The 57,671-nt window shown below is 68.8% G+C and carries 48 protein-coding genes (2 of these 48 cut by a window edge); 36 read left to right on the forward strand and 12 right to left on the reverse strand.

Features of this window, described 5'->3' with window-relative positions; translation table 11 throughout:
* The 4 genes from rbbA to A9Z05_RS22515 all read right to left on the reverse strand — a co-directional run.
* On the reverse strand, window positions 1-1,734 hold the 5' portion of the coding sequence (gene rbbA, locus A9Z05_RS22500) for a ribosome-associated ATPase/putative transporter RbbA (RefSeq protein ID WP_069620122.1). 1,071 nt of this gene lie to the left of the window's left edge; only the first 1,734 of its 2,805 coding nucleotides appear in the window; the start codon lies at window positions 1,732-1,734; the stop codon falls past the left edge of the window.
* Complete coding sequence (locus A9Z05_RS22505; RefSeq protein ID WP_069620014.1) at window positions 1,731-2,804, reverse strand: HlyD family secretion protein; 1,074 nt, start codon at window positions 2,802-2,804, stop codon at window positions 1,731-1,733. The genes rbbA and A9Z05_RS22505 overlap by 4 nt, the downstream gene beginning before the upstream one ends.
* Complete coding sequence (locus A9Z05_RS22510) at window positions 2,801-4,297, reverse strand: efflux transporter outer membrane subunit (RefSeq protein WP_069620015.1); 1,497 nt, start codon at window positions 4,295-4,297, stop codon at window positions 2,801-2,803. The genes A9Z05_RS22505 and A9Z05_RS22510 overlap by 4 nt, the downstream gene beginning before the upstream one ends.
* Before the next feature lie 182 nt (window positions 4,298-4,479).
* Window positions 4,480-4,668, reverse strand: coding sequence for a DUF2964 family protein (locus tag A9Z05_RS22515; RefSeq protein ID WP_006488308.1), 189 nt, complete (start codon window positions 4,666-4,668; stop codon window positions 4,480-4,482).
* Between the two features lie 265 nt (window positions 4,669-4,933).
* Between A9Z05_RS22515 and A9Z05_RS22520 the strand changes: the two genes are divergently transcribed.
* A complete protein-coding gene (locus A9Z05_RS22520) occupies window positions 4,934-5,581 on the forward strand; it encodes a BON domain-containing protein (protein WP_069620123.1) in 648 nt (215 codons plus the stop codon).
* A gap of 212 nt (window positions 5,582-5,793) precedes the next feature.
* Here A9Z05_RS22520 and A9Z05_RS22525 read toward each other — a convergent pair whose 3' ends face one another.
* Entirely contained in the window at window positions 5,794-7,590 is a 1,797-nt protein-coding gene (locus A9Z05_RS22525; protein ID WP_069620016.1) for an adenosylcobalamin-dependent ribonucleoside-diphosphate reductase, read from the reverse strand.
* A gap of 234 nt (window positions 7,591-7,824) precedes the next feature.
* Here A9Z05_RS22525 and A9Z05_RS22530 point away from each other — a divergent pair, with 234 nt between their 5' ends.
* From A9Z05_RS22530 to A9Z05_RS22545, 4 genes are all read left to right on the forward strand, one after another.
* Complete coding sequence (locus A9Z05_RS22530) at window positions 7,825-8,760, forward strand: 1-phosphofructokinase family hexose kinase (RefSeq protein WP_069620017.1); 936 nt, start codon at window positions 7,825-7,827, stop codon at window positions 8,758-8,760.
* Window positions 8,761-9,010: 250 nt separating this feature from the next.
* Window positions 9,011-9,460 carry a CBS domain-containing protein gene (locus A9Z05_RS22535; RefSeq protein ID WP_069620018.1) on the forward strand — a complete coding sequence of 150 codons (450 nt, stop codon included), beginning with the start codon at window positions 9,011-9,013 and terminating at the stop codon, window positions 9,458-9,460.
* A 322-nt stretch (window positions 9,461-9,782) separates the two neighbouring features.
* The gene (locus A9Z05_RS22540; protein WP_069620019.1) at window positions 9,783-11,516 is read left to right on the forward strand and encodes an ABC transporter permease subunit; all 1,734 of its coding nucleotides are present in this window, start codon (window positions 9,783-9,785) and stop codon (window positions 11,514-11,516) included.
* Between the two features lie 119 nt (window positions 11,517-11,635).
* Complete coding sequence (locus A9Z05_RS22545; protein WP_069620124.1) at window positions 11,636-12,895, forward strand: nitrate/sulfonate/bicarbonate ABC transporter ATP-binding protein; 1,260 nt, start codon at window positions 11,636-11,638, stop codon at window positions 12,893-12,895.
* Window positions 12,896-13,026: 131 nt separating this feature from the next.
* Here the strand turns inward: A9Z05_RS22545 and A9Z05_RS22550 are convergent, their stop codons facing one another.
* Window positions 13,027-14,508, reverse strand: a complete 1,482-nt coding sequence (locus A9Z05_RS22550; protein WP_256122070.1) for a bifunctional aminoglycoside phosphotransferase/ATP-binding protein — start codon at window positions 14,506-14,508, stop codon at window positions 13,027-13,029.
* A gap of 198 nt (window positions 14,509-14,706) precedes the next feature.
* On the opposite strand from A9Z05_RS22550, the gene A9Z05_RS22555 reads away from it, so the two are divergent.
* The gene (locus A9Z05_RS22555; protein ID WP_069620020.1) at window positions 14,707-15,501 is read left to right on the forward strand and encodes a polysaccharide deacetylase family protein; all 795 of its coding nucleotides are present in this window, start codon (window positions 14,707-14,709) and stop codon (window positions 15,499-15,501) included.
* Window positions 15,494-16,750 (forward strand): putative glycoside hydrolase, encoded by a 1,257-nt coding sequence (locus A9Z05_RS22560; protein ID WP_069620021.1) that lies wholly within the window; start codon window positions 15,494-15,496, stop codon window positions 16,748-16,750. Before A9Z05_RS22555 ends, A9Z05_RS22560 begins: the two co-directional genes overlap by 8 nt.
* 64 nt (window positions 16,751-16,814) lie before the next feature.
* Here the strand turns inward: A9Z05_RS22560 and A9Z05_RS22565 are convergent, their stop codons facing one another.
* A complete protein-coding gene (locus tag A9Z05_RS22565; RefSeq protein ID WP_069620022.1) occupies window positions 16,815-17,303 on the reverse strand; it encodes a lecithin retinol acyltransferase family protein in 489 nt (162 codons plus the stop codon).
* Between the two features lie 417 nt (window positions 17,304-17,720).
* Here A9Z05_RS22565 and A9Z05_RS22570 point away from each other — a divergent pair, with 417 nt between their 5' ends.
* The 6 genes from A9Z05_RS22570 (at window position 17,721) to A9Z05_RS22590 (ending at window position 22,172) form a co-directional block, all read left to right on the forward strand.
* Window positions 17,721-18,197, forward strand: a complete 477-nt coding sequence (locus A9Z05_RS22570; protein WP_069620023.1) for a hypothetical protein — start codon at window positions 17,721-17,723, stop codon at window positions 18,195-18,197.
* Between the two features lie 273 nt (window positions 18,198-18,470).
* Window positions 18,471-18,863 carry a DUF1924 domain-containing protein gene (locus tag A9Z05_RS35120; RefSeq protein ID WP_249190458.1) on the forward strand — a complete coding sequence of 131 codons (393 nt, stop codon included), beginning with the start codon at window positions 18,471-18,473 and terminating at the stop codon, window positions 18,861-18,863.
* A 12-nt stretch (window positions 18,864-18,875) separates the two neighbouring features.
* Window positions 18,876-19,397 carry a diheme cytochrome c gene (locus A9Z05_RS22575; RefSeq protein ID WP_069620024.1) on the forward strand — a complete coding sequence of 174 codons (522 nt, stop codon included), beginning with the start codon at window positions 18,876-18,878 and terminating at the stop codon, window positions 19,395-19,397.
* Window positions 19,363-20,100 carry a cytochrome b/b6 domain-containing protein gene (locus A9Z05_RS22580; protein WP_069620025.1) on the forward strand — a complete coding sequence of 246 codons (738 nt, stop codon included), beginning with the start codon at window positions 19,363-19,365 and terminating at the stop codon, window positions 20,098-20,100. Before A9Z05_RS22575 ends, A9Z05_RS22580 begins: the two co-directional genes overlap by 35 nt.
* Window positions 20,101-20,124: 24 nt before the next feature.
* A complete protein-coding gene (locus A9Z05_RS22585) occupies window positions 20,125-20,790 on the forward strand; it encodes a response regulator (protein WP_069620026.1) in 666 nt (221 codons plus the stop codon).
* Window positions 20,787-22,172 carry an ATP-binding protein gene (locus A9Z05_RS22590; protein ID WP_069620027.1) on the forward strand — a complete coding sequence of 462 codons (1,386 nt, stop codon included), beginning with the start codon at window positions 20,787-20,789 and terminating at the stop codon, window positions 22,170-22,172. Before A9Z05_RS22585 ends, A9Z05_RS22590 begins: the two co-directional genes overlap by 4 nt.
* Window positions 22,173-22,263: 91 nt before the next feature.
* Here A9Z05_RS22590 and A9Z05_RS22595 read toward each other — a convergent pair whose 3' ends face one another.
* Window positions 22,264-22,881 (reverse strand): VTT domain-containing protein, encoded by a 618-nt coding sequence (locus A9Z05_RS22595; RefSeq protein WP_069620028.1) that lies wholly within the window; start codon window positions 22,879-22,881, stop codon window positions 22,264-22,266.
* A 261-nt stretch (window positions 22,882-23,142) separates the two neighbouring features.
* Here A9Z05_RS22595 and A9Z05_RS22600 point away from each other — a divergent pair, with 261 nt between their 5' ends.
* Entirely contained in the window at window positions 23,143-25,434 is a 2,292-nt protein-coding gene (locus A9Z05_RS22600; protein WP_069620126.1) for a heavy metal translocating P-type ATPase, read from the forward strand.
* Window positions 25,435-25,542: 108 nt separating this feature from the next.
* Here A9Z05_RS22600 and A9Z05_RS22605 read toward each other — a convergent pair whose 3' ends face one another.
* Complete coding sequence (locus tag A9Z05_RS22605) at window positions 25,543-26,631, reverse strand: aldose epimerase family protein (RefSeq protein ID WP_069620029.1); 1,089 nt, start codon at window positions 26,629-26,631, stop codon at window positions 25,543-25,545.
* Window positions 26,632-26,658: 27 nt separating this feature from the next.
* Window positions 26,659-27,852: a DNA-binding transcriptional regulator gene (locus tag A9Z05_RS22610; RefSeq protein ID WP_069620030.1), complete on the reverse strand. Its 1,194-nt coding sequence runs from the start codon at window positions 27,850-27,852 to the stop codon at window positions 26,659-26,661.
* 267 nt (window positions 27,853-28,119) lie between these two features.
* Here A9Z05_RS22610 and xylA point away from each other — a divergent pair, with 267 nt between their 5' ends.
* The 13 genes from xylA to A9Z05_RS22675 all read left to right on the forward strand — a co-directional run bounded on the left by xylA (window position 28,120) and on the right by A9Z05_RS22675 (window position 45,317).
* The gene (xylA, locus tag A9Z05_RS22615) at window positions 28,120-29,442 is read left to right on the forward strand and encodes a xylose isomerase (RefSeq protein ID WP_069620031.1); all 1,323 of its coding nucleotides are present in this window, start codon (window positions 28,120-28,122) and stop codon (window positions 29,440-29,442) included.
* 4 nt (window positions 29,443-29,446) lie between these two features.
* Window positions 29,447-30,925, forward strand: coding sequence for a xylulokinase (gene xylB / locus A9Z05_RS22620; protein ID WP_069620032.1), 1,479 nt, complete (start codon window positions 29,447-29,449; stop codon window positions 30,923-30,925).
* A gap of 87 nt (window positions 30,926-31,012) precedes the next feature.
* A complete protein-coding gene (xylF, locus tag A9Z05_RS22625; RefSeq protein WP_069620033.1) occupies window positions 31,013-32,041 on the forward strand; it encodes a D-xylose ABC transporter substrate-binding protein in 1,029 nt (342 codons plus the stop codon).
* Between the two features lie 65 nt (window positions 32,042-32,106).
* Window positions 32,107-33,666 carry a D-xylose ABC transporter ATP-binding protein gene (gene xylG / locus A9Z05_RS22630; RefSeq protein ID WP_069620034.1) on the forward strand — a complete coding sequence of 520 codons (1,560 nt, stop codon included), beginning with the start codon at window positions 32,107-32,109 and terminating at the stop codon, window positions 33,664-33,666.
* On the forward strand, window positions 33,663-34,874 hold the full coding sequence (locus A9Z05_RS22635) for a sugar ABC transporter permease (protein ID WP_069620035.1): 1,212 nt from the start codon (window positions 33,663-33,665) through the stop codon (window positions 34,872-34,874). The genes xylG and A9Z05_RS22635 overlap by 4 nt, the downstream gene beginning before the upstream one ends.
* 37 nt (window positions 34,875-34,911) lie before the next feature.
* Window positions 34,912-35,229 carry a hypothetical protein gene (locus tag A9Z05_RS22640; RefSeq protein WP_084044391.1) on the forward strand — a complete coding sequence of 106 codons (318 nt, stop codon included), beginning with the start codon at window positions 34,912-34,914 and terminating at the stop codon, window positions 35,227-35,229.
* A 422-nt stretch (window positions 35,230-35,651) separates the two neighbouring features.
* A complete protein-coding gene (locus tag A9Z05_RS22645; RefSeq protein WP_371090909.1) occupies window positions 35,652-37,838 on the forward strand; it encodes a LamG-like jellyroll fold domain-containing protein in 2,187 nt (728 codons plus the stop codon).
* A 510-nt stretch (window positions 37,839-38,348) separates the two neighbouring features.
* Window positions 38,349-39,839, forward strand: a complete 1,491-nt coding sequence (locus A9Z05_RS22650; protein WP_069620037.1) for a PAS domain-containing sensor histidine kinase — start codon at window positions 38,349-38,351, stop codon at window positions 39,837-39,839.
* Window positions 39,821-41,203 (forward strand): sigma-54 dependent transcriptional regulator, encoded by a 1,383-nt coding sequence (locus A9Z05_RS22655; RefSeq protein ID WP_069620038.1) that lies wholly within the window; start codon window positions 39,821-39,823, stop codon window positions 41,201-41,203. The genes A9Z05_RS22650 and A9Z05_RS22655 overlap by 19 nt, the downstream gene beginning before the upstream one ends.
* A 375-nt stretch (window positions 41,204-41,578) precedes the next feature.
* Complete coding sequence (locus A9Z05_RS22660) at window positions 41,579-42,151, forward strand: hypothetical protein (RefSeq protein WP_256122071.1); 573 nt, start codon at window positions 41,579-41,581, stop codon at window positions 42,149-42,151.
* A 42-nt stretch (window positions 42,152-42,193) separates the two neighbouring features.
* Entirely contained in the window at window positions 42,194-42,739 is a 546-nt protein-coding gene (locus tag A9Z05_RS22665; protein ID WP_069620040.1) for a hypothetical protein, read from the forward strand.
* A gap of 21 nt (window positions 42,740-42,760) precedes the next feature.
* Window positions 42,761-44,026, forward strand: coding sequence for an MFS transporter (locus tag A9Z05_RS22670; protein WP_069620041.1), 1,266 nt, complete (start codon window positions 42,761-42,763; stop codon window positions 44,024-44,026).
* A gap of 37 nt (window positions 44,027-44,063) precedes the next feature.
* Window positions 44,064-45,317, forward strand: a complete 1,254-nt coding sequence (locus A9Z05_RS22675; protein ID WP_069620042.1) for an arsenic transporter — start codon at window positions 44,064-44,066, stop codon at window positions 45,315-45,317.
* A gap of 36 nt (window positions 45,318-45,353) precedes the next feature.
* Here A9Z05_RS22675 and A9Z05_RS22680 read toward each other — a convergent pair whose 3' ends face one another.
* Window positions 45,354-47,459: a TonB-dependent siderophore receptor gene (locus A9Z05_RS22680; RefSeq protein WP_069620043.1), complete on the reverse strand. Its 2,106-nt coding sequence runs from the start codon at window positions 47,457-47,459 to the stop codon at window positions 45,354-45,356.
* A 393-nt stretch (window positions 47,460-47,852) separates the two neighbouring features.
* On the opposite strand from A9Z05_RS22680, the gene A9Z05_RS22685 reads away from it, so the two are divergent.
* The 9 genes from A9Z05_RS22685 (at window position 47,853) to A9Z05_RS22725 (ending at window position 56,950) form a co-directional block, all read left to right on the forward strand.
* Complete coding sequence (locus A9Z05_RS22685) at window positions 47,853-49,433, forward strand: acetolactate synthase large subunit (protein WP_069620044.1); 1,581 nt, start codon at window positions 47,853-47,855, stop codon at window positions 49,431-49,433.
* Window positions 49,434-49,482: 49 nt separating this feature from the next.
* Complete coding sequence (locus A9Z05_RS22690) at window positions 49,483-50,295, forward strand: SDR family NAD(P)-dependent oxidoreductase (RefSeq protein WP_069620045.1); 813 nt, start codon at window positions 49,483-49,485, stop codon at window positions 50,293-50,295.
* 15 nt (window positions 50,296-50,310) lie between these two features.
* Window positions 50,311-51,348 (forward strand): sialidase family protein, encoded by a 1,038-nt coding sequence (locus tag A9Z05_RS22695; protein ID WP_069620046.1) that lies wholly within the window; start codon window positions 50,311-50,313, stop codon window positions 51,346-51,348.
* Between the two features lie 12 nt (window positions 51,349-51,360).
* Window positions 51,361-51,882, forward strand: coding sequence for a VOC family protein (locus A9Z05_RS22700; RefSeq protein WP_069620047.1), 522 nt, complete (start codon window positions 51,361-51,363; stop codon window positions 51,880-51,882).
* A gap of 48 nt (window positions 51,883-51,930) precedes the next feature.
* On the forward strand, window positions 51,931-52,536 hold the full coding sequence (locus A9Z05_RS22705; protein WP_027809147.1) for an amino acid synthesis family protein: 606 nt from the start codon (window positions 51,931-51,933) through the stop codon (window positions 52,534-52,536).
* 27 nt (window positions 52,537-52,563) lie between these two features.
* Window positions 52,564-53,463, forward strand: a complete 900-nt coding sequence (locus tag A9Z05_RS22710; RefSeq protein ID WP_141723465.1) for an alpha/beta fold hydrolase — start codon at window positions 52,564-52,566, stop codon at window positions 53,461-53,463.
* Window positions 53,460-55,091, forward strand: a complete 1,632-nt coding sequence (locus A9Z05_RS22715) for a bifunctional 3-(3-hydroxy-phenyl)propionate/3-hydroxycinnamic acid hydroxylase (RefSeq protein ID WP_069620049.1) — start codon at window positions 53,460-53,462, stop codon at window positions 55,089-55,091. The genes A9Z05_RS22710 and A9Z05_RS22715 overlap by 4 nt, the downstream gene beginning before the upstream one ends.
* Window positions 55,081-55,413 (forward strand): NIPSNAP family protein, encoded by a 333-nt coding sequence (locus tag A9Z05_RS22720; RefSeq protein WP_069620050.1) that lies wholly within the window; start codon window positions 55,081-55,083, stop codon window positions 55,411-55,413. Before A9Z05_RS22715 ends, A9Z05_RS22720 begins: the two co-directional genes overlap by 11 nt.
* Window positions 55,414-55,498: 85 nt before the next feature.
* Window positions 55,499-56,950, forward strand: coding sequence for an NAD-dependent succinate-semialdehyde dehydrogenase (locus A9Z05_RS22725; protein ID WP_069620051.1), 1,452 nt, complete (start codon window positions 55,499-55,501; stop codon window positions 56,948-56,950).
* 54 nt (window positions 56,951-57,004) lie between these two features.
* Here the strand turns inward: A9Z05_RS22725 and A9Z05_RS22730 are convergent, their stop codons facing one another.
* A protein-coding gene (locus tag A9Z05_RS22730; protein ID WP_069620052.1) for an IclR family transcriptional regulator crosses the window boundary here: on the reverse strand, window positions 57,005-57,671 show its 3' portion. It continues 62 nt past the right edge of the window; only the last 667 of its 729 coding nucleotides appear in the window; the start codon falls outside the window, past its right edge; the stop codon is at window positions 57,005-57,007.

The following is a 57,671-nucleotide window of genomic DNA, read 5'->3' on the forward strand; positions in this document are numbered from 1 at the left end:
CAGTTCCAGCACTTCGCGCCACAGGTAGCTGCCGGCGCGCGCCGGACTGAACCAGGCGGCGCCGTGGGCGGTATCGCTAGCGGCGGGCGATACGGCCAGCCAGCCGGCGCCCGGTGACGTGTCCGCGGGTGCGCCGTCCACGCGTTGCGCGTCGGTCAGGTAGCCGATGAACGCGTCCTCGAGCGTGGCGGCGCCGCGCAGGCGAACCAGTTCGTCCGGCGCGGCGCTCGCCAGCACGCGACCCGCGTGCATCAGCGAGATGCGGTCGCAGCGGGCGGCCTCGTTCATGAAGTGCGTCGAAATGAAAATCGTCACGCGATCGTTGCGCGCGAGCTCGATCATCAATCGCCAGAAGTCGTCGCGCGCAACCGGGTCCACGCCGGACGTCGGTTCGTCGAGGATCAGCAGTTCGGGCTTGTGCACCATCGCCACGGCAAGGGACAGCCGCTGCCGCATGCCGAGCGGCAGACGTTCGGGCAGCGCATCGAGTACCTCGGCGAGCCCGAAGCGTCCGACCATTTCGTCGATGCGTGCGGGCAGGTCCGGTTCCGGTACGCCGAACAGGCGCGCATGCAGCACGAGGTTCTGCCTGACGGTCAGTTCGCCGTACAGCGAAAACCCTTGCGACATGTAGCCGACCCGCCTGCGCGTATCGATATCGTTCGCGGCGACCGGACGGCCGAACAGCGTCGCCGTGCCTTCGGACGCGGCGAGCAGGCCCGTGAGCATCTTCATGGTCGTCGATTTGCCGCAGCCGTTGGAGCCGAGAAAGCCGAAGATTTCGCCGCGACGGATTTTCAGGCTCACGTGGTCGACCGCGACGAAATCGCCGAACCGCATCGTGAGCGCGTCGGCCTCGATCGCGTAGCCGCCGGCCGCGTCGGGCTGGAACGGCGTTATCCGGATCGGCTGGTGCCCGTGCCGGCGCGCTTCCGGCAGCAACGCGATGAACGCGGCTTCCAGCGTGTCGCAGCCGGTGCGGGCGAGCAGGTCGCCGGGGCTGCCCGTCGCGAGCACGCGGCCGGCGTCCATCGCGATCAGCCAGTCGAAACGCCGGGCCTCGTCCATGTACGCGGTGGCGACGAGTACGCTCATTGCGGGGCGGGCGGTGCGAATACGTTCGATCAATTCCCAGAACTGGGCGCGCGACAGCGGATCCACGCCGGTCGTCGGTTCGTCCAGGATCAGCAGATCGGGATCGTGGATCAATGCGCAGCACAGGCCGAGTTTCTGCTTCATGCCGCCCGACAGTTTGCCGGCGGGGCGGTCGAGAAACGCATGAAGGCCGGTACTGTGCGTGAGCGCGTCGATGCGGCGGCGTCGCTCGGCCGCATCGTGGCCGAACAGTCTGGCGAAGAACTGCAGGTTTTCCTCGACCGACAGCGTCGCGTACAGGTTCCGGCCCAGCCCTTGCGGCATGTAGGCGATACGCCGGCATACGCGTGCGCGATGGCCGCGCGACGACAGATCGCCATCGAGCGTCCATACGCGGCCCTGCTGGATCGCACGCGCGCCGGAGACGAGCGCGAGCAGGCTCGACTTGCCGACGCCGTCCGGTCCGATCAGCCCGATCATGCGGCCGGCCGGAATATCGAGCGTCACGTCGTCGAGCGCGCAGGTATCGCCGTAGCGCAACGAGACGCCCGACAGCCGGGCGACCGCGCCCGATTGCATGGAAGCCGGCGGGCCTTCGGTCCCGCCCGCGTCGGCATCGGCAGGCAACGTTGCCTTCATTGCGGCACCTTGATCGCGAGGCGTGCCGGCCACGCTGCGTTCGGATCGGTCTTCAGCCACGCGACGCCGGGCAGGCCGGTCTTGACGAGCTTCAGGTGGCGCTGCAGCAGATCGCGGTCGATGCGCGCCTTGACCCGAAACATCAGTTTCTGCCGTTCGGTGGCCGTCTCGACCGTCTTCGGCGTGAATTGCGCCGTGCTCGACACGTACGACACGCGTGCCGGAATCACGTATTCCGGTGCCGCATCGAGCACGATCCGCACGTCGGCGCCGAGCGGGACTCTGCCGACGACCGTTTCGGGCAGAAAGAACGTCATGTAGACGTCGGACAGGTCGACGACATTGAGCACCTTGCCGCCTGCCGGCAGGACTTCGCCCGATTCGGCAATGCGATACTGGACCCGCCCGTCGCGCGGCGACGTCAGCTCGCTGTCCGCGAGGTCGGCCTGCACGCGTGCGACGGTCGCCTGCGCGGCCGTCACGGCCGAGCGCGCGGCGACGAGCTGGGCCCGGGTGGCGTCGATTCCGGCCTGCGCGGCTTCTACCTGGGCGCGCGCGGCGTTCACGGTCGCGCGCAGGCTGCCGGCGCGCGCGCGATCGTCGTCGAGTTCCTGCAGCGACGACGCGCCGTCCCGCGACAGCGTTTCGGACCGCGCTAGCCGGCGCGTGGCCGCGTCGAGCTCGCTTTCGCGCTGCACGACGAGCGCGGCCGCCGCGGCCTTGTCGCTGCGACGCTGGGCCACCTGCGCGTCGATGCTCGCCGCGGTGTTCACCGCCTGTTGTTCCCGGGCCTGCGCCTCGTCGAGCTGTGCCCGCAGGACGACCACGTCCATGCGGGCGAGCGGCTGACCGGCGCTCACGAAGTCGCCTTCGTCGACGAGCATGGCGGTAACGCGCCCCGGCAGCTTGGTCGCGACGTCGATCTCGGTCGCCTCGATGCGGCCGTTGCCGTTGACGAGCCCGGCGTCCGTCCGTGCATCGCGCCAGCGGGTCCAGCCGTAGTAAACGAGGCCGACCGCGAGCACGGCCGCGCCGGCACCGATCAGAAGAGGGCGCTTGATGGTCTTCATGGTCTGGAACCCGAATCGATGGAAAGGTGGTTCGATGCCGCGGCGGCGCTGTCGGTGTCGGTCGTCCCGCCGCCGAGCGCGCCGTACAGCGCGACGCGGCTCGACAACAGCGCACGGCGCGTCATCACCCATTGCTGCTCGGCGTTCATCAGGTCGCGTTGTGCGTCGAGTACTTCCAGGAAGCGGGTGGCGCCGCTGTCGTAGCGTAGTTTCGCCAGCCGCGCGCGCTCGGCCTGGGACGCGAGCGTCGCCCGTTCGATCGCGACCTGGTCGGCGAGCCAATAGCGTGCGGCGAGTGCATCGGACACGTCGCGAAATGCGCGCTGCATGGTCTTCTCGTACTGGGCGAGGGCCTCGTCGCGCTGGGCGTGCGCGAGGGCGAGATTCGATCGATTGCGGCCGCCGTCGACGAGCGGCAGCGTGACATTGGGAATCACCGACCACACGCCCGTTCCGGACGACAGCAGGTCATGCAGTGCGCTGCTTCCCGAACCGATCGCGCTCGTCAACGCGATACGCGGAAAAAACGCCGCGCGTGCCGCGCCGATGTTCGAGCGCGTGGCCTGCAGTTCGTGCTCCGCCGCGATCACGTCCGGACGCCGGGCGAGCAGCGACGACGGCAGGCCGGGCGCGAGCGACGGCATCACCGCGCCGTCGTCGAGCGTCAGCGGCGTGTCGGCCAGTGCCGGCGTCGCGCCGACGAGCAACGCCAGCGCATCGGCCGCCGATGCACGCGCCTGCTGCAACTGGACGCCAAGCGATTCGGCCTGCTGCAGCAGGATCTCCGATTGCGTCAGGTCCAGCCGCGAGATCGCGCCGGCCGCGTGACGCAGCCGGAAAATCCGCAGCGATTCGCGCCGCGTGTCGATCGTCGCGCGCGTCAGCGCGATCCGTTCATCGAGTTCGCACAGGGTCAGATAGGCGTCCGCCACGCCGGTGATCACGCTCAGCGTCACCGCTTGCCGCGCGGCATCGCTCGCGAGATAGCGCTGCAGCGCCGACGCTTTCAGGTTGCGCACGCGGCCCCAGAAATCGATCTCCCATTGCGTCTCCGCCAGCTGGATCTCGTAGACCTGGCCGATGACCGGCGCCGGGGTCAGGAAGCCGCCCGGCGTGCGAAACCGCGCATAGGCCGCGCCGGCGCCGATCGTCGGCCACTGATCCGCGCTGCGAATGCCATAGACGGCGCGAGCCTGTTCGACGCGTGCAACGGCTGCGCGCAGATCCCGATTGTCGGCGAGCGCCTGCTCGATCAACGCGCGCAAACGTGCGTCGACGAAGTAGTGTTGCCAGGCAGGCGGCACCTGCGTAATGACGGCGCTGCGAGCGGCAGGATCGGGGAACGCGGCGGGGATCGGCGCGGCGGGACGTTCGTCGGGCGGCGCGAACGACAGGCATCCGGACAGCAGGCCCGCACAGGCTGCCAGCGCAACGAGACGAACGCGCCGCGCGGCGGCAGGCTGAAACAGCGGCGGAAGCGCGACGGCGCGCATGGGGTCCCTCATCGGCTATACGAACACGGGATGGCGCCGCCCGCATGGCGACGCCGCTTCGGGTTCACTTATATCCGACGAATGCCGCGTGCTCCCTTGATCTGCATCACTGCGGCCGTCATGCGTTTCGAGTGAAGCCTCGCTTGACAGGCATACGGCCGATCGTCCAGCCGATGTTCGATTTACGGGCGGTCGCCGGGCGCGAGATTCAGCAGCACGACGAACGACAGGATGCTCAGGATCAACGTGACGATCGAATACCTGAACACCCGCTCGTCGAACAGCATGCCGTGCACGATGCCGGCCAGCGACGCCAGCGCGATGAACACGCTCAGCGTCGCGAGTGCGATGCGGTACTGCTTTCGGTTCATGACGGTCTCCCGGGAAGCGGCTCGGTCATCTCGGCGCGACATGTTCGCGGCGTCTGTCGCCATGATCGAGTCGCGCTCCGGCGGCCCGTTGATCTGCATCAACGGACAAATCAGCCGGTTACTCACCGTGCCGCCGACGCCGCAAGCCTGCGGTTGGTTGATCCTCGTCAAGCCGCCGGTGCCGCCATGCGCGATCCTGAATCGGCTACGGCACACGTCCGGTCGCACGCTCCGCGATCGGCACGCGCCGGGACGGGAGACCGACATGAAGTCCGATGCAGCACTCAAGCAGGATGTCGAGCAGGCGCTGTTCTGGAATCCGGCGATCGATTCGCGCCGGATCGACGTCGACGTGCGCGACCGGATCGTGACGCTGCGCGGCACGGTCGACAGCTGGGCCCAGAAGCTCGAAGCGCAGAAAACCGCGCTGCATGTCGCAGATGCGCGCGCACTGGTGCTCGAACTGAACGTCGAGCCGCCGGAGGATGCCTGCGCCGACCACGAACTGGCGATCGCGATCACGTTCGCGCTCGGCTGGCAGGAGGCATTGCGCGATCACCAGATTCGCGTCGAAGTCGATCACGGCTGCGTGACGCTCGACGGCGAGGTCGATCATGCGTTCCAGAGCCGCGCAGCGGAAAAAATGGTGAGCCGGATGAAAGGCGTCGTCGGTGTCGCGAATCGCATTCGGGTGCGGGCCGACCAAACGGTGCCCGACGTCGGCACCCGGATTGCCGAAGCGCTGGCCCGTCGCGCGCAGCGCGAATCCGCCGGGATCGCGATCGATGCGGACGACGGCGTCGTCACGCTGACGGGCACGGTCGCGTCGCTGGCGGAAAGGCGTGCCGCGTGCGGCGCGGCGGCGTCGGTCAGGGGCGTGCGCGAGGTGGTCGACCGGTTGACCGTCGCATGACCGTCGTGCCTGTCATTCAACTGTCGCGACAGCGAGGACATGCTGCGCGCGGACTGGACCCGTGACGCGGCCTGAGCGGTCGCAGGTCCGGCGCACAGCCTCGACGTCATGAAGAAGACATTCGACTACTCCGGGTTGACCACGGACGCTCCGGTCTGAACGAGCGATCGCCGCGTTGCGCCGCGCGTCGGCCGCTGGTCTGCGTGCATCGTTCAACAGCCGATGCAGACCGGGCGCTCGCGCCGCGCCTGCGTCGCATCGGCGGTCACGACCGACGCGAGCCGCGGATCGGGCCGAAACACCGTGATTCCCTTGAGCCCGTCACGCCATGCCTGGAAGAACAGAGCGTCGACATCCGCGAGGGAACACTGCGCCGGCAGCGTCACGGTCTTGGAGATGCCGGCGTCGACGCACGGCTGCAGCGCCGCGAGCATCGCGACATGATCGACCGGCGCGATGTCCGCCGCCGTGACGAAATAATCCGGCAGCCTGACGGTGCCGCCATGCAGGTCGCGAAACAGCCGGTAAGCGTGATTCTCGACACGAAACGGCCGCACCCGTCCGTCCGCGGTGCGCACGAGGCGCCGCTGGGTCCAGCCGAGCGCCGGCTCGATCCCGTTCGAACAGTTGTCGCAGAAGGCGAGACTCACGCTGCCGGCCGGCGCGAACGACAGCAGGTGGCTGTTGCGCAGCCCGTGCCGCGCGATCGCGTGGTGCACCTTCAGCGGCAGCGGCATGCGGTGCGCGGGGCCGGACAGATAGGCGGAGGAATCGTATGCGGGAAACGCGCCGCGCTCGGCGGCAAGCGCGGCCGAGGCGGCGAACGCATGCTCGCGCATCGTCAGCACGATCCCGCGTGCGAACGCCCGCGCTTGCGCACCGTCGTAGCGCAGCCGCAGCATCGTCAGCGCGTCGCCCAGGCCGGTGACGCCGACTCCGATGCGGCGCGTGCGCCGCGCCTCGTGGGCGTGCGCGGCGAGCGGCCACGCGGTCAGGTCGAGCACGTTGTCGAGCATGCGCACCTGGATGCGCACCGCGTCGGCGAGCCCCGGGAAATCGAAGCGCGGCTTGCCGTCGACCCCGAACGGGTGATGGACGAAACGCGACAGGTCGATCGGCCCGAGCACGCAACTGCCGTACGGCGGCAGCGGCTGCTCGCCGCACGGGTTCGTCGCGTCGATCCGCTCGTGTTCGCGCAGCGGATTCGCGTCGCGGATCGTGTCGAGGAACAGCAGCCCCGGCTCGGCGCTGTCGCGTGCCGCGCCGACGATCTCGTGCCAGAGCGTGCGTGCCGGAATCGTCGCGTAAAGATACCGTCCGTCCGGCCGCCGGGGCCGTGCGCCGGCCCTGGAAAGGGGCCGCGCGTGATGGACGAGCGCCCAGGGCAGGTCCTGCCGGACTGCCTCCATGAACGCATCGGTGACGCCGACCGACAGGTTGAACGTCGGCCAGCGCGCCCGTCCGCGCTTGGCGGCGACGAATGCCACGAGATCCGGATGATCGCAGCGCAACACCCCCATTTGCGCGCCTCGACGCGGGCCGGTGAACGGCAGCGCCCGGCACATCGCGTCGAAACGGTCGATCGCGACGCATGCGCCTCGTTCGGACGACACGCGCCGTTCATATGCGCCGGCAGGCGGCACCGGCGAGAAGTCGTAGCCGATTCCGCCGCCCATCAACAGTGTGAGCCGTGCGTCGTCGAGCGCATGCGCGAGTGCTGCGTCGATGGCGGCCCATGGCGCGCCCGGCGGCATCGAGAGCGGATGGACGAAGCAGTTGATCATCGTCCCGCCGGTATCCGCGCCGGCGTTCGCGAGGATGCGGCCCGCGCCGATGGCGCCGCGCTGCAGGTTCCGGAAGAACGCGCGCGCCGCCTGCGTACGCAGTTCGGCCGGCTCGGCGAGCGACAGCGCATGCGCGACGCGATGGAAGAGGGCCTCGCGAGACGTTTCGCCGGGCCGCGCATAGCGTTCGGTGAACACGGTGGTGCAAAGCGGCTGCTCGTCCATGGCGGGGCTCGGCAACGATGAATGACTCACTGTAGGAGTCCGCCCGGACGCGTCGTTGATCGAGCGCAAGCGGGCGCCTTCGCGGCGTGGCTTGACGGCGGTCAACGCGGTGGCCGGCATCGAACGTAATGTGGAGCCACGGCCGGCATGCATCGGTTGCCGGGCGTCGCCGCGCCGGCGTCCGTCGCGAGAAGCCGGCGGGGCGCCCCAGCCATCGACCGAGAGCCACTCACCATGACCGACATCGTTACCGTCACATTGAATCCCGCCGTCGATGTTGCTACGTCGGTCGAGCACATCGTCGAGTCGCACAAGCTGCGCTGCGCGCGGCCGCGGCGCGACCCCGGCGGCGGCGGAATCAACGTCGCCCGGACCGTTCACCGGCTCGGCGGCGATTGCGTCGCGCTGTACCTCGCCGGCGGGCCGACCGGCGACGTCCTGACACGGCTGCTCGAAGCCGAGCATCTGCCGAGCGAGCGCATCCGGATCGCCGGCGAGACCCGCGAGAATGTGTGCGTGACCGAGACCGCGACCGGGCGCGAATACCGCTTCCTGATGCCGGGGCCGACGCTCACGCAGGCCGAGTGGCGCGACTGCGCGGCGCGCATCGACGCGATGCAACCGGTGCCCCGCTATCTCGTCCTGAGCGGCAGCCTGCCGCCCGGCGCTCCCGACGATCTCTATGCGACGTTGGCGCGGACGGCGAAAGCAAGGGGCAGCCGCGTGGTGGTCGACGCGGCGGGCCGGGCGCTGCAGGCGGCCCTCGAGGCCGGCGTGCATCTCGTCAAGCCCAGTATCGGCGAACTGAGCGCGCTGGCCGGCGAACCGCTCGACGACTCGTCGGCATGTCGGAAAGCGAACGAACTCGTGGCGCGCGGCCAGGCCGACATCGTCGCGTTGACGCTCGGCGCGCGCGGCGCATGGGTCGTCACGCGCGATCGCACGCTGCGCCTGCCCGGCAGGCCGGCGGCGGTATGCAGCACGGTCGGCGCCGGCGACAGTTTCGTCGGCGGCATGGTGTGGGCGCTGGCGCGCGGCGTGCCGTTCGACGACGCGTGCCGCTACGCGCTGGCGGCATCGGCCGCTTCGGTCGAGCATCCGGGGACGGCACTGTGCACGCGCGACGACGTCGAGCGGATTCATGCCGAACTGGTTGCGCAGGCAAGCTGACGGGCGGGCGGCGCGAACACATCAGAGTCGTTCGACGTGTGCGAGGATTGCTTCAGCGTGGCGTAACGGGCACGCGAACCCGAGGCGTGGAATGGCATTGCGTCAGCCGAATCGCCGGTTGTTTCAGGTGCATGCGTGCGCTTGATGACCTGCGTCAACACCGCTCGTGCCGCAAGAGCGAAGATCGATGTTCGCGCGGGTCGATCACGAGTCGACCGACGGCCCGCGTCGCCCGGGCAGGGGAGGGAACATGAATGCCGCGATGCTTTGCACCCGCGATGTCGCCATGTGTTCCGTGCAGACGACCGTCGTCGAGGCGGCCGCGATGATGCGCGATACGCACGCCGGCGATCTGGTCGTCGTACGTGAAAGAGAAGGACGATGCGAGCCGGTCGGCATGCTGACCGACCGGGATATCGTGCTCGCCGTCGTTGGCCCCGACGCACCGGCCGGTTCATTGTTCGTCGGCGACATCATGTCGGCCCCGGTCGCCGTCGCGGACGTCGACGACGATCTCTGGCTGCTCGCGAAGCGGATGCGCCAGCATGGCGTGCGCCGATTGCCGGTGGTGGGCGACGGCGGTGAGCTGGTCGGCATCGTGTCGCTCGACGACCTGCTGCGCGCGGCCGCGGCGCTGCTCGACGAACTACGCCTCGTGGCGGCACGCCAGCCGTATTTCGAGGAGAAACAGCGTGGATGATGCGGTGCACGTCGGGGGCGGTTGCGACGTGCCCGCGGCAACGGCGTGCGCAAGCACGGCCGGGAAGGGGGCGTGACGATGGCGATTTCGGGCGAACACCGGCTGGTTCTCGTAGCCGGTCGGATCGCCGAATCGCCGGGTTAGCCGGTCGGTTTCGACGACGGGCGCGGGGACGTGCGGCGCCGCGGCGCGGTTGCGGCCCAGCGCACGGTTGCCGAGTGGCGCGCCGGGTGCCGGCACTGCGGGACGGTTGACGCAGGTCAACCCGGCTGGCTCCCCTGCCCCGGAAGATGAACCGCCATCATCGGCGGGGAGGGGCACCGTGGAGCACCATGCGGAGGTATTGCGGGGCGGTCGCTGGACGCTGCCCGCACCGGGCTGGCGGGATCTCGCCGCGATGCTGATCGTCACCAGCGTCCTGCTGCTCGCCGGGATCTCGGCGCACCAGATGGCAGGCCCGCTCGCAGTCGCGCATCCTCCGACCATCTCGCTGTCTCCCGCGGCGTTGCCCGGCTATACGCTGCGTACCGTCTCGCGCATGTTCGCGGCATTGCTCGCGTCGATCGTCTTCACGTTCGTCTATGCGACCGCGGCGGCCCGGAGCCGGTCGGCGGAGCGGGTGCTGATTCCGTTGCTCGACGTGATTCAGTCGGTGCCGATCCTCGGCTACCTGTCGTTTACGGTGCTGTTCTTCCTGTCGTTGTTTCCGGGGCGAATCCTCGGCGCCGAGTGCGCCGCGATCTTCGCGATCTTCACGAGCCAGGCGTGGAACATGACGTTCAGCTTCTACCAGGCGCTGCGCACGGTGCCGCTCGACCTTGACGAGGCCAGCCGCAGTTTCCGGCTTTCGGCGTGGCAGCGCTTTTGGCGCCTGGAGGTGCCGTTCGCGATGCCCGGCCTCGTCTGGAACGCCATGATGTCGATGTCGGGCGGCTGGTTCTTCGTGGTCGCGTCCGAGGCGATCGTGGTCGGCAACCTGCACGTCGAACTGCCGGGCGTGGGCGCCTATGTCGCGCAGGCGATCGCGAACCGCGACCTGGCTGCGGTGGGCTGGGCGATCGTCGCGATGAGCATCGCAATCGTCCTGTACGACCAGTTGCTGTTCAGGCCGCTGGTTGCGTGGTCGGAACGATTCCGCCATGGCGATGCCGCGCCCGCGGTCGCGCCGCGCAGCTGGCTGCTCGACCTGTTCCATCGATCGCGATGGATGGCCCGCGCGGGCAGCGCGGTCGGCATGCTGTTGCGTCGCGTGGCGCTTGCGCGGCTGCCTGCGGCGACATGGCCGTGGCGCGGCCGGATGGCGCTGCCGCGGCACGCGGGTGACGCGCTGTGGCTCGCGCTATGCGGCGCGGCATGCGTGTATGCGGCGTACGGGCTGTTCAGCCTCGGGCGCGCGACGCTGACCTGGGCGGACCTGCGTGTCGTGGCGGGCGAAGGGGCGCTCACGTTCGTCCGTGTGAGCGTGCTCGTCGTGATCGCGTCGGCGATCTGGGTGCCGATCGGGATCGCCATCGGTCTTCGGCCGCGCGTGGCCGCCCGCGTTCAGCCGGTCACACAGTTCCTCGCCGCGTTTCCGGCCAACCTGCTGTTTCCGGTCGCCGTCTTTGCGATCGTGCGTTTTCGTCTCGAACCCGACATCTGGTTGTGCCCGTTGCTGGTCCTGGGCGCGCAATGGTATGTCCTGTTCAACGTGATCGCGGGCGCGAGCGCGTTCCCGGCCGACCTGTGCGAAGCGGCGGCGTGCTTCCGGGTCCGTCCGGCGACCTGGTGGCGTCGCGTCATGTTGCCGGGCATCCTGCCGTATTTCGTGACGGGCGCGATCACTGCATTCGGCGGCGCATGGAATGCGAGCATCGTCGGGGAAGCCGTGAGCTGGGGCGGCACGCGCCTGAATGCCGGTGGCCTCGGCGCCTACATCGCGCGGATGACCGATGCCGGTGACTTTCCGCGCATCGCGCTCGGCGTCGCCGTCATGTCGCTGCTCGTGATTGCGACCAACCGGCTCGTGTGGCGCCCGATGTATGCGTTCGCGGAGCGCAGAACGCGGCTCAATTGAGTCCGGATCCCATCCTTTACCCGCGGGAGACACGCGTGTCGAATCTCGGTGAATGCAAGCAAGCGAACGTTGCGATCGCGGCCGCGCCGTCATCGGAGCAAGCGCCGGTCGTGCTCGAGATGCGCGCCGTATGCAAATCATTCACGAAACCGTCCGGCGAACCGCTGCACGTGCTGGCCGATATCGATTTCACGCTGCGCGAGGGCGAGATACTGGGGTTGCTCGGCCGCTCCGGCTCGGGCAAGTCCACGCTGCTGCGGATCGCGGGCGGGCTCGTCGAGCCTTCGTCGGGCGCGGTCGCGTATCGAGGCGCAACGCTTGCCGGCCCGACCAGCGGCATCGCCGTGGTGTTCCAGACCTTCGCGCTGTACCCGTGGCTGACCGTCGTCGAAAACGTCGAGCTGGGACTCGATGCGCTGGGCCTCCCGCCACGCGACATGCGCGAACGGGCCAATGCCGCGATCGAGTTGATCGGGCTCGACGGCTTCGAATCGGCCTTTCCGCGCGAACTGTCGGGCGGGATGCGTCAGCGGGTCGGGTTTGCCCGCGCGCTCGTGAGCGAACCCGTCCTGCTGTTGATGGACGAACCGTTCTCGGCGCTGGACGTGCTCACCGCGGAAACGCTGCGCACCGATTTTCTCGATCTGTGGGACGCGCGTCAGCTGTCGATCCGAGCGGTGATGATGGTGACCCACAACATAGAGGAAGCGGTGCTCATGTGCGATCGCATCCTGGTGCTCGGCGCCGGTCCCGCACGCATCGACACCGCGCTGAACGTGCCGCTGCCGCGTCCCCGCAGCCGGCACGACCCGGCCTTTCAGGCGATAGTCGGCAAGATCTACGCGACGCTGACCGCACGCATCGCCGATGCGGCGGCGAATCGCGAGACGGCCGGCGGCGCGCTGGCCATGACGCTGCCCGACGTGACGAGCCACCATCTCGCGGGGTTCGTCGAGACACTGGCGGGCGCGCCGTACGACGGCCATGCGGAGCTCGGCACGATTGCGTCGGCGCTCGCGATGCGGGCCGACGCGCTCCATCCGACCGCCGCCGCGCTCCATCTGCTCGCCTTTGCCGAGTGGCACGACCGCACCATCCGGCTGAGCGCGGCGGGCCACGTGTTCGCACACAGCGACGACGAGGCCCGGCGGCGCCTGTTTCGGGAGCATGTCGTCAAATTCGTGCCGCTTGCCGCGCATATCGACGAAGTGCTGGACGAGCGTGCCGCGCATCGCGCGCCTCGCGAGCGGTTTGAACTGGAACTCGAGGATCGTCTCGATCCGCGCGGCGCGGATCAGGCGCTGCGTGTCGTGACCGACTGGGGCCGTTACGCCGGGCTGTTCGATTACGACGACCATACGCGCACATTCGGGCGTTGACCGGGCGCGCTTCCATCCGATGCGATGCGACGTGTCAGATCGGGGAGCGGCGTTTCCGCGCGTAACTTTGCTGGCCCGGCGCCCGCCGTGGACGCCGGGGGGGCGTTCCACGAGCGCCATATGTCGTGCGGCTAGGTGCGTAGCGCCGCGAACAACGGCGCCCAGAATGCGCGGTCGCCGTATGCCGTGGCGTCGCAATCGGTATCGAAGCGGATCGCGATCGCGGCCTCGGCCGGGGCCAGTGTCTCGGCATGGTCGATCTGCCGCGCCAGTACGGCCGTGTCGGCGTCGGACGCATCGCACCCGCGCTCGGCCCGCGCCGCGACACGCGCGGCGAGCGTTGCCCGGCTCGCGACGAAATCGAGAATCGCGACGCGCACGCCGCGCTGCGCGGCGAGCGACATGAAGGCTGCTCGGTGGCGCCGGCGCAGGAACGTTGCGTCGACGATCGCCGTGTAGCCGCTGGCGAGGACCACGCCGGCCTGCTCACGCAGTCTTTCGTGGATCGCGTCGATCGCCGAATTCGAGTAAGCGGCAGCGGACAGCCGGGTGTGCTCGGGCGCGCGGGCGTCGCGCTTGCGCTCGACGTCGCTGGACAGCCGGATCGCGCCGATCTGTTCCGCAAGCGCGCGGCTGGCCAGCGATTTGCCCGAACCGGACACGCCATGGCACAGCAGCAATGCCGGTCGGACATCGCACCGTGCCTGCGCCATGTCCGACGCCACCCGCAGATACTGACGGCGGGCCGCCTCGTCGCCGCGTAGCCGCGCAGTCATCGCCTGCACCAGCGCGCGATAGACGAAGTAGCACGGCAGCACGCCCAGCGCCGCATGATCGCCCGTGCGGGCGAGCCATTCGGACAGGAGGTGGTGGGCGCAGTCGGCTCGCCCGTGGGCGGAATAATCCGTCAGCGCAAACGCGAGATCGCTCGCCACGTCGATCCAGCGCACCGTGACGTCGAGCGTGTCGCACAACGGCCGGCATTGCGCCACGACGCTGGCCGTGCTGCCCCGAAGGCCGCGCGGCGCATGCAGATGATGGCGGGCCAATGTATCCGCGAGTGCGTCCGCGTCCGCCAGTCCCGCGCCGTGTGATGCGCTGCGGGCCGACAACATGGCCTGCGCGTCGAACCGGCGCATCCGCACCACGTACTCGCCGGGCCCTGCCGTCTGCCGATGGCGACGCGCGCCGGTTTGCACGGGCGGGCCGAAGACGCTGCGCCGGCCGCGCGCCACGATCGGCCAGACGCCCAGGTAAAGCGAGCCGGCGAACGGCCGGTTGAGCGTGCACTCCGCCAGCGCGCAGCGGTGACGCTGCGCAGGGCGGACGAGATCGACGAACGCGAATCGAACGGGCTTGATGCGCTTGTACGCGTAGCGCCCCGCCAGATAGACGACGGACAGGTGGGTTTCGATCCGTACGATCCGGCCGGCGGGATGGGGGTAGGTGGCAGGCCGACGCAACGCGCGATCGAATTGCATGGCCTTTCGTCGTGCGGCTCCGCGGCTCGACGTGAACGGCAGACGTGGCGCTCTGGACATGGCGAACGAATCGATGGGCAGGGCAACTGCATGTCGCAGCGCCTGCGGGTTGTAGTCGAACGGAAACGGCACGTTCCCGTCGGCTCGATATCGCGGGACCTGGCCGGCAGGCTGGGTACACGCGTGCGACGCCCTCATTGCAGCCGACTGTCGCTCGTTGCGGCTTGATGCGCGTCAAGCGCGCTGACGGCGCGATCGATCGTTGATCTGGCTCAGTGGATGGCGCGGCACGATCGCAAAAAATGGGGCACCTGTTCCACGACATCCACCATGGCCTTTCGACTGATCGTCTGCCTGCTGCTGCTGTCGTGCGTGCGGCCGGTTGCGTCCGCCGACGTCGCGACGATCGCTTCTCCACCGCAGCGCGTGCTGATCCTGGCCTACCACCGGTTCGCCTCCGCGCGCGTGGATTCGATGACGGTGCGCGTCGACACGTTCCGCGACCAGCTGCACGCGATCGAGGCGAACGGCTACCGCATCGTGCCGCTCGCCGACGTCGTACGCTGGCATGACGGCCAGCGCGATGCCGTGCCGGCGCACGCGGTCGCGATCACGGTCGACGACGGTCACCGCTCCGTCTACGAGGTGCTGCGCCCGTTGCTGGCGGCGCATCCGGTGCCGGTCACGCTATTCATCTATCCGTCGGCCATCTCCAATGCCCGCTACGCGATGACGTGGGACCAACTTCGCACGCTCGGGCGCGCCGGCGGATTCGACATCGAGTCGCATACGGTCTGGCATCCGAATTTCCGGACCGAGCGCGCCCGGCTCGCACCGGACGACTACCGGCGTTTCGTGTCGTTCCAGCTGAGCCGGTCGCGTGCACGGCTCGAGGCCGAAACCGGCCAACCGGTCCGGCTGCTGGCCTGGCCGTTCGGCATCCACGATGCGCAGACCGACGAGCTCGCCGCTCGCGAAGGCTATGTCGCGGCGTTCACGCTCGACGCACACCCCGTTCGCATCACCGACCCGGCCATGGCGCTGCCGCGCTATCTGATGACGGACGCGTGCGACACACGATGCATGGACGGATTGCTGAGAGCCGCCGGAGGAAACCGTGATTGAGCGCCTGTTCGTCTGTCTGCTCGTGTCGCTCGCCGGTTTCGCCGTCCGGGCGGCGCCGGTCGCGATCACCGTCGTCGATGCCGCGAATGGGCGCCCGCTGGCCGGCGCGATCGGCCACGCCGCGGGCGTGAACCGCACCGCGGATCGCGATGGCGCGTTTTCACTGGAGCTCGATGCGAGCGGGACACGCGTCAGCGTGCGCGCGGCGGGCTACGCGCGAACGGAAGTCACGCTGACGCCGGCCGCGGTCGCGCACACGATCCGCATGACGCCGATGCGCCCGAAGGCGGTCTACCTGTCCGCTTACGGTGTGGCGGATCGCACGCTGCGCGATGCGGCGCTGGCCCTCCAGGACAAGACGGCGATCAATGCGCTCGTCATCGACGTGAAGGGCGACAGCGGCGTGACGCCTTATCGCAGCCAGGCGCGTGAGATTTCCGGCGCCGCGAACAATGTAGCCGGCGCGATCGTTCATCCGCCCGATCTGCCGGACCTGCTGCGGACCTTCCACGCACGCGGCCTTTACCTGATCGCGCGCATCGTCGTGTTCAAGGACGATCCGCTCTCGCGCGCTCATCCCGAGTGGGCCGTGCGCGACGCAGCCGGCGAGGTCTGGCAGGACCGCGAGCATCAGCGCTGGATCGACCCGACGTCGCGCGCGGCCTGGCAACACAATTACGATGTCGCCGAAGAGGCGGCCCGCATGGGTTTCGACGAAATCCAGTTCGACTACCTGCGGTTTCCCGACGCCAACGGCCTGCGGTTCGCCGAGCCGAATACCGAAGCCAACCGGGTCGCGGCGATCAGCGGATTCCTCACCGGCGCGCGCGCGCGGCTGCAGCCGTACAACCTCTACCTGTCGGCCGATATCTTCGGGTATGTCTGCTGGAACGCCGACGATACGGCAATCGGACAGCGGCTCGATGCGCTCGTGCCGGTGGTGGACTACGTGTCGCCGATGCTGTATCCGTCCGGCTTCACATGGGGCCTGCCAGGTTGCCGGAAACCGACCGAGCATCCGGGCGAGATCGTTGCGCGGTCGCTGGAAGAGGCGAAGCGCCGCACCGGGCTGGACGGTGTCCGGTTCAGGCCGTGGCTTCAGGCGTTTCGCGACTATGCATTCGATCGCCGGCTGTTCGATGCCGACGAGATTCGCGCGCAGGTCGACGCGGCCGATGCGGCAGGCACGGATGGCTGGATGCTGTGGAACCCGCGCAATCGCTACGATCCTGTCGCGGTCCCGCGCTGACCGGCAGGTCCGGATGAAGGTCGCGATCGACGAAGCGACGGCATGGCAGCCGATGCCAGGCCGACTACCGAACCGGGCGTTCGCGCCCGGCCGCCGCAGGATGCCACCGTGCGACCAGCACGCACGCGATCAGCGTGACCGCGACCGCCATGCCGTGCACGGGATTGCGCAGGCACGACGCGACCTGCTCGCTGCGCCCGACGCCGAACAGACACCACAGGCAGAAGTGTTCGCAGTTGTTCGTGAGCAGCCGGTAGCGGCATTCGCCCAGGCGCGATGCCGCGCGGCGTGCTGCTTCCATCCCGTCGTACGGCGTGCGCGCGTGGCGGATGACGGCGAATTCGAAACCGGCACGAAAGCCGTCGAGGGTCACGATCTCGACCGGGCCGCCGCTCAGATGGCGCGACCATCCGGCGTAGTGAATCACGTTGCCGTCGCCGACGTAGATCCCGTGATGCAGATAGCCGTGGCGACGGGTCACGAGGTGGGCACCGACAGACGGCTCGCCAGTCGGCATGGCATCGTCGGCGCGCGCTGCGGTCGATTGAATCATCGCCAACTCCTCGATCCGGCGGCGGGGCGGAAGAACCGGGCCCCGGCCGCGAAACACGTTGTGCCCTGTCACGTCTCCAGTATTGGCGGCGCCGCCGCGCGGGACAATCAGCGTGGCCTGAGCTTGCTGTCCGGCGTCGGGCCGCCGTGTCGGAAATTTCCGACGGGCCGTGCAATATCGGCTGACAGCCGTCACGGCTGATTGCGACGTCCGGATCCGGAACCCCTGGGTGTCCAGGCTTGCCGCGCCGCTCGGGAGGACGGGGCGCGATGGCTTTATCGCGATGCCTGCTCCGGCTGGGTGCGCTTCGACTGCCGCGCACTTGACATGCGTCAACGGGAGATTGTGGTTTCGCGCGACGCTGGCATCGTCCTCGATACGCATGCGCGATGTGCGTGGTCAATCAGGAGAGTGAAGATGGGCACCACAACCGTGAAGATGCTGCTGCTGGCAGCCTGCCTGCTGAATGTCGGCGCGAACGCGCTGGCCGACACGTCGACCGAACCGGTCGTGCGCAACGGTGTCGCTTATATCACCGGCGGAATCGGCCAGGACGAGGTCACCGCGTTTCGCGGCGTTGCGCGTCGATATAACCTGCGGCTCACGTTCGCATCGAAGTCCGGCCAGTATCTTTCCGATGTCGATGTCTCGCTGTCGTCGGGCAAGTCGACGATCCTCGACGTTCACACGAGCGGGCCGTTCCTGTTCGCGCGCGTGCCGCCGGGGAGATACACCGTGTCCGCGCACGATCGGGCCGTTCAGGAAGTTCGGCACGTCGTCGTCCCGGGGCGGGGGGGCGTCGATGTGCGCTTTTCGTGGCATGACCCTGACCGGCGCGGGACGATGCGTCTGTGTACGGGGTGTGCCGGCCCGCGGCCGCAACCGGATCGCTAGCCACGCTGTGATCGGCACGGACGAGTACGGAGGCGAATGCGAGGCTCGCCCGTCAGAACCGGGGCCGTAGTCGAGATGGACAAGCTCCGGATATGCAAGGCCGTCGCTCGCGCAAACGGCCGAGCACGGCGCAACGACCGATGTGGCTGGCGGCATCCCGCACGCGTGGCACGGCGCTCGGTTATCCGTGCGTTAAGAATGCGGTAAGGAATTCTCCCGAAGATGAACGCATCGCTCAGGAGAACCACGATGTGCCTATCCGACTCGGTTCGCATGCTTTGCCGGGCATGGCTGGCGGCTGCCATATGCGCGGCTGCCATCGCCGACGCAAGTGCCGAAACACCGGCCCAATTGCTGGCCGGCTATACGGTGCAGTCAGGCGTCGGCGCCGTGCCGTCGCGCGGTCAGCAATTCTTCACGTCCCGACACGGGCGCGACTGGAGTTGCGCGACCTGTCATGGAAGTACGCCGACCGGTGCAGGCAGGCACGTCGTTACCGGTAAGGCCATCGAACCGCTCGCGCCCGCTTTCAACCCGGCTCGATTCTCGGACGGCGCCAGGACCGAAAAGTGGTTTCGCAGAAACTGCAAGGACGTCGTCGGGCGTGAATGTTCGGCAATCGAAAAGGCCGACGTCCTGAGCTGGCTCATGAGCCTGAAACCCTGACGGCGAACGATCATGAACAACATCGACTGGACGACGTCGCCGCGCGGGATCGCTGCGCGGCGACATGCACGGGCAAGCGTGCTCACGCTGCTGCTGATGTCGCTGCTGCCTCGCGCGGCACTGGCGGAAGACGAAATGAGAAGCGCCACGATTCCGTTGCTGCCCAAGTACAAGCAGGAGTGCGCGACTTGCCACGTCGCCTATCCGCCCGGGGCGCTGCCCGCGGAATCCTGGCGCCGCATCCTGAACGGTCTCGACCGCCACTTCGGCACCGATGCCACGCTGGACCCGACAACGATCGCGCAACTGGAGACGTGGCTGACGGCACATGCGGCGACGGGCACCTCGGCGCGCCGTCCCCCGGGAGACAGGATTACCCGGTCGGCGTGGTTCGTCGCCACGCACGACGAGGTGCCTGCGTCCGTCTGGCGCAGCGCCGCGGTCAAGCGGCCGTCGAATTGCGCCGCATGTCATACGCAAGCAGACAAAGGAAACTTCGATGAACGATTCGTCCGCATTCCAGGCACACGGTGAACCGGCGTGCTCGCGTCCCGCACGGATACTCGTCTGGGACGCTCCGCTGCGCGTATTCCACTGGCTGATGGTCATCGCCTTTGCAGGCGCATGGCTGACCGCCGAGAGCGAGCGATGGCGGCTGATGCACGTCGCGTTCGGATACACGATGCTGGCGCTCGTCATGTTTCGTGTCGTGTGGGGTGTGGCCGGCACGCGCCATGCCCGGTTCTCGTCGTTCGTACGTTCGCCGGCGGCCGTTTTGCGCTACGTTCTAAGCCTTGTGAAAGGTCGGCCCGAACATCACGTCGGCCACAATCCGGCCGGCGCGGTCGCGATTGTCGCCATGCTGGCAATGACGGTCCTCGTCGGATTGACCGGTTGGGCAGCCTACAACGGAAACGGCGAATCGTTCGGCGATCTTCACGAGGGCGCGGCGAACGCGATGCTTGCGCTCGTCATGGTCCACGTCGCCGCCGTCCTCGTCAGCAGCGTCGTGCATCGTGAGAATCTGGCCGGCGCGATGGTGACCGGCTACAAGCGCGGCGCGCCGATCGATGGCATCCGGCGCGCGCGGTGGGGGATCGCTGTCGTGATGACGGCAGCCGTGATCGGCTGGTGGTGGGCGCAATGGCAGGCGGCACCGCAGCCCGTTCAATCGGATCGGCCCGTCGCGACGGACACCGGCCGCCCCGCGCACGGGGCGGCCCGGGACGACGACTGACGGCCACGGGCGGAGGATTCGATCGTGCGCATCCTGCTCGTGGAAGACGACGTCCTGCTCGGCGACGGGATTCGCGCCGGATTGCGCCAGCAAGGGTTTCAGGTCGACTGGGTGCATGACGGCGACGCGGCCCAGCGCGAGCTGCGCGCGCATGTTCATGCCGCGGCGGTCCTCGATCTCGGATTGCCGCTCATGGACGGCATGGATGTCCTGCAGCGCATTCGCCGCGACGGGATAGCGTTGCCGATCCTGGTCCTGACCGCGCGCGATGCAGTGCCCGACCGCATCCGGGCACTCGACGTGGGCGCCGACGATTACGTGATCAAGCCCGTGGACCTGTACGAACTCGGTGCGCGCCTGCGGGCGCTGGTCCGGCGGTCTCATGGTCGCCCGACCGAGCGGCTCCACGCGCAGGACGTCGAGCTGGAACCCGCGTCTCGAACCGCGCGCCGCGCCGGCGTGGCTGCTGCGCTGTCCACGCGCGAGTTCGATCTGTTGCACATACTGATGCTGAATGCCGGCCGGGTGCTGTCACGCGAGCAGATCGAGCAGTACCTGTACAGCTGGGGGCAGGAGGTGGAGAGCAATGCCGTCGAGGTCCATATCCATCGCTTGCGCGCCAAGCTCGGCAGCGAGCTGATCCGGACGGTGCGCGGCGTGGGGTACGTGTTGATGCGGGACGATGCATGAAAGCCGTGCTCTCCGCGCGTTCGCTGCATGGCCGGCTGCTGACGCTCGTGCCGGCCGTGGTTCTCGCTGTCTGGCTATCGACGCTGATGCTGACCTGGCTCGATGCTCGGCGCGAGATCGACCGGCTGCTCGACGGCCACCTCGCGCAGGCGGCGGCACTGCTCGTCGCGCAACAGGTGCGCGGGCCGGATGACGACGACCATGCGATCGACGCGCCGATCCTTCACCCGTACGGGCCGCGCGTGGCCTTTCAGGTGTTTCATGAAGGCCGGCTTGGCCTGCATTCCGAAAACGCGCCGTCGACGCCGATGGTGGCGCCCGAGCTCACCGGGCCCGCTCGGTCTTCCGGATTCTGGACCGTCGTGATCGACGGGAATACGTGGCGGGTATTCGTCGTGCACGGCGTGCACGGCGATGTTCAGGTGTTCGTGGGCGAACGAGTCGACTCACGCAAGGCGATCCTGGGTGCCGTCATGCGCAGCGCATTCTGGCCGATGGCGGCTGCGTTGCCGTTGCTGGTGCTGGCCATCGGCTGGGCGGTTCGCCGCGGCACGGCGCCGCTGCGCGATTTCGGCCGAACGCTGGCGAAGCGGAACCCGCAGGCACTCGACACGATTCGGCCGGACCGGACGCCGCTCGAGATGCGGCCGATGCTGGATGCGCTGAATGCCCTGTTCGAGCGGATTCGTGCCGTGATGGATGCGGAGCGCCGATTCACATCCGACGCGGCTCACGAGTTGCGCACGCCGCTCGCGGCCGTCAAGGCGCAGGCGCAGGTCGCGATGGCGGAGCCCGATGACGTGCGACGACGGCATGCACTGCGGAGCGTGCTCGAAGGGTGCGATCGGGCCGCGCGCCTGGTGGATCAACTCCTGTTGCTGTCGCGTCTCGATGCGGGCGCGTTGGCGGACCGCGCACCGGTCGACGTATCGACCTTGGCGAAACGGGTGGTCGCGGAGGCTGCGCCGCGGTCGATCGGGAAACGGCAGAGGCTCGAACTCGATGCGCCGTCGCCGTGCATCGTCGGCGGCAACGCGCCATTGCTCGAGTCGATGGTGCGCAACCTGGTCGACAACGCGATTCGCTACAGCCCGCCGCTGGCGTGCATCGCCGTTTCGGTCGGCCAACGAGAACAGCGCACCGTGCTGCGGGTCGAAGACAGCGGCCCAGGCATCGGCGACGCCGATCTGCGAAGGCTGGGCGAACGGTTCTTTCGGCCGGCGGGAACCCGGCCGGGCGGAAGCGGCCTCGGCTGGTCGATCGTGCGGCGAATCGCAGCGGCACATGACGCTGACATCCAGGTGGATCGATCGTCCGCACTCGGCGGACTGCGCGTGATCGTGTCGTGGCCGGTTGCCGATGAAACGGCGGCGCCCGGCTAGTCGGTTATCGACGCCGACGAACAGACTGTGCGACGAGCTGCAACGGTCGGTCGGCCGGCGCAGGCGATCGCCAGGGCGCGCATGCGGGGTGTCACTCCGCGCGATGCGGAGGATGGCCGCGCCGGAACGTCAACCGGCGTTCGTTGAGCAGCGCGCGCCAATCGAGCTTCATCAACGCGAACACGACGCCGAGCAACGCCAGTTGCGTGACGACGAAGTATCCGCCGAGGTAACTGCCTTCGAGTCCGGATTCCACGTCCAGACTGGTCGACGCAAAGCGGCCGAGGTGTGCCCAGATCGCATAGGTCGTCGCGCGCCCGACGAAGAACGCCGCGGCGATGATCCTGAGCGGCAATCCGGAAAGGCCGTATGCGATGAACAGGTAGTTCGACGGAAGCGGGCTCAGCGCATAGAAGAAAAACGCACCGACGGTGAGCGTCCGATGCTTGCGCAGCCACTGCGTGGCGACGTCGATGTTCTCGCGATCCGCGTCGCGCATCCAGCGGGAGCGCACGAGCGACCTGGCGAAGGTCGCCAGGATGACGCGTCCGAGGGTCGCCGCGGCGGCCGCCACGACGGCAAAAACCAGCGGATTGCCGTCGGGCAGGTTGAACCCGACCCACGACATCGCCATCCACGTCGGCGGGGCGAACGCCGGCATGAGATTCAGTAGAAGAATCAGCACGAAGAGTACAGCCAGCGTCAGCACGATATCGATCCCAGGCGCTCCGGCGTCACGCTTCGATTGTGCTGACGAAAGGCGCCGGCCGCTTGACTCACGTCAAGCAACGCGCCATGCCGGCCGTTCGCGTGACGCGCTTCGCCGTGACGCAGGTCAACGGTCGAACCGCGGTGTTTCCTAGACTGATGCCACGCCGTCCGCAACCGGCCGTCCGCAACCGGCCGTCCGCAACCGCAACCGGAACCGAAGGCGGCGAACCCGCCATGCACGGCAATTGGAAAAATGGTCATGTCTCGTATCCGCTGGTCGATCGATCTCGCGTTGCTGGTTCTGGCGGCCGTTACGCTCGCGGCAGGCGGCATGTGCGTGGCCTTCGGTATGCCTTCGCTCGCGAGGGTCGTATGGCTGCTGGGAACGGTGCCGGTCTTGCTCGCGTTGACGGTCTCGCTTGCAAGGGCCGTGGTGAAACGGCAGGCCGGCATCGACGTGCTCGCATGGCTGGCAATCGGCCTGGCCATCGCGCTCGACGAGACGCTGACGGCTGCGGTCGTCGCATTGATGCTGGCGAGCGGCCGGACGCTGGAGCGGTATGCGCAAGACCGCGCGCAACGCGAGATGACCGCGCTGCTCGGTCGCGCCCCCCGGCAGGCGACCCGGTTCGAGAACGGCGAATGGCGTTCCGTTGCGCCGGACACCATCATTCCGGGTGACAGGCTGCTCGTGCGTAGCGGCGAATGCGCGCCGGTCGACGGCACGTTGACCGGCGACGCGGAGCTCGACGAATCGATGCTGACCGGCGAGTCGTCCACCCAGCGGCGACGTTCGGGGGAAAACGCCTGCAGCGGCGCGGTCAACGCAGGCGCACCGTTCGAAATGGTCGCCCGCACCACGGCGGGCGACAGCACGTTCGCAGGCATCGTCCGCATGGTCGAGCGCGCTCAACACGAGCGCGGTCCGTCCGTGCGTCTCGCGGATCGTTACGCCGCATTCTTCGTGCTCGCCGCGCTGCTCGTCGCCGGCATCGCGTGGCTGCTGACCGGCGACGTCGCTCGCGCGCTCGCCGTGCTCGTCGTCGCCACGCCTTGCCCGTTGATTCTCGCCGTGCCGGTCGCGATCGTGTCCGGCCTGTCGCGCTGTTCGAAACGCGGCATCCTCGTCAAAGGCGGGGGCGCGCTCGAACGTCTTGCGCAGGCAACGATCCTGTTCTTCGACAAGACCGGCACGCTGACGGGCGGGCGCGCACGCATCGTGGCGATCGAATGCGGCGCCGGTATCGGAACGGACGACGTGCTGCATTTCGCGGCATCGTTGGCCCAGGCGTCGGGCCACGTCATTTCCGACGCGCTGACGGTCGCGGCGCGAGAACGCGAAATCCACCTGTCGCCGCCGTCGGCTGTCATGGAAACGGCCGGCGAGGGCGTGACCGGCCGGGTCGACAACCGGACCGTCAGGATCGGCAAGTTCGGGTACGTCGGCGCCGGCTCGGCGGATGCCCCGTGGAGCGAAGCATTCCTGAAGCGGGTCGGCAACGAGGGCGGGGCCGCCGTGTTCGTCGGCGTCGATGGCGTCATGGTCGGCGCGATCCAGATGGCCGACCAGGTGCGGCTGGAAACGCCGCGGGCGTTACGGCTGCTCAAACGCGAAGGCGTCGAGCGCCTCGTCATGCTGACCGGCGACCGGCGCGACATTGCCCGGGCCGTCGGCGAACTGCTCGGGGTCACCGACGTGCGCGCCGAACAGACGCCGGCGGACAAGCTCGCCGCGATCCAGGCCGCACGCAAGGAGGGCGTGACGATCATGGTCGGCGACGGCGTGAACGACGCGCCGGCGCTGGCGGCGGCCGATGTCGGCATCGCGATGGGCGCGCGGGGCGCGGCCGCGTCGTCCGAAGCTGCCGACGTGGTGTTGCTGGTGGATCGGCTGGATCGACTCGTGGATGCGATGCGCATCGCCCGTCGATCGCGCCGGATCGCGCTCGAGAGCGTGGTGATCGGCATGTCGTTGTCGACCGTCGCGATGGCGATTGCGGCGGCGGGATTCCTGCCGCCGATTGCCGGTGCGGTCATTCAGGAAGTCGTCGACGTCGTCGTGATCGTCAATGCGCTGCGCGTGTTGCTTGTGCGCCCGCGGCCGCCGGAAACCCGGCTGGCCGATGTCGACGTCGAGCAACTCAAGCGCGAGCACGCGGCATTGTCGCCGTTGCTGGACCGGATCAGGGCGCTCGCGGGCCGCTTGCCGCAACTATCCGGAGCCGGCATCGCCAGCGAGCTTGCCGATGTCGTCGACGCGCTGGATCAACGGCTGCTGCCGCACGAGCGCGCCGACGACCTGGAGGTCTACGCGCGTCTTGCGCCGTTGCTCGGCGGCGAGGATCCGCTCGCGGCAATGAGTGGCGCACACCGGGAGATCTTCACGTTGGTCCGGTCGCTCAGGCAGATGGTCGCGGACCTGCCGCGCGACGGAGCCGACGCCATGCAGGTTCAGGCGATACAACGCGTGCTGTACGGGCTGGAGGCGATCGTACGTCTGCATTGCGCGCAGGAGGAGGAACTGTTCCACGCCGTCGGCGCGGATGCGTGACGACGGCGTCGAAACGCGTCGCGCACGCGCTGCGCGACGAAAGCCGGATCATGCAGCAGCGGTCGATGTCGGCGCGGCCCCCTGTGCCGACGATGCCGCTTGCCCGCACTATGCGTGAACCGCGACCCGATACCGCGTGGTCTGCCGATACACGTCGCCCGGACGAACGATCACGTCGTCGCGCAGGCCGTCCATGTTGACCTGATCCGGAAAACCGCCCGCCTCGACGCACAGCGCCGCGTGTTGCACGCAACGCGTGCCGCCGCTCACGCGCAGGCCGTCGAGATAGTTGCCCGTATAGAGCTGCAGCCCGCGCTGATCGGTCGACACGATGAGTTCGCGGCCGCTTTCCGGATCGTAGATCCGTGCGACGGGCCGGACCTCGCGCGCGCCGTTGCCGACGACGTAGCAGTGATCGAAGCCGCGCGCCCGCGCCAGTTGCGCATGCGGCCAGTCGAGGCGCGCGCCGAGCGGCGCGCTTTGCCGGAAATCGAACGCGGTGCCCGTCACGTCGGCCGTGCCGGTCGGGATCAGCGCGTCGTCCACTTCGAGGAACGCGTCGGCGTCGATGTGCAGCAGATGGCCGCGCACGTCGCTGCCCGCGCGCCCGTTCAGGTTGAAGTAGCTGTGGTTCGTCAGGTTCAGCGGCGTCGGCGCGTCGGTCCACCCCGAATAGTCGATCGTCAGCGTGCCGTCGTCGTCGAGCGTGTAGCGCACCTGCACGCTCACGTTGCCGGGGAATCCCGCATCGCCTTCCGGCGAATCGAGCCGCAGCGTCAGCCCGCCGCTATCGTCGAGCACGTCCCAGCGCGCGAGATGAAAGCCGTTCGCGCCGCCATGCAGCAGGTTGCCGTTCTCGTTGCGGTCGAGCAGATAGTCGACGCCGTCGAGCGTGAAGCGCGCGCCGGCGATCCGGTTCGCCCAGCGGCCGACCGTCGCGCCGAGATAGGCGCCGGAGTCGAGATACTCGGCCGGCGTGTCGTGCGCGAGCACGATATCGGCCAAGCGCCCCGTGCGGTCGGGCGCGAGCCACGACACGACGGTCGCGCCGAGGTCGCTGACGACGACCCGCATCCCGTGCGCGTTGCGCAGCGTATAGCGCCGCACGGGCTCGCCGTCGGGCAAGGCGCCCCACGGCTCGGCAAGCACGCGCGTCACGCCGGGTGTCAGAGGGGAGGAATCGGTATCGATGTGCATGAGTGGATGTCGAATGGGCGGCGCGCGTCAGTTCGTGGCGGCCGCGCGGTCCTGATATTCACGCGGCGTGCAGCCGAGTTCTCGCCGGAACACCGCGTACATGTATTGAAGCGACGTGAACCCGCACCGGATCGCGACTTCGGCGCTCGACGCCTGCCGGCTGGCGAGCAGCGCCTGCGCGGCCTCGAGTTTGTGACGCAGGATCTCCTGGTGCACGGTGCGCTGCAGTTCGCGCCGGAAGTGCTCCTCGAGCAGCGAGCGCGACACGCCGACATAGTCGGCGACCTGTTCGGTCTTGATGCCCTGGCACGCGTACTGGCGGATGAAATGCCGGGCGCGCATCACGTGCGGGCTCGCCAGCGGCTGGTGGCGCGTCGATTCGAGCACGTTGATGCCGACTGGCGGCACGAGAATGCGCTGCCCGGGAAAGCGCGCGCCACGCAGCATCCGGTGCAGCAGGTGCGCGGCGGTGCGGCCCATTTCCTCTGTGCCCTGGATCACCGACGACAGCGGAATGCGCGTCAGCGTGCGCGTGAGCGGATCGTTGTCGATGCCGATGATCGCGACCTGTTCCGGCACCGCGATGCCGGCGATCAGGCACGCCTGCAGCAGATGCCGCGCGCGCGCATCGGTCACGGCGATCACGCCGACCGGCTTCGGCAGCGCGTGCAGCCAGCCGATCAGTTGCTCGATCGCATGATTCCAGCCCGACGCGCTGGTCGACAGCCCGCGGTAGATCGGCGCGTCGAGCCCGTCCGCGCGCGCGAGCCGGTCGAACGCGAGCTCGCGCTGCTGCGCCCAGCGGTTTTCCTGCGCGACCGGCAGGCTGTACATCGCGAAATGCGCGAGGCCGGCCCCGATAAGGTGCGTATAGGCGAGCGACACGAGCTTCGGGTTGTCCGTCGCAATATATGGGACATCGTCCGGGTACTGCGTCGGGTCCTCGTACGACGATCCGATCGCGACGATCGGCAGCGGCGAGCCGGCGAGCGCGTCGGCGACGGCCGGGTCGTCGAAGTCCGCGATGATGCCGTCGCCGTCGAAACGCTCGATCCCGGTGAGCCGGCAGCGGAAATCGTCTTCGAGGAACAGGTCCCACACGACGCGCGTCGTGTGCAGGTACTGGCCGATGCCGCTGATGATTTCGCGGTCGTAGACCTTGTTCGCGTTGAACAGCAGCGCGATGCGGTGCGGTGTCTGGGCGGATGGGGCGCGTGTCATCTCGGTGTCGGGGCGCGCGCGTGGCGGGCGCGGTGCCGTTGTCTCCGGGGGCGCGCTCGCGGAGGCGGCGCGCGGTGTCTGGTGTACGGCGATTGTAGGACGGAACGCGCGCCGCACGCGTACGACTGGCAAGAAACATCAAGCGCGCTGCGCAATTTCGCAATTGCCGGCCGGCAGGCGCGGGGGCACGATCCAGCCAACCGAATTCGGCCGCGTGCGTCGCCGCGACGCGCGTTGCGCTGCAACAAGAACCTGCACGGAGACACCATGTCGTATTTCGAACATATTCCCGCCATTCGCTACGAAGGCCCGCAGTCGGACAATCCGCTCGCGTATCACCATTACGACCCTGAGAAGCGCGTACTCGGCAAGACGCTCGCCGAGCATCTGCGGATTGCGGTCTGCTACTGGCACACGTTCGTGTGGCCGGGTCACGACATCTTCGGGCAGCCCGCGTTCCAGCGACCGTGGCAGCAGCCGGGCGATGCGCTCGAACGCGCGCGGCAGAAGGCGGATGCGGCATTCGAGTTCTTCACGAAGCTCGGCACGCCGTTCTATACGTTCCACGACACCGACGTCGCACCGGAAGGCGACAGCCTGCGCGAATACGCGGCCAATTTCGCGCGGATGGTCGACTATCTCGGCGAGCGCCAGCAGGCGAGCGGCGTGCGGCTGTTGTGGGGCACCGCGAACCTGTTCTCGCACTCGCGCTTCGCGGCCGGCGCCGCGACGAATCCGAACCCCGACGTGTTCGCCTGGGCCGCGACCCAGGTGTGCCATGCGCTCGACGCGACCCACCGGCTCGGCGGCGAAAACTACGTGCTGTGGGGCGGACGCGAAGGCTACGAGACGCTGCTCAATACCGACCTGAAGCGCGAGCGCGACCAGTTCGCCCGCTTCCTGTCGATGGTGGTCGAGCACAAGCACCGGATCGGCTTCAAGGGCGCGCTGCTGATCGAGCCGAAGCCGCAGGAGCCGACCAAGCACCAGTACGACTACGACGTCGCGACCGTGCACGGCTTCCTCGTGCAGTACGGGCTGCAGGACGAGATCCGCGTGAACATCGAGGCGAATCACGCGACGCTCGCCGGCCATTCGTTCCATCACGAGATCGCGAACGCGTTCGCGCTCGGCGTGTTCGGCAGCGTCGACGCGAATCGCGGCGATCCGCAGAACGGCTGGGATACCGACCAGTTCCCGAACAGCGTCGAGGAGCTGACGCTCGCGTTCTACGAGATCCTGCGCCACGGCGGCTTCACGACCGGCGGGATGAACTTCGACGCGAAGGTGCGACGCCAGAGCATCGATCCGGAAGACCTGTTCTACGGCCACGTCGGCGCGATCGACGTGCTCGCGCTCGCGCTCGAACGCGCGGCGGTGCTGGTCGAGAACGACCGGCTCGACGCGCTGCGCCGGCAGCGCTACGCGCAGTGGGACGATGCATTCGGTCGCAAGATCCTGTCGGGCGGCTATACGCTGGAATCGCTGGCGGCCGACGCGCTCGCGCGCGGTGTGGATCCGCGGCATGCGAGCGGTGCGCAGGAGCGGCTGGAGAACATCGTGAACCAGGCGATCTACGGGCTGCGCTGACGCCATGTACATCGGACTCGATCTCGGCACGTCGGGCGTGAAGGCGGTGCTGCTCGACCGCGACGGCGCGGTGCGCGCGAGCGCGAGCCGCCCGCTTGCGGTGAGCCGGCCGCAGCCGCGCTGGTCCGAGCAGGCGCCGCGTGACTGGTGGGAGGCCGCTTGCGGCGCGCTCGCCGCACTGGTGGCGGATGCGCGTTCGGCCGGCATCGATCCGCGCGACATCGACGCGCTCGGGTTGACCGGCCAGATGCACGGCGCGACGCTGCTCGATGCGCATGGCGACGTGCTGCGCCCCGCGATTTTGTGGAACGACGGCCGGGCCGACGCCGAGTGCGACGAACTCGAACGGCTCGCGCCCGCGCTGCGTACGGTGGCCGGCAACATCGCGATGCCGGGCTTCACCGCGCCCAAGCTGTTGTGGGTGCGGCGCCACGAGCCCGACGTGTTCGCGCGCATCGCCTACGTGCTGCTGCCGAAGGATTATCTGCGCTACCGGCTGACCGGCGCGTTCGCGACCGATCCGTCGGATGCCGCGGGCACGCTATGGCTCGACGTCGCGAAGCGCGATTACGACGACACGCTGCTCGCCGTCTGCGGGCTGTCGCGCACGCAGATGCCCGCCGTATTCGAGGGCAACCGCGTCACCGGCACGCTGCTGCCGGCCGTCGCACGGGCGCTGGGCCTGCGCGAGATCCCGGTGGTGGCCGGCGGCGGCGACAACGCGGCCGGCGCGGTCGGCGTCGGGATCGTGCGGCCCGGTGACGCGCTGCTGTCGCTCGGCACGTCGGGCGTGTATTTCGCGGTGTCGGACGGGTTTCGCGCGAATCCCGAATCGGCGGTGCACAGCTTCTGTCATGCGCTGCCCGATACGTGGCACCTGATGTCCGTGATGCTGAACGCGGCCGGCTGCGTCGACTTCACCGCGCAGCTGGCCGGTTACGACGGCGTCGCGGCGCTGCTCGACGATGCCGAGCAGAACGCACGCGCGAGCCGCCCGTGGTTCCTGCCGTACCTGAGCGGCGAGCGCACGCCGCACAACGACGTGAACGCGAAGGGTGTGTTCTATGGGCTCACGCCGGACACGCGGCGCGCGGATCTCGCGAACGCGACGCTCGAAGGCGTCGGCTTCGCGCTGCTCGACGGCATCGACGCGCTGCATGCGGCCGGGCTCGCCCCCGACAGCATCACCGTGATCGGCGGCGGCTCGCGCAGCGCGTACTGGACGCAGATGCTCGCCGACCTGAGCGGCCGTGCGCTGACGTTGCGCGAGGGCGGCGAAGTGGGGCCGGCGCTCGGCGCCGCGCGCCTTGCGCATCTCGCGCTCGAGCCCGATGCGCGGCTCGACGACGTGTGCCCGCAGCCGCCCGTCGTCGCGGTGCGCGAGCCCGATCCCGCGCGGCACGCGTGGTATCGCGATGTGCGGCGGCCGACGTTTCGCGCGCTGTATCGTGCGCTCGAACCGGTGTTTGCGACGGGCGCTTGACACGCACGTTGCAGTGAATCGATGCGGGCGGTGCAATCCGGCGGCCGCCCGCGGTTCGTGAGTGGTTCCATAACAAGGAGTGGAGACATGAAATCCGTGACGCGTCGTACCGTATTGAGTTCGCTTGCCGGCGCCGCCGCGCTGGCGATTCTCGCGCTGGGCACGCCGCTCGCTCACGCGAGCAAGGACAAGCCCGAGATCGGCTTCTGTATCGACGACCTGCGCGTCGAGCGCTGGTCGCGCGATCGAGACTATTTCGTCGCGGCCGCGACGAAGCTCGGCGCGAAGGTGTCGGTGCAGTCGGCCGACGCGAGCGAGGCGCGGCAGATTTCGCAGATCGAGAACCTGATCTCGCGCGGCGTCGACGTGATCGTGATCGTGCCGTTCAACTCGAAGACGCTCGGCAACGTCGTCGCCGAAGCGCGCAAGGCCGGCATCAAGGTCGTGTCGTACGACCGCCTGATTCTCGACGCGGACGTCGACGCGTATATCTCGTTCGACAACGAGAAGGTCGGCGAGCTGCAGGCGCAGGGCGTGTTCGACGCGAAGCCGAAGGGCAACTATTTCCTGCTGGGCGGCGCGCCGACCGACAACAACGCGAAGATGCTGCGCGAAGGACAACTGAAGGTGCTGAAGCCCGCGATCGACCGCGGCGACATCAAGGTCGTCGGCCAGCAGTGGGTGCCCGAATGGAGCGCGTCGACCGCGCTGCGGATCGTCGAGGACGCGCTGACCGCGAACAACAACAAGATCGACGCGATCGTCGCATCGAACGACGGCACGGCCGGCGGCGCGATCCAGGCGCTCGCCGCGCAGCATCTGGCCGGCAAGGTGCCGGTGTCCGGGCAGGATGCGGATCTCGCGGCGGTCAAGCGCGTAATCGCCGGCACGCAGACGATGACCGTCTACAAGCCGCTGAAGCTGATCGCGAGCGAAGCCGCGAAGCTCGCGGTCGATCTCGCGAAGGGCGCGAAGCCAGCGTTCAACGCGCAATACGACAACGGCAAGAAGAAGGTCGACACGGTGCTGCTGCAGCCGACGCTGCTGACCAAGCGCAACGTTGACGTCGTCGTGAAGGACGGCTTCTATACCCAGGCCCAATTGGCGAGCCAGTAAACGGACGACGGACGCGACGCGCGGCCGCCGCGACGGCGGCCGCGCCTACTGCGAGGCATGAACGAATGACGGAACCCTTGCTGACGATGCGCGGCATCGTCAAGGCATTCGACGGCGTGAAGGCGCTCGACGGCATCGACCTGACCGTGCGCCCCGGCGAATGCGTCGGGCTGTGCGGCGAGAACGGCGCCGGCAAGTCGACGCTGATGAAGGTGCTGTCGGGCGTGTATCCGCACGGCACGTGGGACGGCGAAATCCGCTGGGAAGGCGCGCCGCTCGTGGCGTCCGGCGTGCGCGACACCGAGCGCGCGGGCATCGCGATCATCCATCAGGAGCTGATGCTCGTACCCGAACTGTCGGTGGCCGAGAACATCTTCCTCGGCAACGAGATCACGCTGCCGGGCGGGCGCATGCACTTCGCGGCGATGGTCCGGCGCGCGGAGGAGCTGCTGCGCGAACTGCGGATCGACACGATCAACGTCGCGCAGCCGGTGATGAACTACGGCGGCGGCCACCAGCAGCTGATCGAGATCGCGAAGGCGCTGAACAAGCAAGCGAGGCTGTTGATCCTCGACGAACCGTCGTCGTCGCTGAGCGCGTCGGAAACGCGGATCCTGCTCGACATCGTGCGCGACCTGAAGCGGCGTGGCGTGGCATGCGTCTACATCTCGCACAAGCTCGACGAAGTGGCGGCCGTGTGCGACACGGTCACCGTGATCCGCGACGGACGCCATGTCGCGACCGAGCCGATGGCCGCGCTGACCACCGACCGGATCATCGCGATGATGGTTGGCCGCGAGATCCGCGACCTGTATCCGCGCGAACCGCACGAGATCGGCGACGTCGTGCTCGACGTGCGCCACGTGACGTGCCGCGACGTGACGAACGCGCGCCGCAAGCGCGTCGACGACGTGTCGTTCAGCGTGCGGCGCGGCGAGATCGTCGGCGTGGCCGGGCTCGTCGGCGCGGGCCGCACCGAGTTGATGCAGGCGATCTTCGGCGCGTATCCGGGCGCGTGCACGGCGACCGTGACGATGAACGGCCGGCCGCTGTCGATCCGCTCGCCGGCCGACGCGATCCGCGCCGGCATCGCGATGGTGCCGGAGGACCGCAAGCGCCACGGCATCGTGCCGCAGCTCGGCGTCGGCCACAACATCACGCTGGCGGTGCTGCAGCGCTTCGCGGCGCGCGGGCGGATCGACGCGGCCGCCGAGCTCGACGCGATCCGCACCGAGATGCAGCGGCTGTCGGTGCGTGCCGCGCATCCGTTCCTGTCGATCGCGAGCCTGTCGGGCGGCAATCAGCAGAAGGCGGTGCTCGCGAAGATGCTGCTGACCGAGCCGCAGGTGCTGATCCTCGACGAACCGACGCGCGGCGTCGACGTGGGCGCGAAGGCGGAGATCTACCGGCTGATCTTCGCGCTGGCCAAGCGCGGCGTCGCGCTGATCGTCGTTTCGTCGGAGCTGCCGGAGGTGCTCGGTCTCGCCGATCGCGTGCTGGTGATCGGCGAAGGCGAGTTGCGCGGCGATTTCGTCAACCGGGACCTCACGCAGGAACAGATTCTCGGCGCCGCGCTGAAGCCCGCGCGGCTGCCCGCCGAACCCACCGCAGCGAGTGCGATATGAATTCCGAACTTTCTTCCTCGACCCCGGCCACGCCGGATACGGATGCGCGTCGTCCCGACGGGCGCGCGCCGCGGCTGGCGTTGCGCCACGTCTTCACGCGCTACAAGGTGCTCGCGCTGCTGTTCGCGGTCGTCGCGATCTGGGCGTTCTTCTCGGTGCTGACGGACGGCGCGTTCGTCACGCCGCGCAACGTATCGAACCTGCTGCGGCAAATGTCGATCACCGGCATGCTCGCGTGCGGGATGGTGTTCGTCATCATCGCGGGCGAGATCGACCTGTCGGTCGGCTCGCTGCTCGGGCTGCTCGGCGGCGTTGCCGCGATCCTCGACGTCAACCGCCACTGGCCGGTCGCGGCGACGGTCCCGGCCGTGCTCGCGCTCGGCGTGCTGATCGGGCTCTTCAACGGCTGGTGGTCGACCTATCGGCGCGTGCCGTCGTTCATCGTCGGGCTCGGCGGGATGCTCGCGTTTCGCGGCATCCTGCTTGGCGTAACCGGCGGGTCGACGATCGCACCCGTGTCGGACGGCTTCGTGTTCATCGGGCAGGGCTATCTGCCGCGCGTCGCCGGGGACGGCCTCGCGGTGCTGCTGTTCGTGGTCGCGACGCTGCTGGTGGTGCGGCAGCGCGGCACGCGCCGGCGTTACCGGCTCACGGTTGCGCCGTTGTGGCAGGACGTCGCGAAGATCGTCGGCGCGGGCGCCGTGCTGTTCGCGTTCGTCGCGACGCTCGACCGTTACGGCGGCATTCCGGTGCCCGTGCTGCTGCTGCTCGTGCTGCTCGGCGTGTTCTCGTGGATCGCGACGCAGACCGTGTTCGGCCGGCGCATCTATGCGGTGGGATCGAACCTGGAGGCGACGCGGCTGTCGGGCGTGGATACCGATCGCGTGAAGCTCGTGATCTTCGCGCTGATGGGGCTGATGTGCGCGTTCGCCGGCCTCGTCAACACGGCGCGGCTCGCGGCCGGGTCGCCGTCCGCCGGCTCGATGGGCGAACTCGACGCGATCGCCGCGTGCTTCATCGGCGGCACGTCGATGCGCGGCGGGTCGGGCACCGTCTACGGCGCGCTGATCGGCGCGCTCGTGATGGCGAGCCTCGACAACGGGATGTCGATGCTCGACGTCGACGCGTACTGGCAGATGATCGTCAAGGGCGCGGTGCTGGTGCTCGCGGTGTGGATCGACGTGGTGTCGCGGTCGAACCGGCGGTGACGCGCCGGCCGGTCGCGAGTCGACGAAGAGGCAGACCATGGAACGAGACACGATGCGCGTGCCGGATGCTTCCGTGCGGGTGGCCGGGCCGTTCGCGATGCCGGATGCCGGTTCCGTGCTGGACCTCGATGACCCGCGCGACCGCCAGGTGATCGCGGATGCACTGCGCGCGCTGCTGCGCGAGCGTTCCGAAGCGCTCGCGTTCGCGATGCGCATGGCCGACCAGTGCGGCCGGCCGCGGCCCGATGCGGCCGATTTCGCGCTGACCGACATCATTCGGCTCGCACGCGTCGTCGAGCGGATCGAGCGGGACGGCGCGTCGCAGCGCGCCGCCGTGCCCGCGGGCGGGCGCTGAACGGCGAGGCGACCCCGCGCGCCGGCCGCGGGGCGAAAGCGCCACGCGTGCCGCGCGGTCGACGTTCAACGCGGCGAATCCATCGAATCGCACGCCGATCGGGGGACGAGGATTCCTCGAGTCGCGTGTGACGTGGGCGTTTCCTTACAACGCGTAATTGACCCGCCCGGTCCTGACGCGCACCATGCGCGGTTGCCGCCGCTTCCCGCCACTGTCATCGTTTGCGTTCAGGATGGCATGACGTGTGGCGGCCGGAGCCGCCGGTGCGGGCGAAGCGGGGACGCTGCGGCAGATGCCTGACCGACGGCCCTCCGCTTCGCGGTGCCGGGACGCCCGGCGACAGCGGCACGCTTTCGATGAAGTTCGAACCCAGGGCCGCGCGCGGGCGTGTCCGCAACGACCAAGGGAGACGCATGAGCGGCATGAAACGGATGAAGGACAACGCGGGCGACGCTTCGCGACCCGAGTGGATGTCGGACGATGCGCTCTCGCGGCGCACGTTTCTCCACAGTCTGGGCGCATTGGCGATGCTCGCCTGCGGCGGGACGTTCGGCGGTGCGAGCGCCGCATTCGCCGCGGTATCGCCGGGCTCGACGGCGGCCTTCGTCCATCCGGGCCTGCTGCATACGCAGGCCGATTTCGATCGCGTCGCGCAAAAGGTGATGACGCACGCGCAGCCGTGGTTCGACGGCTGGTCGGTGCTGATCGCGAACAGCCACGCAAGCCGGTCGTGGCAGCCGCGGCCGCAGGTCGAAATCGATCGCGGCGGCAGCGGGCCGCAGAACTATGGAATCCTGTACAACGACGTCGCCGCCGCCTATGCGTGCGCGTTGCGCTGGAAGGTGACCGGCGACAAGCTGTATGCGGACACGGCCGTGCGGATCATGAACGAATGGGCGGCGACGCTGAAGCGCCTGGGCGGCGATTCGAACGTCGACCTCGCGGCCGGGCTGTACGGCTACGAGTTCGCGAATGCCGGCGAAATCATGCGCGGCTATCCGGGCTGGGCGGCGGCGGATTTCGCCGCGTTCCAGCGGATGATGCGCACCGTGTTCTACCCGATCAACACCGATTTCCTGCATCGCCACAACAATACCGAGATCACGCACTACTGGGCGAACTGGGATCTGTGCAATATCGCGTCGATCCTCGCGATCGGCGTGCTGTGCGACGACCGTCCGCTGTTCGACGAGGCGATCGACTATTTCCGCGCGGGGCCGGGCAACGGCGCGATACCGCAGGCGGTGTATTACCTGCATCCGGGCCATCTCGGCCAGTGGCAGGAGAGCGGCCGCGACCAGGGGCACAACACGCTCGGCATCGCGCTGGCCGGCGCGATCTGCGAGATGGCGTGGAACCAGGGCGTCGATCTGTACGGCCATGACAACAACCGTTTTCTTGCCGGCGCCGAATACGTCGCGAAAGCGAACCTGCGCCAATCGCCCGACGGCCCGTTCTTCGACGTGCCCTACGTGACCTACTCGAACGTGAACGTCACGCAAACGCAGTTCGCGACCGGCGGCCAGGGCGGGGTCCGGCCGTGCTGGGCGCTCGTATACAACCACTACGTGAACCGCAAGGGGCTCGCGGCGCCGTGGTCGAAACGCTTCGCGCTCGCGGCGCAGCCCGAGGGCGGCGGCGGCAACTACGGGCCGAACAGCGGCGGCTACGACCAGCTCGGCTACGGCACGCTGATGTACACGCGCGATCCGGCCGCGCCAGCGTCCGCGCCGAGCGGGCTGACCGCCCATGCGAGCGCCGGGCGCGCGGTGCTGTCGTGGTGGGGCGTGGCGAACGGCACGCACTACACCGTGAAGCGCGGCGCGGCGCCGGGCGGCCCGTACACCACCGTGGCGACCGGCATCGTCGACCCGCTGACGTGGACGGACAACCCGGCCGCGGGCACCTGGTATTACGTTGTGAGCGCAACCACATCGACCGGTGAAACGCAGCATTCCGCGGAGGTGCGCGTGGTGACCGGCCAGCAGTTGCAGATCTGGCTGCCGTTCGACGAATCGCGCGGCGTCGCCGCCGCCGATCGCAGCGGCAACGGGCACCCCGGCGCGCTGGTCGGCGGGGCGGCGTTCGCGCCCGGGCGCAACGGCAATGCGCTGTCGCTCGACGGTGCGGGCAGCCATGTCGCGCTTGCGGCGGGCGTGCTGGCCGACATCTCGGATTTCACGGTCGCGGCATGGGTGTGCGCGCGCACCGTGCGCAAGTGGTCGCGGGTGTTCGACTTCGGCGCCGGCACCGGGCGCTACATGATGCTCACGCCGCTGGCCGACACCGGCGCGCTGCGCTTCGCGATCACGGTCAACGGGCCGCACGGCGAGCGGCGCATCGATGCGAAGGCCCCGTTGCGTGCCGCGCAGTGGGCGCACGTGGCAGTCACGCTGGCGGGGACGACGGCCACGCTCTATGTCGACGGCGCAGCCGTCGGCAGCGCGACCGACGCGTTTCTCGCGCCGTGGCGGCTTGGCCCGACCGCGAACAACTGGATCGGGCGCTCGCAGTTCGCGGCCGATCCGGCCTTCGATGGCCTCGTGAGCGATTTCCGCGTGTACCACGGGGCGCTGACGGCGGCGCAAGTCGCCGCGCTTGCGCGGTAGGCCCGCCGCACGCTGCGATGGGGCGAGACGCCCGACGCCGGATTTCCGGCGTCGGGGCGCCTTTGACTCCCGTGCGATTTTCCGGTCAGGTACCTTCACGCCTGATCACGGTCGACGATCATGGCGATAGCCGGGGCCGGCCGAGCGCTTTCCGCGAATCGCTCGCGCTCGTATCGAGGGCGTCAACTGGTCAACTGGCGCGGCCCTTTCGACTTTCCCGTGGCACTGCATGCAGAGGATCTTGTCGAGCATCGAGGCCGACCCTCCCTTTCCGTCAGCGAGTCCGCGCGCCTGACGACGTGTGGACTGGCACTGGCGAGCGACGGGCACGCGTCGGGCAGCAACGGCGGGGCCCGGCGCAAGGGGTGACTGCGAACGCGTATGTCGATGGCGGCAAGGCGCCCCAGGCGCTTGCGATCGTCGGGATTCGCCACCGTGCATGGCGATCGTGACGGCTTCGCATGACATGCAATACGCTATTCTGTCGTCCTCAACCGCCAGCCCGATCCGATGAAGCGTCCGTCGTTTTCCACCCAACTCGTCATGCTCTGGGCACTCGTCGCGGCGCTGTGCGCGACGCTGGTCGCGGTCGTCTGGGTCACGGCGAGTTCCGCCGAGAGTCAGCAGGTGGCCAGCGCGAAGGCCGCCGGCGCGTCGGCATGCGAAGCAGTCGCGTCGCGTTACGGTGCGTCTTCCGCGTCGGCAGGCGCCGGGCCCGCTCCGGAGCTGATGCACGCGATCCTCGACATGGTGCTGTCCCGTGCGCCCGACATGGAGGGCGGGTTCTGGATGCCCGGCGCCGCTCCGGCGGCGAGCGGCTTTCTCGCGTACTCCTTTCCCACCTATCAGGGCAGCGGCGTCAAGCACGACGTTCCGGAAGCGGAAACGCCGCTGATTCTCCGCACGCTGCGCGCCGCGGCCGCGACGCATGCCGCGACGGCGAACGTCGTCGAAGGCGCGCAGGATGCGGTGATCGCGGCGGCCTGCCCGGTACGCGGCGGATCGGGGCTCTACGTGTGGATGCTGACGCGTGCGCGCCCGCCGCTGGGCCGGCACGGGGAATTGCTGGCCACGGGCCTCGCGGCCGTGCTCGCGGTGATTCTGGCGATCGCGGCGGTGCTGGCCGTGGCGCTGCGCCGATGGAAGCGCAATCTCGCGCGGATCGAGAGCGGGCTGGGGCCCGACGGTCGCGAGCATCAGCTGCCGTACGTCGGCGAACCCGATCTCGACCGCGTCATCGATGCGTTCAACGAGCGGGCGCGGCGCGCCGACCAGTTGCAACAGCAGGCCGACGAGCTCCGGACGCGCCTCGCGCAGGCCGAGCGCTTCGGCATGCTGGGCAAGCTGGCCGCGCAGGTCGCGCACGAAATTCGCAATCCGATGGGCGCGATGCGGCTGAAGGCTGAAAACGCACTGGCGGGCGACGGCCGGCGGCAGCAGGACGCACTGCGCGTGATCCTCGCGCAGATCGAGCGCGTCGATGCGCAATTGTCGAGCCTGCTCGCGCTGACGCAGCCGGTGCGCCCGCATGCGGCACGTGTCGACGTCGACGCGTGGCTCGCGCAGGTCGTCGACGCGCATCGCGAGCTCGCGCAGCGGCAAGCGATCGACCTGACGTTCTCGCTCGCGGGGCAGGCCGAACGGCTCGCGTGGCCGTCGGATCGTCCCGCTTTCGATCCCGACCAGATGCGGCGGGCGCTCGACAATCTGCTGCTCAACGCGCTGTACCACGCGGGCGACGGCGGTGCGGTCACGCTTGCCGCCGAACGGCGCGCGTTCGCGGGGCGCGACTGGCTGCGCATCACCGTATCGGACAGCGGCCCCGGCGTGCCGGCCGCGCAGCGCGAGCGGATTTTCGAGCCGTTCGTGACGGGCCGCGCGGACGGCACGGGTCTCGGTCTTGCCGTCGTCCGCGAAGTGGCGGCGGCGCACGGCGGGCACGCGCGCCTCGACGGGGGCGCCGCATTCGTGATTGAAATTCCATGGCAAACATCCTCATAGTCGACGACGACGCGGCCTTTCGCGACAGCCTCGCCGAAACGCTCGCCGATCTCGGTCATCGGGTCGTCGAGGCCGCAACCGGTCGCGCCGCGCTCAGCGCGCTGCGCGACGGCGGCGGCAACGGTATCGAATGCATCTTTCTGGATTTCCGCCTGCCGGATCTGGACGGGCTGGCCGTGCTCGCGCAACTGCGTGACGACCCTGCGCTGGCCGCGATTCCGGTCGTCATGCTGACGGCCCATGCGACCAGCGACAACACGATCGAAGCGATGCGGCTCGGCGCATTCGATCACCTGACGAAGCCGATCGGGCGTCGCGACATCGCGCAACTGCTCGAACGCATCGTGTCGGCGAATCAGCCGCCCGCGCTCGCGCCGTCCGACGACGGTTTCGCGGGCGAACCTTCGGCGGACCGACCGCAACTGCTGGGCGTGAGCGCCGCGATGCGCGACGTGCAAAAGCAGGTCGGCCGCGCCGCGATGAGCGACGCGACCGTGCTCGTGACCGGCGAGACGGGCACGGGCAAGGAGGTGGCGGCCCGCGTGCTGCATGCCGCATCGGCCCGGCATGCGGGGCCGTTCGTCGCCGTCAACTGCGCGGCCATCCCGGCCGACCTGCTCGAAAGCGAGTTGTTCGGGCATCGTCGCGGCGCGTTCACGGGGGCGCATGCCGATCGCGCGGGGCGGCTCGTCGAAGCCGACGGCGGGACGCTTTTTCTCGACGAGATCGGCGACATGCCCGCCGCGATGCAGGCGAAGCTGCTGCGCGCGCTGCAGGAGCGCGAGGTGATGCCGCTCGGCGCGGATCGCCCGACCGCGATCAACATTCGCGTCGTGGCTGCGACGCACCGCGACCTCGCCGCGGCCGTCGCGAACGGCACGTTCCGCGAAGATCTGTTCTATCGGCTGAACGTCATTCCGCTGCACCTGCCGCCGCTCGCGGAGCGTGTGGCCGACATCCTTCCGCTCGCCGCGCATTTCCTCGGCAGCGCGGCAGGCACGCGCGCGCTGCATCTGACGAACGACGCGCAGCGCGCGCTGCTCGATCACCGCTGGCCGGGCAACGTGCGGGAACTGCGCAACGTGATGGAGCGCGCGGCCGCGCTCGCCCCCGGGCCGGCCGTCAGCGCGGCCGATCTCGGCCTGGCCGCCGTGCCGGCGCGCGAGCCGGGCGCCGGGGCGGTGCCGGCGCACCTGCTCGACATGCCGCTGCCCGATGCGCTGGCGACGGTCGAGCGCGCGGCGATCCTGCACGCGCTCGAGCGCGCGAACGGCAATCGTGCGGAGGCCGCGAGGCAGCTCGGCATCGGCCGCCAGTCGCTCTATGCGCGCATGGCGAATCTCGGGATCGAGCGCGACGACTAGTCGCGCCGTTTCGACTGTCGGGAACGCCGACATCCGGTGAAGCGACGTGTCGGGAAATCCGACATGTTTCGCGCGCGTCGTCGTTCGGCGCATGGCAGAGCGGTGCATCGCAGGTTGGCACGGGTATTGCGGATACCGATGCATCGTAATCCATTGCCGGAGCCCGTCATGAAGCCGTACCCGTCTGTCGTTCGATCGCGGTCGTCGCGCCGTGCCGCCGTTCGCCGGTCATATCGTGCGCTTTGCGCTGCCGCACTCGTTGCCGTCGCAACGGTCAGCGCGGCGCAGGTGCCGCCCCCACCGCGTGCGGAAGACCCGGCCGGCGCCATGCCGCCGCCGCCTGCCCCGCCCGGGCCTCGCGCGCTTTTGCCTGCCGTGCCCGGCAACGCCATCGCCCCGGATGCGCTGGTTTCAGGCACGCTGTCGCGGCTGACGATCAATCCGGAAGGCGCCGTCGACGGCTTCGTGCTGACCGACGGCACGCTCGTCCGCGTGCCGCCGCATCTCGGTTCGCAACTGACGGCGCTCGTGCGGTCGGGCCAGCGCGTCACGGTAGCCGGCGAACGACGCGTCGACGATGAAATCCATGCACGCGTGATCCGCAACGACGGCACCGGCGCGTCGCTGTCCGATCAGCCGCCCGCGCCCGTCGCGCCCGTGCCGCCCATGCTGCGCGGCGTCAACCTCGCCCGCCTGAGCGTGTCCGGTGTCGTGCGTCGCGTGACGCACGCGCCGCGCGGCGAGCCGGACGGCGTGATGCTCGACAGCGGCGCGATCGTCAAGCTGACCGTTCCGGCCGCGCAGCAATTCGGCGCGTTGCTCGTCCCCGGCGAGCGCGTGGCCGCGGTCGGTTACGGCACGCGCAACGCATACGGCGAAGCGCTGCAGGCGACGGCGTTCGGCGCGCCGGGCCATGTCGTGAATCTCTACGACGATGCCGCGCGCTGATCGCGCGACGCTGTTCCTCCATCCATCGAAAGGAGTCCTGTCATGCACTGGATCGATCCCGCCTGCCTGCCCGAAACGCGCGGCCGCGTCACGCAGTTCCTGCTCAATCCGCACGGAGAAATCGACGGCCTGATCCTGAACGGCGACCTGCAGGTGCACGTACCGCCGCATCTGGACCGCGAACTGGTGCGCCATGTCGCGGTCGGCGACCGCATCCGCGTGCGGGGCGTCAAGCCGCGTCGCGCGGCGATGATCGCGGCCGTGCAACTGACCGGTCGCGGCGGCATCGACATCATCGACGCCGGCCCCGAGCACGCTGTCCCGCGGCCGCCGCGGCCGGCTCGGCAACCGATGGAATTGAGCGGAGAAGTCGCGTTCGGGCTGCATGGACCGAAAGGCGAGCTGAACGGCGCGTTGTTGACGAGCGGTGTCGCGCTGCGGTTGCCGTCGCATGCCGCGGAAGCATTGCACGACTACCTGCAGGCCGGCATCCATGTGCAGGCGTGGGGGCACGGCGTCGTCACGCCGCACGGCACGACGCTCGACGTGACCGACATTGCCGAGCTCGTCGATGCGGATGCCGAATGACCGTGCGACGGTGAGACGCCCATGAGACCGGCACGCGCGCTCGAGGCGCTCAACTTCTTCCTGGCCGACGTGCAGGCCGGCATCGGCCCGTTCATCGGCGTCATCCTGCTGTCGCGAGGCTGGGGCGCCGATGCAATCGGCTCGGTCATGACGCTGGCCGGGCTCGCCGCGATGGCCGCGACGCCGTTGGCCGGCGCGCTCGTCGATGCGGTGCGCGTGAAGCGGGCGCTGATCGTCGTGGCGACCGCGGCGACGGCGCTTGCGTCGCTGGCGATGATGTTCGTCCACAGCTATCCGGCGGTGGCGGCGTCGCAGATCCTGGCGGCGGTCAGCGGCGCGGTGCTGGCGCCGGCCGCCGCGGGCGTGACGCTCGGCATCGTGCGTCGGCAGGGTTTCGACCGGCAGTTCGGGCGCAACCAGATGGCGAACCACGCCGGCAACGTCGCCGGTGCGGCGCTCGCCGGGTGGCTCGGCTGGCACGTCGGATTCGACGCGGTGTTCGCGCTCGTCGGCGTGTTCACGGTCCTGGCGATCGTGAGCACGCTGGCGATTCCCGGGCACGCGATCGATCATGCGTGCGCACGTGGTCTCGATCCTGCCGGCACCGCGCCGAAAACGGATGCGACGCATCCCGATACGTTCACCGCGGCGTCGACGTCGCGCGTCGGCGGCCTGCGCACGCTCGCCGAGAACCGGCCGCTGGTGCTGCTCGGTGGGTCGCTCGCGCTGTTTCATCTCGGCAACGCCGCGATGCTGCCGCTCTACGGGATGGGCGTCGTCGTCACGCATCGCAGCAACGCGAGCGCGTTCACCGCACAGACGATCGTCATCGCGCAGTGCGTGATGATCGTGGCCGCGTGGCTCGCGCCCCGGCTGATTCGATCGCACGGCTACTGGCGGGTGCTGTTGTTCTCGTACCTCGTGCTGCCGGTGCGCGGGCTGGTCGCCGCGGCGTGGATGAGCGAAGCGGGCGTATGGCCGGTGCAGGTGCTCGACGGCATCGGCGCCGGACTGCAAAGCGTGGTCGTGCCCGCGCTCGTGGTTCGCCTGCTGCATGGCTCCGGCCGCGTGAATGCCGGGCAGGGCGCGGTCGCGACCGCGCAGGGTATCGGCGCGGCGCTCAGCCCGGTGCTGGGCGGCGTGCTCGCGCAGCACTTCGGCTATCCGGCCGCGTTCGTCGTGCTGGGCGCCGTGTCGACGGGCTCGCTCGCGCTATGGCTCGGCCATGCGCGGTCGCTGAGCAGCGTGTGCGGCAAGCCCGCCGATCTATCGGCGACATCGTCGTGACGGCGATGTCGATTCCCATGCCTCCGTCCACTTGCCCATGAATCCTGTTTCGCTTGCCTGGCTGATTTCCGCGCTCGCCACCGCGGGCGTCATCACGCGCCCATTCGGCTGGCCCGAGGCCACGTGGGCCGTGAGCGGCGCGCTGCTGCTGGTCGTGTTGAACCTGTTGCCCGTCGCCCAGGCGCTGGATGCCGTCGCGAAAGGCGGCGACGTCTATCTCTTTCTGACGGGCATGATGCTGCTGTCCGAGGCGGCCCGTCGCGAGGGGCTGTTCGACTGGGTCGCGACGCACGTCGTCAATCTCGCGCAGGGCTCGCCGCGGCGGTTGTTCGCGCTGATCTACGGGGTCGGCGTCGTCACCACGGTGTTCCTGTCGAACGATGCGACCGCCGTCGTGCTGACGCCCGCGATCCTCGCCGCCGCGCGCCGTGCGAAGGCCGATCCGATGCCGCTGCTGTTCAGCTGTGCGCTCGTCGCCAATGCCGCGAGTTTCGTGCTGCCGATTTCGAATCCGGCGAACCTGGTGCTGTACGGCGCGCACATGCCGCCGCTCGGCGTATGGGTCGCGCACTTCGCGGCGCCGTCCGTCGCGTCGATCGCGTGCACGTTCGTCATGCTGCGGATCGTGCAGCGACGTGCGCTCTCCGGGCGTTGCGCGTCCGGGCTGCCGGTGCAGCCGCTGACGGGCGGCGGACGCATCGCGTTGGCAGGCATCGCCGCAACGGCCGTCGCGCTGATGGCGGTGTCGGTCGCCGATCGCCCGCTCGGGTTGCCGACCGCGCTGGCGGGCGTCGTCACGGTCGCATGCGTGGTGATGCGGGATCGCGCGGCGGGCGTGCCGATCGTTCGCGCGATTTCGTGGAGCGTGCTGCCGCTCGTCGCGGGCTTGTTCGTCGTCGTCGAGACGCTCGACCGGATCGGCGCGGTGCGCGCGCTGGCGGGCCTGCTGCAGATGCTGATGCAAGGCGGCGAGCACGTCGCCGCGGCCGTGGCCGGCGTCGCGGTCGCGCTGGGGTCGAACGCGGTCAACAATCTGCCCGCCGGGCTGATCGCGAGCTCGACTATCCACGCCGCGCACAGCCCGCAAACGGTGGTCGATGCGATTCTGATCGGCGTGGATCTCGGTCCGAACCTGTCGATCACCGGATCGCTCGCGACGATTCTGTGGCTGGCGGCGATCCGGCGCGAAGGGCTGCAGGTCGGGTTCCGCGCATTCCTCGCGGTCGGCGCGTGCGTGATGCCGCCGGCGTTGCTGCTCGCGCTGGGCGCGCGGTTCGTGGTCGGCGGCTGACGCGCGATGCGCGTCGCGTCAGTCGTCCCGGCCGGCCTAGAACGAATAGGCGAGCGACGCGAACAGGCTGCGCGGCGCGCCCGGCGTGACCCACAAGCTGTTGTACGAGCTGACGTAGGTGGTGCGATTGAACAGGTTGTTCAGCACGACCGACGCACGCAGGTGCTTGTTGACCTGAACGTAGCCGTTCAGCTGCACGGTCGCGTAGGCCGGCAGTTCGAAGCCGTCCTGCGTGTTGGCCGTGTTGCCGGCGCGGCGCCCGACGTAGATCACGCCGGCGCCGGCGCCTGCCTTGTCCGCGAACGGCAGGGTCGTCTCGTACATCAGCAACGCGCTGCCGCTCAGACGCGGTACGTCGACGAGGCGTGAGCCGGGCGCGAGCACGGTATCGCGCGTGACCTCGGCGTCGACGTACGCGAAGTTGGCGATGCCGCGCAGGCCGTGCCCGAGATCGCCGCTCCATTCGAATTCGACGCCGCGGCTGCGCACTTCGCCGGCCGCGCGCGAGAAGCCGGCATTCGCCGGATCGGCGGTGAGCACGTTGCGCTTGGTCACGTAGAACGCCGAGACGGTCGTGAGCGAGCGCGCACCCGCCCATTTCGCGCCGGCTTCGTAGCCGTGGCCCTTTTCGGGATCGAATGCGTTGCCGCCGACGTCGGCGCCGTTGTTCGGTCGGAACGAATACGCGGTGTTCGCATAGAGCGACCACGTGGGGCTCATTTCATACACGACGCCGATACGCGGGCTCACCGCGGTCTGCAACTGGCTCGTCGTCACGCCCTTCAGACGGTTGTCGATCGACTGATGGAAGCGGTCCCAGCGCAGCCCGGCCAGAATCTTCCAGTGCGGCCCGAACGCGAGCGTGTCCTGCGCGTAGACGCCTTGTCCGTTATCGCGTTCGAGCAGGTTGGTCGCGGTGCGCGGCGTCGGCGCGGGCTGGCCGTAGACAGGATCGAAGATGTCGATCGCGTACGGCGCCGCGGCGCTCGGCGTGGAGCGCGCGACGAACTGGTCGTAGTTGAAGCGGTACGCATCGACGCCCATCACGAGCGTATGGCCGATGCCGCCCGTGCGGAACGTGCCGGTGGTTTCGAGGCGGCCTTGCAAATCGTTCGAGTGAAACGCGACTTGCCGGTAGCGGCGCCACAGCGTGCGGCCGTCCGGCTGCAATGCGAAGGCCTCGGACGAGCGCCCCGACAGGTCGGTGTTGCGTTGCGCGACGCCGGCATTGATCGACCAGCTTGAATCGAAGCGATGCTCGAGCGTGAACTGATGGCCCGTGTTGCGCACGTCGTAGTCGCCATCGCGCGGCTCGCCGAGAAAGCGCGACGCGGGGATCGCGCCAAGCTGGCCGTTGACCGCCAGCACGCCGCGATCGAGCGGCGCACGCTGACGCGCGCTCTCGAATTCGTAGTGCAGTGTCGTGTCCGCGCCGATGTCCCACGTGAACGACGGCGAGAACAGGTAGCGTTTGCTCGACACCGTGTCGCGAAAGCTGCCGTTGTTCTCGTTCATCGCGACGAAGCGGTACGCGAGCGATTTCGTGACGGGGCCGGTCGAATCGAGGGTCTGGCGCAGTGCGCCGTAGCTGCCGGCCGACACGCCGATGGTGTTCGCGCGTGCGAACTGCGGCTGCTTCGTCGTATAGCTAATGATCCCGCCCGGATCGCCGCGGCCATACAGCGCGGACGCCGGCCCCTTGAGCACTTCCATGCGCTCGAGGTTGACGGTGTCGCGCGGCACGCTCATCCCGCGATTCCACGAGAAGCCGTTGACCAGGTAGTCGGTGCCGGACGTGTTGCCGTCGCCGGCGAAGCCGCGCACCGCGTAGTTGTCCCACAGGCCGCCGAAGTTGTTCTGGCGCGAGACGCCTGCGACCCAGTCGTAAAGATCGTCGCCGCGGGTGGCGGACACGGTCTGGATCAGCTTCGTATCGACGCTGCTGACCGCGAACGGAATCTCCATCACGTCCGCCTCGCTGCGCGTCGCGCTCGTCGATTCGCGCGCGCGGAACGGCGCCGTCGCGCGTTGCGCGGACACCTCGATCGTGGGCAGCGACGTCTCCTGCGCGTCGGCCGCGCCCATGCCGGTCGTGCCGACGACGATGGCCATCGGTGCGGCCGCCCAGTTCCTCCTGCTCATACATCTCCTCTTTGTGTCGTTCGCGTTCGGGCACGGTGGGCGGCCTCGCGCCGACATCTGTGTTCCAAACAGTACATTTGCGCGGCAATTTAATGCAAATGAGAGGCATTTGCAATCGTAATTTTGAGAAAGGATGCGGGAAGGGAAACGGTGCGCGGCGCGGCCGCGGCCGATCTGGCGTGGGCGTTTCGTGAAATTCCGAATTGTGGGAAATACGCCATGTCGTGTTGACGATCGAATGGCGCCTTGACCTTCGTTGTGCCGAAGATTGACGAGAAATTCAGGGTAAACGTGGAACCTGGTGAATTGAAAAATGCGAAGTAGGTTGTTTGACAAATCCCGTAATTCGGTATTACAGTAAAAACACTTCAGTCAAACCCGTCGAGCAGCCGCATGAACATCCCACAGTTGGACAGCGATACCGAAGCAAGAAGCGGCGCGGGCGTCGTGCTCGCCACCGCGCGAGACGCCGGCGTCGACGTCTGTTTCGCCAATCCCGGCACGACGGAGATGCCGTTCGTCGGTGCGCTCGACGCCGTGGCCGGCGTGCGGTCGATCCTCGGGCTGTTCGAGGGCGTGTGCACGGGCGCGGCCGACGGCTACGGCCGCATGACCGGCAAGCCCGCGATGACGTTGCTGCACCTCGGGCCCGGCCACGCGAACGGCATTGCCAACCTGCACAATGCGCGCCGCGCCCGCACGCCGATCCTGAACATCGTCGGCGATCACACGCGCGAGCATCTGAAGCACGACGCACCGCTGACGTCGGACATCGAATCGCTCGCCCGTCCGGTGTCGGTGTGGTATCGCAGCGTGGCGCGCGACACGGATCTCGCGACCGATACGGCCGACGCGATTTCGGCCGCGATGGGCGCGCGGCGTGGTGTCGCGACCCTCGTGCTGCCCGTCGATCTCCAGTCGGCCCGGGTGCGCAGTGCGGCGTGGCCCGCCGTCGTGCGGCCGGCCGCGGTGACGTTCGATGCCGCTCGGGTCGAACAGGTGGCCGACCTGCTGCTCAGCGGTCATCGCGCCGTCCTGCTGATGGGCGCCCGCGCGCTGTCGGCGCGCGGGCAGCGAGCGGCGGCACGCATCGCGGCGGCCACCGGCGCGACCTGTTTCAGCGAAACCTTTCCTGCGCGAGCGGAGCGCGGCGGCGGCCTGCCGGACATCGACCGCCTGCCTTATTTCCCCGAGCCGGCGCTCGCGGCGCTGGCCGGCCGGCGCGTGGTGCTGGCCGGCGCGCTCGCGCCCGTCACCTACTTCGGCTACGAGGGCATTCCGGGCGAACTCGCGCGGCCCGAAGACATCGTGACGCTGGCAACGCCGGGCGATGCGGCCGACGACGCGCTGGAGGCGCTGGCCGATCGCATCGGCGCGGCGACGAGCGACGAGGGTGTGCGCGTCGAGCGCTGGCGCGTGGAGGACGGGCCGCTCACGCCGCAGGCCGTCGGCCGCGTGCTTGCGAATGCGCTGCCCGACGACGCGATCGTGTCGATCGAAGGCGGCACGTGCGGCTACCCGTTCGTGACCGCATCGGCGCGCGCGCGTCGTCACACCATTTTGACGAACACGGGCGGCGCGATCGGCCAGGGCCTGCCGGTGGCGCTCGGCGCCGCCGTCGCGTGCCCGGACCGCCGCGTGTTCGCGCTGCAGTCCGACGGCAGCGCGCAGTACACGATCCAGTCGCTGTGGACGATGGCGCGCGAGCGTTTGCCGATCGTGATGCTGATCGCATCGAACCGGCGCTACGGGATCCTGCAGACCGAACTCGCGCGCAGCGGCCTGCCGGCCGACACGCCGCACGCGAGCCGCCTGACGCAACTGGACGACCCGCCGATCGACTGGCTCGCGCTGTCGCGCGGCTACGGCGTGCCGGCCCAACGCGCGAGCGACGCGCATGCGCTGGTGCAAGCGCTCGACGACGCACTCGCGCATACCGACGGGCCGACGCTCATCGAAATGCAGTTGTCCTGATCGCGCGACCGACTCCTTTCTTCAATCCCGACTCTCACCTTTCATCGACATGGATCTGCAACTGCACGGAAAAGCCGCGTTCATCACCGGCGGCAGCATGGGCATCGGCAAGGCGGTCGCGCTCGAACTGGCGCGCGAAGGCGTCAACGTCGCGATCGCCGCGCGACGCATCGAACACCTCGAAGCGGCTGCCGCCGAGATTCGCACGGCGCTCGCGCCGCTCGGCGACGCGGCCGGCGCGATCCTCCCCGTCACGGTGGACACGACCGACATGGCGTCGATCGAAGCGGCGATGGCCGCGAGCGTCGAGCGTTTCGGCCGGCTCGACATCCTGCTGAACGGCGCCGCGCATCCGGGCGGGCTCGTGCGGACCGAACTCGAACACGCCGACCCGCAGGGACTGCTGCAGGACATCGACATCAAGGTGGTCGGCTACCTGCGCTGCGCGAAGGCCGCCGCACCCCACATGCGGCGCAACGGCTTCGGCCGGATCGTCAACATCGGCGGCCTGACGGGCCGCGGCAGCAAGCAGCTGTCCGGCATGCGCAACGTGGCGATCGTGCACCTGACCAAGACGCTGTCCGACCAGCTCGGACCGTTCGGCATCACGGTCAACACGATTCATCCGGGCGTCGTCGAGACGCCGCATATCCACGAGCTCTACGAGAAGGAAGCGCAGAAGCAGGGGCTGACGGCCGCGGAGGTCGAGGCCAACTACGTGAAGGTCACGCCGATCCGCCGCGTGCTGCAGCCGGAAGAAATGGGGTGGATCGTCGCGTTTCTCGCGTCGCCGAAGTCCGGCTCGATCACCGGCGAATCGATCGGCTGCGACGGCGGGCTCACGCGCGGCATTTTTCTCTGACACAAGGAGCACTTCATGACCGCAACCGTACTGGTCGCCACCGCCGGGCAAGGCATCCTGCGCTCGAACGACGACGGCAAGACCTGGCATCGCCTCGGGCTCGCCGAACCGATCGAATTCGACGGCATCGTGCGCGCGCTCGCGGTGTGCCCCGCGACGCCGTCGCGCGTCTATGCCGGCGCCGATTCGGGGCTGTGCATCAGCGACGATGGCGGCGCGCACTGGTTTCGGCCCGACAACCTGCTGAACGGGCAGACGGTCTGGTCGATCGCGATCGATCCGGCCAACCCGGCGGTGCTCTATGCGGGCACCGGCGCGCCGTCGCGCGCCGCGCTTTACAAGTCGAACGACGCGGGCGCGACGTGGGCGCGAACGGCGCCCGAGCTCCCGGAGTTTTGCTCGGGCGTCAATCGTCCGCGGCTGCTGACGATCTGCGTGGACCCGGACGACAGCCGCAACGTCTGGTACGGCGTGGAGGAGGGCGGCGCGTGGCGCAGCCGCGATGCCGGCGCGAGCTGGACGCGCGTCGATGGCCCCGGCACCGCGATCCGCAACAGCGACATTCACGCGATCGCCGTCCTGTCCGCCACGCAAGGCCGGCCGAAGACCACGGTGCTGCTGACGGTCAACGCGGTGTACGTGAGCGAGGACGACGGCCTGACGTGGGACGGCAAGCTGTCGCGCGACCGCTTCGACGGGCTGTACTACACGCGCACCGTCGTGCAACTGCCGGAGCCGGAAGGCGACCTGCTGATGGCGATCGGCGACGGCACGCCGGGCAGCCGCAGCCGCATCTACCGCTCGACCGATCGCGGTTACGCGTGGCACGAGACGGATCTGCACACGCCGCCGAACTCCACGTTCTGGGCGTTCGGCGTGCATGCGGCCCAACCGTCGCTCGTGTATGCGGGCACCAAGTACGGGCACCTGTTCCGCTCGCGCGACGGCGGCCGGAGCTGGGCCAAGGAATGGCGCGATTTCAGCGAGATCACGGCGGTCGCGTGGACGCCGTTCGAGGCGCCGCTGGCCGCCCACGCGCAGTCGACCCACTGAGCGGAGCGAACGATGACACCGTCCGATATCCGCCAACGCGCCCAACGTGCGAACGCGAGCGGCCTGCCGTTGCCGACGCCGCGCGTGCAGCGCACCCACCTGTCGCTGTTCGTACGCGATCCCGTTCGCTCGAGCATCTGGTACGCCGAGGTGCTCGGCATGACGGAAACCGCGCGCGGCGAGCAGTGGGTGTTCATGTCGTTCGGCCAGAAGCACCACGATATCGCGCTGATTCGCGCGGCGTCCGATGCGGAGCTCGGCACGATCGGCCTGCAGCACTACGGCCTCGAAATCGCCGGCGGGCTGACCGAATTGCGCCGCCTGTACGGGATGCTGATTCGCCGCGACGTGCCGATCGTCAAGATCACCGATCACAAGGTCGGGATCGGCGTGTATTTCACGGACCCTGACGGAAACCGGCTCGAATTCTTCTGCGAAATGGTCACGGACGACGAAGAGGGCAAGCGCGTGCTGCATCGATACAACGCGCCGAGCGATCCCTTCCAGCTCGAACCGCTGTTCGACTTCGACTGAGCCGCCACCTTTCCATCCGCATCATCGACATTTTATATAGGAATGCAAATGAGCAAGACCGCCAATTTCGAAGGCTTTCACATCCGCAAGTGGTACACGCAGATCGAGGATTCGCTCGCGAACGAAACCGGCCAGCTCGCGGACGGCGAGCCGTTGCGCAAGATCGTGATCGCCGCGGCCGTTCACAATCCGTATGCAGGGCGATTCAGCGAAAACCTCGACGACCTCGTGCGCCCGTCGCCCGCGCTCGGCAAGGAGTTTGCGCGACGCATCGAGTCGCTCGCCGACGGCCGCGCGATCGAGAGCTACGGCAAGGCGTGTCTGGTCGGTTCGGCCGGCGAATACGAACACGGCAACGCGTTCCTCACGTCGATCTTCGCGGAGCCGATCCGCGCGGCGTTGGGCGGCGGGAAATCGTGGGTGCCGTCGAGCGGCAAGCGCGGCCCGATCAACACGGTGATCGACGTGCCGCTCGCGCACAAGGATGCGCTCTACGTGCGCTCGCACTACGACACGGTGACGTGCCTGTTTCCCGATGCGCCGAACGACGACGAAGTGCTGGTGATCTTCGCGTTCGCGACGCGCGGGCGGCTGCATGCACGGCTCGGCGGCCTGAAGGCGAGCGAGATCGTCGGTCGCGACGGTCTGGTCTGATCGCGCATGCTGGACGAGGAGCACATGATGAACACGGCGTCCGCCAAGGATGGTTGGATCGACAACGATGGATTGCGGCTGCACTACGTGAGCTGGGGCCGCGACGATGCGCCGACCGTGGTGATGCTGCACGGCTTGCGCAGTTACGCGCATACCTGGGCGCCCGTCGCCGCTGCGCTGGTCGACCGCTACCGGGTCGTCGCGCTCGATCAGCGCGGGCGCGGGCTGAGCGACTGGGATCCGCGGCGGGACTATTACGCGGCGGCCTACGTGCGCGATCTCGACGCATTGGTGCGTGAACTCGATCTGCGACGATTCGTGCTGGTCGGGCATTCGATGGGCGGCGCCAATGCGTTCGTCTACGCGGCGGCGCAACCGGAACGGCGCGCCGAACGGCTCGCGGGCCTCGTGATCGAGGACATGGGCCCCGGGGCGTCGGCCGGCTCGCCGGGTTCCGAGCGCATCAAGCGCGAGCTGCAGGAAACGCCGGACGCGTTCGCGTCGTGGGACGACGCACGCGCGTTCTGGCGGCGCCAGCGGCCGAACATCGCGGAATCCGCGCTCGATTCGCGCCTCGCGCACTCGTTGAAAGAAGGCGAGGCCGGCCGGATCGTCTGGCGGCACGACGCGAAAGGGATCGCGGCCGCACGGCTGGCTGCGACGCCGGAGCAGCTCGTCCATCTGTGGCCGCTGATCCTCAACCTGCACGTGCCCACGTTGCTGTTGCGCGGCGGCGACTCGGATTTCCTGTCCGCGGACGTGGCGGCGGAAATGGCGGCAGCCAATGCGGAAATCGAGTGGATCGACATGCCGGGCGCGACGCATTACGTGCACGACGATCAACCCGATGCGTTCAATCGTGCATTGCGGTCGTGGCTCGATCGTCTCGACGATCCTGCATGGCGCAGCGGAGGCGTGGGCGAATGAAAGCGAACAACCGGAACCGGACCTCGGTCGCCATCGTCGGCGCGGGGCCGAACGGCGTCGCGATGGCGAATCTGCTCGGCCTTTACGGCGTCGCGACGGTGATCATCGAGAAGGCGGCGGACATCGTCGATTTTCCGCGCGCGGTCGGCATCGACGACGAAGCATTGCGGATGTTTCAGACAGCGGGGCTCGCCGACGAATTGAGCCGCGACATCATCCAGAACGTGCCGTTGCGCATGTTCAAGGCGAATGGCGAATGCTTTGCCGACATCCGCCCGTCGATGCGCGAATTCGGCTGGTGGCGCCGCAACATCTTCATGCAGCAATTGGCCGAACACACGCTGCGCGCCGGGCTGGCGCGCTATCCGCACGTCGCGCTGCGGACCGGCGAGGAAGTGGTCGGCGTTGAGCAGGACGACCGATGCGTCACGTTGCAGGTGCGCGACGCCGACGGCCGGCAGTATGCGCTCGACGCCGATTACGTCGTGGCGGCCGACGGCGGGCGCAGCCCGATGCGCGACTGGCTCGGCATCAAGCTGGCCGGCACGACGCACCCGATCAAATGGGTCGTGGTCGACGTGAAGAACGCCGGGCTCGACCAGCCGTGCACGGCGCTGAACTGCGACCCGCGCCGCCCGAACGTGTGCATCTATCTGCCGTTCAATTTCCGGCGCTGGGAGTTTCTCGTATTCCCGCACGAGGACGCCGAGGCGATCGCGCGGCCGGAATCGATCCGCGCGCTGATCGCGCCGTACGTCGACGACGTCGATCGTATCGAGATCGTGCGCGCACGAACCTATACGCACCATTCTCGCGTGGCCGAGCGTTTCGTGGCGGGCCGCGTGGCGCTCGTCGGCGACGCCGCCCACCTGAGCCCGCCGTGGATTGGCCAGGGCCTGAATGCGGGCTTGCGCGACGTCGGCAATCTCGCGTGGAAACTGGCAGGCGTCGTGAACGGCACGCTGGATCCCGGCGTGATCCCTACCTACGAATCGGAACGCCGCGACCACGCGAAGGCGATGATCGATCTCGCCGACACGTTCGGCGCGATGCTGATGCCGACCAACCGGGCCGTCGCGTTTCTGCGCGACCGGTTCCTCGGGCTCGCGCGATATGCGCCGGGCCTGAAGGACTACGTGCTGCAGATGCGCTTCAAGCCGATGCCGAGCTATACGCGCGGCGTCGTGCTGCCGGGCGCGCCGGGCGACGCGGCGGGCAGGATGATCGCGCAGCCCGACGTCGAAACCGCCGACGGCGTGCGCCGCAAGCTCGACGACGTGCTCGGCCCGTGGTTTTCGATCGTCGGCTGGCAATGCGATCCGCAGGCGTGCCTGAGCGACGACGATCGCGCGTACTGGACGGCGCTGGGCGCGACCTTCGTTCAGGTCAACCGCTCGCGTAGCGGGACGGGCCGCGCACGGCGTGTGACCAGCGCGCACGGCAGCGTGTGCGTCGAGGACGTCGACAACGTGCTGGCGACGTGGTTCGACCGGCATCGCGGCCCGCTCGTGGTCGTGCGCCCCGACCGCTACGTGGCCGCGCAGACGGATGCCGGCGGCATCGCAGGCGTCACCGCGGCGTTTCAGACGTTTGCACCGCGTCAACGGGAGACCGTGGATGTTTGTTGAGCAACGCACCTACACGCTGGTGCCGGGCGGCGTCGCCGAGTATCTGCGGCTCTATGCGGAATGCGGCCGCGTGCCGCAGGAGCACGCGCTCGGCACGATGGTCGGCTGTTTCGCGACGGAAATCGGACCGCTGAACCAGCTCGTCTATCTGTGGGCCTTCGATTCGCTGGACGATCGGGCCCGGCGTCGTGCCGTGCTGATGGCCGATCCCGAGTTCAGGACGTTTCGCGGCAAGGTCCGGCATCTGCTCGTCCGGCAGGAAAACCAGATCCTCCGACAGGAGATCGGCGGCCTGCTGCGCGCACCGCCGCCGGCCGCGTGACGCGATCGTCGCCCTGGCCATCATGCATCGTGCAGTTCCTACCGAGGTATCCGTCTTGATCCCGTTTACGCCGCTGACTTCCCGCATGACGACCGATGCGCAACGCGATTACGTGTCGCTCCATCTGTATATTGACGGCCGGTTCCTTCACGCCGACGGCCGGCGCACGCAGCCCGTTCTCGATCCGGGAACCGGCAGCGTGCTCGGCGACTTGCCGCATGCGACGCCGGACGATATCGACGCCGCCGTGCGCGCCGCCCATCGCGCGTTCGCGACGTGGCGCCGCGAGTCGCCGCTCGCGCGCTCGGACATCCTGCGCCGCGCGGCTGCGCTGGTGCGCGAGCGGGCCGACGCGATCGGCCGTCACATCACGATGGACCAGGGCAAGCCGCTTCGCGAGGCGATCGCCGAGGTCGTGTCGTCCGCCGAGCAGCTCGAATGGCATGCGGAGGAAGGGCGTCGTACCTATGGCCGCGTCGTGCCGTCGCGCTCGCCGGACGTCGCGCAGACGGTGCTGCGCGAACCGATCGGCGTGTGCGCGGCGTTCTCGCCGTGGAATTTTCCGTTCAGCCAGGCGATGCACAAGATCGCGGCCGCGCTTGCGTCGGGCTGCACGCTGGTGCTGAAAGGGCCGGAGGAATCGCCGAGCGCGATCGTCGCGCTCGCGCGCATCTTTCACGATGCCCGCTTGCCCGCGGGCTGCCTGAACATCGTCTGGGGCGTGCCGGCCGACGTGTCCGCGCAGCTGATCGAGTCGCCGCTCGTGCGCAAGATCTCGTTCACGGGTTCGGTGCCGGTCGGCAAGCAACTGGCGGCGCTCGCCGCGTCGCACATGAAGCGCATGACCATGGAGCTGGGCGGGCATGCGCCGGTGCTGGTCTGCGCGGACGCGGAAATCGAGCGTGCCGCGACGATGCTGGCCGCGTACAAGTTTCGCAATGCCGGGCAGGTTTGCGTGTCGCCGACGCGTTTCTTCGTGCAGCGCCCGGTGTTCGACCGGTTCGTCGGCGCGTATCTCGAGGCGGTCGGCAAGATTCGCGTCGGCTATGGGCTGGAAGAGGCGACCACGATGGGGCCGCTTGCGCATGCGCGACGCGTATCCGAGATCGACGCGTTCGTTGCCGACGCGAAGGCAAAAGGGGCGGAGATCGCGTGCGGCGGGACGCGCGTGGGCGGGCCAGGGCACTACTTCGCGCCGACGGTCGTACTGGGCCCGACGTGCGATACGCGGCTGATGAACGAGGAGCCGTTCGGCCCGATCGTCGGGATCGTGCCGTTCGACGCGCTCGACGATGCGCTCGACGAGGCGAACCGCTTGCCGTTCGGCCTTGCGTCGTACGCATTCACGACGTCGGCGCGCAATGCGCACCGGATCGGCCGCGCGCTCGAAGCCGGCATGGTCAACATCAATCACTTCGGGATGGGGCCGGCGGAGATTCCGTTCGGCGGCGTGAAGGACAGCGGTTTCGGCAGCGAGGGCGGCACGGAGACGTTCGACGGCTATCTCGTCACCAAGTTCATCACGCAGATGAACTGATCGTGTGCACGGGGGCGGCCGGGCACGGCATCGTTCGCGATGCCGTGCGCATGCTCAGGTGGCGTCGCCGATCCGGGCGGTGGCGTCGATGAGGAGCTTGCCGAGCACGTGCTCGTCGAACAGCGCGAAGTGTTCGGCGCGAAAGACCAGCGACAGGCTGCTGTTGACTTCGCCGCTGCTGGCGGTGCGAATCGGCGCGGCGATACCGACGAACCCGGCGTCGAGTTCGCCGCGCGAGATCCAGTATCCCGCGTCGACGATCTGCTGGCAGGCGCGCCAGAACTGCGTCCAGTCGGCCGCGAACTCGCCCAGCTCGGCGTTGTGCCGTTCGTGCAGGCGCTTCAGCCGCGCACGCGACATCGCGGCGACGATCACCTTCGACGAAGCGCCCTGGAACAGCGGCATGATGCGGCCGCGGCCGAAGCCCAGTTGCAGGTTCTCGGCGCCGGTTTCGTGCATCACGTTGATGATCTGCTCGTCGAACAGCGTCGACACGAGCGCATCGCCGCCGGTGACCTGGACCAGCTTCTGGATGACGGGCTTCGCGGCGGTGAGCGTCGGGTCCGACTGCCGCATGTTGTAGTCGAGGTGGATGATGCGCGGGCCCAGCGTATAGCGGCCGTTGGTGCCGACGAGCAGGCCGACGGATGCCAGTTCCTTCACGTAGCGATAGCACGTGGTGCGCGAAAAGCCCATGTGCTCGGCGATTTCCTCGGCGGTC

It is taken from the genome of Burkholderia sp. A2, from assembly GCF_001729305.1.
GTDB classification, from domain to species: domain Bacteria; phylum Pseudomonadota; class Gammaproteobacteria; order Burkholderiales; family Burkholderiaceae; genus Burkholderia; species Burkholderia sola.

Bases quoted from the DNA above. Each gene is read 5' to 3' on its own strand.
- A9Z05_RS22580 (WP_069620025.1), top strand. From the start codon at position 19,363: ATGAACGATTCGTCCGCATTCCAGGCACACGGTGAACCGGCGTGCTCG.
- A9Z05_RS22515 (WP_006488308.1), bottom strand. From the start codon at position 4,668: ATGAACCGAAAGCAGTACCGCATCGCACTCGCGACGCTGAGCGTGTTC.
- A9Z05_RS22555 (WP_069620020.1), top strand. From the start codon at position 14,707: ATGGCCTTTCGACTGATCGTCTGCCTGCTGCTGCTGTCGTGCGTGCGG.
- A9Z05_RS22590 (WP_069620027.1), top strand. From the start codon at position 20,787: ATGAAAGCCGTGCTCTCCGCGCGTTCGCTGCATGGCCGGCTGCTGACG.
- A9Z05_RS22570 (WP_069620023.1), top strand. From the start codon at position 17,721: ATGGGCACCACAACCGTGAAGATGCTGCTGCTGGCAGCCTGCCTGCTG.
- A9Z05_RS22535 (WP_069620018.1), top strand. From the start codon at position 9,011: ATGAATGCCGCGATGCTTTGCACCCGCGATGTCGCCATGTGTTCCGTG.
- A9Z05_RS22650 (WP_069620037.1), top strand. From the start codon at position 38,349: ATGAAGCGTCCGTCGTTTTCCACCCAACTCGTCATGCTCTGGGCACTC.
- A9Z05_RS22530 (WP_069620017.1), top strand. From the start codon at position 7,825: ATGACCGACATCGTTACCGTCACATTGAATCCCGCCGTCGATGTTGCT.
- A9Z05_RS22690 (WP_069620045.1), top strand. From the start codon at position 49,483: ATGGATCTGCAACTGCACGGAAAAGCCGCGTTCATCACCGGCGGCAGC.
- A9Z05_RS22655 (WP_069620038.1), top strand. From the start codon at position 39,821: ATGGCAAACATCCTCATAGTCGACGACGACGCGGCCTTTCGCGACAGC.
- A9Z05_RS22700 (WP_069620047.1), top strand. From the start codon at position 51,361: ATGACACCGTCCGATATCCGCCAACGCGCCCAACGTGCGAACGCGAGC.
- A9Z05_RS22510 (WP_069620015.1), bottom strand. From the start codon at position 4,297: ATGCGCGCCGTCGCGCTTCCGCCGCTGTTTCAGCCTGCCGCCGCGCGG.
- A9Z05_RS22640 (WP_084044391.1), top strand. From the start codon at position 34,912: ATGGAACGAGACACGATGCGCGTGCCGGATGCTTCCGTGCGGGTGGCC.
- A9Z05_RS22520 (WP_069620123.1), top strand. From the start codon at position 4,934: ATGAAGTCCGATGCAGCACTCAAGCAGGATGTCGAGCAGGCGCTGTTC.
- A9Z05_RS22725 (WP_069620051.1), top strand. From the start codon at position 55,499: ATGACGACCGATGCGCAACGCGATTACGTGTCGCTCCATCTGTATATT.
- A9Z05_RS22545 (WP_069620124.1), top strand. From the start codon at position 11,636: ATGCGCGCCGTATGCAAATCATTCACGAAACCGTCCGGCGAACCGCTG.
- xylG (WP_069620034.1), top strand. From the start codon at position 32,107: ATGACGGAACCCTTGCTGACGATGCGCGGCATCGTCAAGGCATTCGAC.
- A9Z05_RS22645 (WP_371090909.1), top strand. From the start codon at position 35,652: ATGAAACGGATGAAGGACAACGCGGGCGACGCTTCGCGACCCGAGTGG.
- A9Z05_RS22665 (WP_069620040.1), top strand. From the start codon at position 42,194: ATGCACTGGATCGATCCCGCCTGCCTGCCCGAAACGCGCGGCCGCGTC.
- A9Z05_RS22565 (WP_069620022.1), bottom strand. From the start codon at position 17,303: ATGATTCAATCGACCGCAGCGCGCGCCGACGATGCCATGCCGACTGGC.
- A9Z05_RS22705 (WP_027809147.1), top strand. From the start codon at position 51,931: ATGAGCAAGACCGCCAATTTCGAAGGCTTTCACATCCGCAAGTGGTAC.
- A9Z05_RS22675 (WP_069620042.1), top strand. From the start codon at position 44,064: ATGAATCCTGTTTCGCTTGCCTGGCTGATTTCCGCGCTCGCCACCGCG.
- xylF (WP_069620033.1), top strand. From the start codon at position 31,013: ATGAAATCCGTGACGCGTCGTACCGTATTGAGTTCGCTTGCCGGCGCC.
- A9Z05_RS22525 (WP_069620016.1), bottom strand. From the start codon at position 7,590: ATGGACGAGCAGCCGCTTTGCACCACCGTGTTCACCGAACGCTATGCG.
- A9Z05_RS22720 (WP_069620050.1), top strand. From the start codon at position 55,081: ATGTTTGTTGAGCAACGCACCTACACGCTGGTGCCGGGCGGCGTCGCC.
- A9Z05_RS35120 (WP_249190458.1), top strand. From the start codon at position 18,471: ATGCTTTGCCGGGCATGGCTGGCGGCTGCCATATGCGCGGCTGCCATC.
- A9Z05_RS22605 (WP_069620029.1), bottom strand. From the start codon at position 26,631: ATGCACATCGATACCGATTCCTCCCCTCTGACACCCGGCGTGACGCGC.
- A9Z05_RS22575 (WP_069620024.1), top strand. From the start codon at position 18,876: ATGAACAACATCGACTGGACGACGTCGCCGCGCGGGATCGCTGCGCGG.
- A9Z05_RS22600 (WP_069620126.1), top strand. From the start codon at position 23,143: ATGTCTCGTATCCGCTGGTCGATCGATCTCGCGTTGCTGGTTCTGGCG.
- A9Z05_RS22695 (WP_069620046.1), top strand. From the start codon at position 50,311: ATGACCGCAACCGTACTGGTCGCCACCGCCGGGCAAGGCATCCTGCGC.
- A9Z05_RS22610 (WP_069620030.1), bottom strand. From the start codon at position 27,852: ATGACACGCGCCCCATCCGCCCAGACACCGCACCGCATCGCGCTGCTG.
- A9Z05_RS22685 (WP_069620044.1), top strand. From the start codon at position 47,853: ATGAACATCCCACAGTTGGACAGCGATACCGAAGCAAGAAGCGGCGCG.
- xylB (WP_069620032.1), top strand. From the start codon at position 29,447: ATGTACATCGGACTCGATCTCGGCACGTCGGGCGTGAAGGCGGTGCTG.
- A9Z05_RS22635 (WP_069620035.1), top strand. From the start codon at position 33,663: ATGAATTCCGAACTTTCTTCCTCGACCCCGGCCACGCCGGATACGGAT.
- A9Z05_RS22505 (WP_069620014.1), bottom strand. From the start codon at position 2,804: ATGAAGACCATCAAGCGCCCTCTTCTGATCGGTGCCGGCGCGGCCGTG.
- A9Z05_RS22710 (WP_141723465.1), top strand. From the start codon at position 52,564: ATGAACACGGCGTCCGCCAAGGATGGTTGGATCGACAACGATGGATTG.
- A9Z05_RS22670 (WP_069620041.1), top strand. From the start codon at position 42,761: ATGAGACCGGCACGCGCGCTCGAGGCGCTCAACTTCTTCCTGGCCGAC.
- A9Z05_RS22680 (WP_069620043.1), bottom strand. From the start codon at position 47,459: ATGAGCAGGAGGAACTGGGCGGCCGCACCGATGGCCATCGTCGTCGGC.
- A9Z05_RS22715 (WP_069620049.1), top strand. From the start codon at position 53,460: ATGAAAGCGAACAACCGGAACCGGACCTCGGTCGCCATCGTCGGCGCG.
- xylA (WP_069620031.1), top strand. From the start codon at position 28,120: ATGTCGTATTTCGAACATATTCCCGCCATTCGCTACGAAGGCCCGCAG.